Raw genomic sequence first — 57,671 nt, 5'->3', positions numbered from 1 at the left:
ACAAGATTCAACGCGGAAATGGTACTGGGAGTTAAAAACTACATCGACAATCTCCAAAAGAACGTAGAGACGATGTTTGCTCAGTTCAGTAACAAGACAAACGAGATCAAAGAAGAATACGCACAGAATCTGGAGATAGAGGATTACAAGAAGGAGCTGTACAAAGAGAACCGGGACGGTTACTTGATAGCGTTTCAGGGATTGCAGAAAGAGTTGGGATATGCATTCGGTCAAGAAATGTTAGGATCGATGACGTATTACGAAAAGGGATCTCAATACAATTTTGGAGAATCAGGAAGTTCGCATATTCCTAAAATGGCAACAAAAGGAAGTGTTCCCAAAAATGGAAAACCGGAATATGAATCCCTACCTACGATAGACACTACGTTTGTAGGAGAGAGAGAATTGAAAGGTACCGTGAACATCAAAGGGATTCCTGTAGAAGTAAACTACGGAATGCAACATTTGGCGTTTACCGAAGAATTTGATCTGAGTAAGTTGAGCTACAATTTCAACTTGAAAGGATTGGGAACCGGTTTTGCAGAACAACAACTGAGCGTCGTCAATCAGAAGTATTCCCAGTATTTGCAAGGCGTGCAAGCCGATCTGGAAAAACAAGCCAAGAAAAACGACGAAGAAAGAGACAAAAAAGGATTTCTGTTTAACGTATTAAGCGGAATGAGCGGAGGACAAAAACCTCATGAAGCCATTAAATCCGAAGTGCAAAGCAGAGTAACCGGAGCGATTGCGGAAGCAAGCGGATTGCCTGCAAGTTTTGTGGGAGCCCTTGTCGGCGGTTCCAACATGAAACAAGCGATGAAGGCATACGAGAAGAGCGTTACAACGGAAGCGATTTCGCAAGTTACAGGAATTCCTGCTTGGTATTTAAACCAAAAGATTTCGGAGAAAGAAGCAACTCATGAGATGGCAAAGAGCTTTTCCTACAACATGGGAAGAACGGTAGGTGTGTTATCGACGGGCGGCATAACGGCGTTCCCCTCGTTAGCGTTAGGAGTGTTAAAGGCTTCGGGAGGAGGTTTGATTGCTAACGCGATTCAACCTGGAATTGTAAAGCAGTTGGAAAACAGAGTTGAGCACTTTAACAAAACGAATGCGTTAAGCAAACAAGTGAACAAGTTTGCGGATCATATCGGAAAGGAAGCCTACGAGAATCGAGAGACGATCGACACGGTAGTTACGGTAGCAGCAGTGGTCGGAGCAGTGTTTAGTTTTGGAACATCCATGGCGGCACTCGCGGCCTACAAGATAGCGGAAGGCGCCACCGAAGGAGGTGTGTTAGGTGCGTTAGCCGGAGCAGTGAGCGTAGCAGGAACAGCAGCCAGCATATCTACGGGAGGTGTAATCGGATTTGATTGTAGCTACAGCTACGCGGACGGATTCGGAGCAAGTGTTGGCGGAGGTTACAAACTTGCAGAAGGCCTTGGAATTGGAGCCACACTCAGCTACAACGAACAAACAGGATTCGGAGGAAGCGTAGGACTACAAGCAGGAACAAACGCCTTAAGCTTTAACGCAGGCTTAAACTACAGTCAGCAAGGAGGAATTTCCGGTTCAGCGGGCCTCGGACTCGGAATGGGTAAAAACGGAACCACAGGATCGTATGCCAGCACTCTCAACTTGGGAATGAGCTACAACAGACAAGACGGCTTTGGCACTAGCGTGGGAATTTCAAGAAACAACAACGTGGTTCTTCCGGGAGTTGGTGCTACACTTTCTCGTTCGGAGTTTGGAGGATGGGGAGCGGATGTATCTACGGACCAATACGGTTCGTATGAAGGTAAAGGCGGTAAATACGGCGGAGTCAGTGGAGGACTTTCTTGGAACGAACACACGGGTGTTACACTCAGCTTAAACTCGGGGGGAACCAATGCATTCAACTACAATGCTCAGAGCGGTTTAACCAGTAACAGTAACTTTCTTGCCGAGTCTGCAATGAACAACGCTCTCGCTCAAGGTGTGGCCGATACCGATGAAGAGAAAGCATACAAAGCAGCGAAAGCAGAAGCGGATTCCAGAGCTGCTCAGAATAGGAACAATTCTGAACAAGGAAAATCTGCGTTAGACGCGGTTGGATATGCTACGCAGAGAAGAGAAGAAGACTACTCTCAAAACCACGGTGACATTGACAACGATGGAAAAAACAAAGGATCTGGAATTGATCCAACCAAGTTGGAAATCAACCAATACGAGCGTTTTCAAAACAGAGATGGTGCCGCTGAGAACTTGAGCAAGAAAATAGATGAAACGTATAGCGCGAACCAAGGTAAGGACAAAAAGCTGCACAAAGAGTTTACCTCAGAAATCGATTTGAGGAGAAGTAAGATTTCTGAGAACGAGGCGAATATGAGTTTGGGCGACAAGATGAAGTTGGACAAACTCAAAGATCAAAAAGCGGCCTTAGATGCGGAATACAAAGCTATCAATTCTGGGGGAGGGAAAAACGACAAATACAATGAAATACTTTTGCTAAAAATCGAAGCAGTGAATCATCAAATGAATGATATGAAGGCGGGAGACGCATTTAAATACAAAGGGGAGAATGCGGACAATCGGACTGAACTGATGGGAAGAATGATTGAGCTGAAAGAGAAAGAAGCGTATGGAACATTGACTCCTAACGAGAAAAAAGATCTTGCTAAGGTAACGAGTGGTCTGGAAGATTATCGCCGATATGGCCAAGTTAGAGATCTGATTTTGAACAACAAGATTTCGAGTTATGATTTAGGTTCGTCTACGACGGCGGCGATTTGTTTTGTGAATTCGCATTCCAACTATCTCGGAGCGGATACTAAAACAAATTATTTCTCCCAAGCTCAATTGGGAAATATCGGAATGACGAACAGTGACTATCGAGGAATGAAAGCCCCTTCTTTGGGTGTGGGAAGTCACTGGAGTGGAACTCTCAATACGTTGAAAAATCCGGCGAGCGGTGAAGTCCATGTGACGCGATCCCAGGTTGACATTTTGAACCGAAGCAAGGCAAACAATGCGATCGTGTTTACAGACACGACAGGCGACGGAAATGCAAATCACTGGCAAAACATAGCGAGAGGTAAAGATGGTCAATGGCATGATCTTAATAATAACAGAAAAGATAGAACTCCTAAGCCAATGGATTTCAGTAAAGTATATCAAATCAAATACAATGACAATTGGTGAAACATGAAAAAGAAAATAGCGTTAGTAAGTATGTTGTTCTTTGTTTTCTTCTGCAAGGAAGAAAACAAAGAAGTCCCCAAACAAGAAAATTCCGTCCAGGAAGAGAAGGTGCAGGATATGAAGACCGAAAGAGTATTCAATGGCGTGTATGCAATGAGAGAAATACATCTTTTGAAGGAAGTTTTTGGAATTCAATCGAAGTTTAACGATTATTGCCTCCGAATCGATCTCAAAGCAAACGTTGTAGAGCTTGGAATTGTGGAAGGGAAGGTTTACAAAGGGAAGATTGTAGAGAAAGATTCGGAAAGTGTAACGGTCGAGATCAATGGCAAAAGCCAGAAATATTTCATAGCGAAAGATCAATTTGATAGCTATGCACTCCTGACGGAAAACTATTCCAAAAAAGAAGCGGATGGGAAATGGGATATGGATAGCATCGCGGGGGCCGAGTCTACTTCGCAAACGATTGCTGGATGTGTTTCCAATATTGGTCTTAACGAAGAATTACAATATCGTGAAGAGGACCACTCGGTTCCGAAGAAGAAGTGATGTTTTTGTTCTGTTGCAGAACACACATCAAAACAGGGTTCCGGGGATGGAACCAAGGAGATAGCCCGGAGAAGGGGTAGCGGAATACCGAGCTTGGAAACACAATTAGACATTTGTAAATTAGAAAGACAGCAAGCTCGGTATGAAGCGAGGGGAAGGCTTTCCCCTTCCCCATCTGTCCTCAGTCTTCTGTCTTCTGTCCTCTGAATGAAGCAAAGTTCGACGAAGCAGCCCTGTATACGGGATATGCAGTGAGAGAAAAGAGCAATGCAATCGGATATTTAAAGAAGAAATACTATTCGTTAGGCGAAGAGATTACGAGTGAAATAGACAACCGAGGATTGACATATACAAAAAATTCTTTCCTGAGTTACAGAGATAACCTACTCAACAAAAACTTTCAAAATAGCACACAAGTTCAGAAACAAATCCAAGAAGGAAAAAACGCCGTGGCGGGGATTATATCCGAAGGAGAAAGTTACAACCAAATCCAAGGAATGATCCAAACCGCGGCAAACTTAAACAAACAAGGAGAAGAAAACAAAACAAGAGTAGAGAAACTACTACTCGAATCCAAAGAATTAGCAAATCGTAATATCGGAGAAGGACTCTTAGACGGATTGCAAGAAATGATTGCAAGCATCCAAAGTGCATTACCACAAGAAGTATCGAACAACGGAGTCGCTCAATACATCCAAGCACAAGAGAAAGAATTGGAAGAAAAACAAAAAAAGGCAGATGAACTACTTTCTCACATGAATTTACTTGTGACGAATAACAATGATTTGGCGGCGTTGCAAACTCTACTCCAAGGAAGTAGCCAAGCAATCAACTTGGCGGCAAACAGCGCAGTGTCGAAATACTTAGACGACTACGCAAAAAAACTACAAAAAGATAACGAAGAAAGAAGTGCAAATCTCCAAAAGACACTTTTAGAAGCGCTGACAAACGGAGACGAATACAAATATCTTAGAGAAGCAGGATACGGATTTAGAGTGGATGGAGAAGGAATCAGCGCGTATCGACAGATCTACAGCGGAGAAATCGAAATCGACGGCAGTGCGATGAAGAGCACGAGTTATTCTCCCGATTTAGAATATCAATATATACGAATGGAGACGAAGTTTAATCCTGGAAACCTGAGCGTGGATATGATGAATCCAAACGCGACAAGGTTCAACGCAGAAATGGTACTGGGAGTTAAAAACTACATCGACAATCTGCAAAAGAACGTAGAACAGATGTTTGCGCAGTTTAGCAACAAGACAAACGAGATCAAAGAAGAATACGCACAGAATCAAGAGATCGAAAGTTATCAAAAGAAATTGTATGAGGCAAGTAAAGAGAATTACTTAGCAGCCTTCCAAGCTTTACCCGGAGATCTGAAAGGCATGTTCGAAGGAGAAATGGGAGGCTTAAAAGGTTATCACGAACAAGGATCAAAATACAACTTTAGCCAAGGAAGCTTCAAAGGCCAAAGCGGAGATATGAAGAAGATCGGCAAAGCGATGTATGAAGGAGCTTCGATCGACGACACGGTATTCGGAGGAAGCAGAGAACTCAAAGGCTCGGTGAGCGTCAAAGGGATTCCTGTGGAAGTAAGCTACGGAATGCAATACTTGATCGTCACATCCGGATTTGACATTTCAAATTTAGGATACAACTTCAAGTTGAAGGGAGTGGGAACCAATTACGTCGACAATCAACTCTCAAACGTAAACAGAAAATATACCGTCTACTCCGAAGACATTCAAAATAGAATCGAAAAACAAGCAAAGGCGAATGACGCGGAGAAGGAAAGCAAGGGATTTCTGTTTAACGTATTAAGCGGAATGAGCGGAGGACAAAAACCTCATGAAGCCATTAAATCCGAAGTTCAAAGCCGCATAACGGGAGCAGTTGCGGAAGCAACTGGATTACCTGCGAGTTTTGTGGGAGCCCTTGTCGGCGGTTCCAACATGAAACAAGCGATGAAAGCATACGAGAAGAGCGTGACCACGGAAGCGATATCGCAAGCAACCGGAATTCCCGCTTGGTATTTAAACCAAAAGATTTCTGAGAAAGAAGCGACACACGCGATGACGACGAGCTTTTCGTACAACATGGGTCGGGGTCTTGGCACGATGGCGGCTGTTGCAATAGCGACAGTTGCGGTAGGTCCAGTCGGTGTCATCGCTCTTGCGGCAAATCCAGATGTGACGAAAAAAGTGAACAAGTTCTCGGATCATCTGGGTAAACAAGCGTATGAAAACCGCGAAACGATCGATACAGTAATAACGGTTGCTGCTTCTGCGACGGCAATCATAACAGGTGGAGCGAGTTTAGTAGCGCTTGCAGCTTACAAAACGATACAGGGCGCGACGGAAGGCGGCGTGTTGGGTGCGCTCGCTGGAGCAGCGACGATTGGGAATGCTCCTCTTTCGATTGCAACTGGAGGTCTTGTAAGCTATGACCTAAGCTACTCGAGAGAGAAAGGATTTGGAGCAAGTGTTGGGGGCGGCATGAAGCTGATGGAAGGCCTTGGAGTTGGAGCCACACTCAGTTACAACGAACAAACAGGATTCGGCGGATCCGCGGGTTTGCAAGCGGGAACAAGCGCACTTAGCTTTAACGCGGGAATAAGTTATTCCGAACAAGGAGGAATTTCAGCTAACGCTGGCCTCGGACTCGGAATGGGTAAAAACGGAACCACAGGATCGTATGCCAGCACTCTCAACTTGGGAATGAGCTACAACAGACAAGACGGCTTTGGCACTAGCGTGGGAATTTCAAGAAACAACAACGTGGTTCTTCCGGGAGTTGGTGCTACACTTTCTCGTTCGGAGTTTGGAGGATGGGGAGCGGATGTATCTACGGACCAATACGGTTCGTATGAAGGTAAAGGCGGTAAATACGGCGGAGTCAGTGGAGGACTTTCTTGGAACGAACACACGGGTGTTACACTCAGCTTAAACTCGGGGGGAACCAATGCATTCAACTACAATGCTCAGAGCGGTTTAACCAGTAACAGTAACTTTCTTGCCGAGTCTGCAATGAACAACGCTCTCGCTCAAGGTGTAGCCGATACCGATGAAGAGAAAGCATACAAAGCAGCGAAAGCAGAAGCGGATTCAAGAGCTGCTCAGAATAGGAACAATTCTGAACAAGGAAAATCTGCGTTAGACGCGGTTGGATACTCTACGCAGAGAAGAGAGGACGGCTTACCGGGAAGTCAAGGAACGATTGGCTTTGGAGATGCAGACGGTCCGAACCCTGCACACGGAACATCTTCTCATGATCCAGGACAAACGTTAACTTTATCGGGATCGTTTGGACCCGATGGAAAACCGACAGGTGGTCGTCAACTCAGTGCGGCGGATGTTGCGGAATTCAAAGCCGATTGGAGAAAGGAAAGTCCTGCGCAAACGGATGCGAACATCGCCGATTTGAAAGCGGCGGGATACGACACGAGTGGTCTTGAAAAGTTTGTAAACGATTATCGTAACGGAAAAGCGGCGAACAACCAAGGCGCGACGCCGGCAGTGGTTACAAATCATTCTCAGGGACCAACGGTTCTGTATGGCGGAGCTGTCCAGAACGCCTTGAGTTTTGTTGCGGACGGTGCGAAAGGTTTGTGGAACAAGATGACGGGGGGTGGTTCGAGTTCGACACAATCGCATATATCTACAGCAAATATGGATGCGATCCGAAATCCAGAGATCAAGGATACAACTTATTATCCAGGAAGCGACTCTAAAGTAGCTGGTGCCCCTCGCGCCACCGACGATGCAGTGAAAATCCACATTGTATCCGGTGATTTCGGGCGTGATACAACCCAATGGACGGATATGCCAGATTTTAGGGACAAGCGCCATTACAACAGCCACGATACTCCTTCTAAGGTTGATTTAGCAGGTAAATACTCAAATCGTGAAATGGCATGGTTTGGACCGAATGCCAACTTTAGAGTAGACGGAGTCTTTGTCGGAGAGAGAATCAGCGGTTCTCGGATTCAACTTTCTGTTTTGGATTCGAACGGTAATGCGGTTGGGCAGTTGAACTTAAAGCATTTCAAGGAAATCAATCAGGCGATCTATCAAGGAAAAGGTCAGGTTTTTTCTGGCGGAACTTACTTAGGTAGAACGAATGACAAGGTTGGATTGTCCGAAGGACAGCATATGCATGCCGAAGTTACACCTGAATTTGTTAAAAAGGGAGAACGAGAAGGAATTACATACACACGTGACGACATCTACAAGTGGATGCGTGGGGAAAACTAAGGAGAATATTATGAAAACAATATACAAGAGTATTTTGATATTTTTGATTTTGATTAGTTCTTTTTGCAAACAGGAACAAAAGGGAGAAGATGTGAAAGTCGAAAAAACAAGAGGAGTTTTGCTGCAAAATGCACATCCGATTACTCAAAAAATTGTTGAAATCTTGAGAGAGAACAAGCCTGAAGAGTTGATGGCGTTCTTGGATACGACATACAGCTTTGAAATTGATGAATGGTATATTTCCTTACCCGATGGCTCCGATCATGGGGCTCCACCTAAAAGGAAAGATTTTATGAAGGATGGCATTGATGAGAGCGGTAAAGATTTAATTTTTAACAATTCGGTGATGCAGAAAGAATTCCAAGATACTTTCCCTGGAATCGCATCTTTTCGAGAAGCATTTATGAACCCGAAAGTTGAGATTGTTGATAATTTTAAAAGAGGTGATCACGGGTATATTGGTATTGATTATGCGAATTACATATATTCAATAACTTTCTCATGTAACAAAAGCGAGGATTGCAAGATTATCCGGTTTGAAATTGGGAGAAAGTGATTTCCCCGCGTGAGCGATCGCAGCGAAAATACTGCAATGCACCGTTCTTTTAGAACAGAGATTTGTGTAGGAATAGAAAGGAATTTGAATATTTTGAAAATACAAAATGTGCTAGTGTGCTAGTCCAAAAACCGTCGTTTGTATAGTATGTTAGAATTTGACAAAATGCACAAAAGATGACATATTATTAAGCGACCTCTGAATTAAGATAAACATGGTGTAACCCGCCCAAAACTTTTCGTTTGATAACTTTGGAGGTAGGAGTTGGAAATGTAACGACCCTACCACAAGGAGAATCCTTGTTTAAGGCCAGATGAGGCCTCCAATGATTGTAGTAATCAACGTATTGCTGCGCAACGCGGTGCGAACATCGCCGGTTTGAAAGCGGCAGGATACGACACGAGTGGTCTTGAAAAGTTTGTAAACGATTATCGTAACCAATCGAAACCCGGTTATGGAAACTCGAATCAGACCGGAAGCCCGATCGTTGTGAATGGAAGTAGAACACCAACGTTAGGTGAAAGAGCTTCTTCAATTTTCGGTTCCGTTGTTGACGGCGCTAAGGGGTTGTGGAATCGAGCAACGGGGGGAGGTTCTTCACATGTGATTTCTACCGGCCCCGAACATTATGACACGGTCACAGGCAATAAACTAACTTACAAACTGCACGAGGAAGGCCCGGGCTTTAGTAGTAATTCTAGCCAAGATGGAGCCGACGACCATCGTTATGGACAGAAGCCGCTTGTTGACACGATTTCCAATACCATTAATGAATGGACGGGCAAGAATCCGGGTTATCCGATAGTGACAAACGATCTAGGTTACAAGACGGGAGACTATGATCCACGTGCAACTGGTACTAAGGAAGCAAAAGATGCCGGATATTACCAGCATCATAAAAACGGAAACGCTATAGACCTGTCGTATATGTCTACACCTGGAGTTGATCCGACTGGTAAGAATTACGATGTTAACAAGGCCTACGATCGAGACAAAACGATTGAATATATCAAAACGATTTCTAGAAATATTCCGCAAGGGGTTGGAAATTTTGATACTAATTTTGTAAAATTCAATGATCCAGCAGTGCATAAGTATTTTAAGGAAAACCCATTGCCGAATCTGCATCTCAAAAAAGATGACAAAGGATCAATGCACAGCAATCACTTGCATTTGGAGTTAAGCAGTTTACCGAAAGTAAAATAAAGGAGAGATGAGAATAGTATGATATTTAGAATACTACTGGTTAGTTGCATTTTATTGAATGCTTGTGACAAGCCTGTTAACAAAGAGGAAACGAAAATGGAAGTGAAGACATATACAAAACAAGAGAAAATGAAAATGTTAGATGTAATGCTTTCTAAACTTTTAAAGGACATTCAAGAAAAGAAAAACTTTACTCCTTTTTTAGAAGTAAGTGATGAACACAGTGGATATACGATTCATGCAGAAGAATCTATGGAAAAAGATTTGTATATAGGCAAGTTTCAGAAAGAGGGGCTTGGTGATATGGAAAAACATGTCACTGTTGAAGAAGTTGTGCGTCTTTTAAAAAAGGGAGATAAGGGCGGGATGAGCGAAGACGGCGGAAGTCTTTGGGTTATGATTGAAGCAGATCGTTTTGAATATGGAATAGATTTATTTTTTCCTGAAAAAGAAGGTAGATGGATTGTGCGGGGTTTTTCAAGACTAAGACCGGAGAGGGATTAGTAACAAGTGAAAGAACCGGGCTCCGGGGATGGAACCAAGGAGATAGCCCGGAGAAGGGGTAGCGAAATACCGAGCTTGGAAACACAATTAGACATTTGTAAATTAGAAAGATAGCAAGCTCGGTATGAAGCGAGGGGAAGGCTTTCCCCTTCCCCATCTGTCCTCAGTCTTCTGTCCTCTGTCCTCTGAATGGAGCAAGCGTCGGCGGTGGCATGAAGCTGATGGAAGGCCTTGGAGTTGGAGCCACACTCAGTTACAACGAACAAACAGGATTCGGCGGATCCGCGGGTTTGCAAGCGGGAACAAGCGCACTTAGCTTTAACGCGGGAATAAGTTATTCCGAACAAGGAGGAATTTCAGCTAACGCTGGCCTCGGACTCGGAATGGGTAAAAACGGAACCACAGGATCGTATGCCAGCACTCTCAACTTGGGAATGAGCTACAATCGCAACGACGGCTTTGGCACTAGCGTGGGAATTTCAAGAAACAACAACGTGGTTCTTCCGGGAGTTGGTGCTACACTTTCTCGTTCGGAGTTTGGAGGATGGGGAGCGGATGTATCTACGGACCAATACGGTTCGTATGAAGGTAAAGGCGGTAAATACGGCGGAGTCAGTGGAGGACTTTCTTGGAACGAACACACGGGTGTTACACTCAGCTTAAACTCGGGGGGAACCAATGCATTCAACTACAATGCTCAGAGCGGTTTAACCAGTAACAGTAACTTTCTTGCCGAGTCTGCAATGAACAACGCTCTCGCTCAAGGTGTGGCCGATACCGATGAAGAGAAAGCATACAAAGCGGCGAAAGCAGAAGCGGATTCCAGAGCTGCTCAAAATAGGAACAATTCTGAACAAGGAAAATCTGCGTTAGACGCGGTTGGATACTCTACGCAGAGAAGAGAGGACGGCTTACCGGGAAGTCAAGGAACGATTGGCTTTGGAGATGCTGACGGTCCGAACCCTGCACACGGAACATCTTCTCATGATCCAGGACAAACGTTAACTTTATCGGGATCGTTTGGACCCGATGGAAAACCGACAGGTGGTCGTCAACTCAGTGCGGCGGATGTTGCGGAATTCAAAGCTGATTGGAGAAAGGAAAGTCCTGCGCAAACGGATGCGAACATCGCCGGTTTGAAAGCTGCAGGATACGACACGAGTGGTCTTGAAAAGTTTGTAAACGATTATCGTAACCAATCGAAACCCGGTTATGGAAACTCGAATCAGACCGGAAGCCCGATCGTTGTGAATGGAAGTAGAACACAAACGTTAGGTGAAAGAGCTTCTTCAATTTTCGGTTCCGTTGTTGACGGCGCTAAGGGGTTGTGGAATCGGGCGACGGGGGGAAGTTCGAAGCCTGTTACTCATCAGACCGCTCCTGTATTCGAACTCGATAATGGCGCAAAATTGCCTTTTGAAAATCAAGGATCTGGTTATGGTAGAGTTAGAATTTTACATGATTCAAAAACTGGTGAAAGTAAAACTACTGGTCCGCATACTGGTTTAGATCAACCACAGGCATCGGGTGCACCTGTTCCTGTTGTTGACGATGGTAAGGTTATTTTAGTTAATAGAGATTTTAGAACCAGAACAAAAGGCGGGAAAGGCTACGGTGCAGTTGTTGTTGTCCAACATAATAACGGTATTTTAACTCTTTATGGTCACAATTCAAAGATAAATGTTAATGAAGGTGATACTGTTACAAGAGGGCAGGTTATTTCAAATGTTGGAAACTCAGGAAACTCTTGGGGAGCTCATATGCATTATGAAGTTCGAACAGGCAACAACGTAACAAAAGACAATTTTTATGGTAAAACAAAACACCATGATCCTTCGACTTTTGATTGGAATCAATAAAAATAGGAGCGCGCAATGAAAGGTAGATTGTTTATTATTCTTTCATTATATATTAGTTTTACACTAAATTGTAATTCTAAATTTGAAGATAGAACAAAAGAGGATTCTATGACAAAAGAGCAGATCTTTGAACAGCTAAAAGGATTATGGTCAACAGAACAAGCCTGGGGGGGAGGAGTATATATCGGATTTCATAAAACAAAGGGAGGGATTCAGTTAATAATGAACGATGGACCTGATAGCATATCCTTTGATAAAATTAAATTAAACTGCAATGAAAAAAAACATTGCATTGTCTTTGAATCGAAAAACCCAAAAGATTCGGTGTTAGAGTTTGATCTTCAATCAAGAAATGAAATTCAGGTAAAAAATATTAAAGAATTTAAAATTTCAAATCATGAAGGGTCAATGAATTCTCCTTTTGAATCAAAGTTATTCCAAAAGGGAGAAATTTTAAAAAAATATGAATAAGGTCTTAGGGTACAGAACCCACAACCACATCAAAACAGGGTTCCGGGGATGGAACCAAGGAGATAGCCCGGCGAAGGGGTAGCGAAATACCGAGCGTGGAAATACAATTAGACATTTGTAAATTAGAAAGATAGCAAGCTCGGTATGAAGCGAGGGGAAGGCTTTCCCCTTCTGTCCTCAGTCTTCTGTCTTCTGTCCTCTGAATGAAGAAATTACGAGTGAAATAGACAACCGAGGATTGACATATACAAAAAATTCTTTCCTGAGTTACAGAGATAACCTACTCAACAAAAATTTCCAGAATACAACACAAATCAACAAACAAATCCAAGAAGGAAAGAACGCCGTGGCGGGGATTATATCCGAAGGAGAAAGTTACAACCAAATCCAAGGAATGATCCAAACCGCGGCAAACTTAAACAAACAAGGAGAGGAAAACAAAACAAGAGTAGAGAAACTACTACTCGAATCCAAAGAATTAGCAAATCGTAATATCGGAGAAGGACTCTTGGATGGATTGCAGGAAATGATTGCAAGCATACAAAGTTCGTTACCACAAGAAGTATCGAACAATGGAGTCGCTCAATACATACAAGCACAAGAGAAAGAGTTGGAAGAAAAACAAAAAAAGGCAGATGAATTACTTTCTCACATGAATTTACTTGTGACGAATAACAATGATTTGGCGGCGTTACAAACCCTACTCCAAGGAAGCAGCCAAGCGATCAACTTGGCGGCAAACAGCGCAGTGTCGAAATACTTAGACGACTACGCAAAAAAACTCCAAAAAGATAACGAAGAAAGAAGTAACCAACTCCAAAAGACACTTTTAGAAGCGCTGACAAACGGAGACGAATACAAATATCTTAGAGAAGCAGGATACGGATTTAGAGTGGATGGAGAAGGAATCAGCGCGTATCGACAGATCTACAGCGGAGAAATCGAAATCGACGGCAGTGCGATGAAGAGCACGAGTTATTCTCCCGATTTAGAATATCAATATATACGAATGGAGACGAAGTTTAATCCTGGAAACCTGAGCGTGGATATGATGAATCCAAACGCGACAAGGTTCAACGCAGAAATGGTACTGGGAGTTAAAAACTACATCGACAATCTGCAAAAGAACGTAGAACAGATGTTTGCTCAGTTTAGCAACAAGACAAACGAGATCAAAGAAGAATACGCACAGAATCAGGAGATCGAAAGTTATCAAAAGAAATTGTATGAGGCAAGTAAAGAGAATTACTTAGCAGCCTTCCAAGCTTTACCAGGCGAATTGAAAAACATGTTCGAAGGAGAAATGGGAGGCTTAAAAGGTTATCACGAACAAGGATCGAAATACAACTTCGGAACAGAAAGTTTCAAAGGCCAAAGCGGAGATATGAAGAAGATCGGCAAAGCGATGTATGAAGGAGCTTCGATCGACGACACAGTTTTTGGAGGAAGCAGAGAATTAAAAGGCTCGGTGAGCGTCAAAGGGATTCCTGTGGAAGTAAGCTACGGAATGCAATACTTGATCGTCACATCCGGATTTGACATTTCAAATTTAGGATACAACTTCAAGTTGAAGGGAGTGGGAACCAATTACGTCGACAATCAACTCTCAAACGTAAACCGAAAATATACCGTCTACTCCGAAGACATTCAAAATAGAATCGAAAAACAAGCAAAGGCGAATGACGCGGAGAAGGAAAGCAAGGGATTTCTGTTTAACGTATTAAGCGGAATGAGCGGAGGACAAAAACCTCATGAAGCCATTAAATCCGAAGTGCAAAGCCGCATAACGGGAGCAGTTGCAGAAGCAACCGGATTACCTGCGAGTTTTGTGGGAGCCCTTGTCGGCGGTTCCAACATGAAACAAGCGATGAAGGCATACGAGAAGAGCGTGACCACGGAAGCGATATCGCAAGCAACCGGAATTCCCGCTTGGTATTTAAACCAAAAGATTTCTGAGAAAGAAGCCAATCATGAGATGGCAAAAAGTTTTTCCTACAACGCAGGAAGAAGTTTAGTAACGATGGTAACGGGTGTAGTACAAGTTGTAGCGAGAGCAGGAGAAGCATTTTTAGACTACACACCTAGTGGTCTGTTGATGAAAGCAGTTGCACCGAGTCTGACCGATCAAGCACGTAAAACGGCTGATAACGTAGACAAACAAGCCGGCAAGTTTGCAGATCATATCGGTAGACAAGCTTACGAGAATCGAGAGACGATCGACACGGTAGTGACGGTAGCAGCAGTGGTCGGAGCGGCGTTTAGTTTTGGAACATCCATGGCGGCGCTTGCAGCCTACAAGATAGCGGAAGGCGCAACCGAAGGAGGCGTCTACGGAGCGTTAGCTGGTGCAGTGAGCACGGTGGGAACAGCAGCCAGCATATATACGGGAGGTGTGATCGGATTTGATTGTAGCTACAGCTACGCAGATGGTTTTGGCGCAAGCGTTGGCGGTGGCATGAAGCTGATGGAAGGCTTGGCAGTGGGAGCAACGTTAAGCTACAACGAACAAACAGGATTCGGAGGAAGCGTAGGACTACAAGCAGGAACAAACGCACTTAGCTTTAACGCAGGCTTAAACTACAGTCAACAAGGAGGAATTTCCGGTTCAGCAGGACTTGGACGTGGGCTCGGAAAGAACGGAGGCACAGGATCATATTCAGCTTCTTTAAACTTAGGAGTGAGCTACAGCAGACAAGACGGATTCGGGATGAACGCGGGAATCTCGTCTAACAACAATCATGTTCTACCCGGAATGGGAGCAACCATTAGCAGAAGTGAATATAGCGGATGGGGAGCGGATGTATCAACTGACCAATACGGGAAAGTAGAAGGAGGCGGAGGCAGACCAAGCTTCGGTGGAGTGAGCGGAGGACTTAGTTGGAGTGAAAGAGACGGTTTTACCGCGAGCTTTAACGTAGCCGGAACGAACGCTCTCAGTTACAATTCTCAATCTGGTCTTTCGTCTAACGCCGATTTTATATCCCAATATTCTATGAACAATATTCTCGCTCAAGGTGTGGCCGATACCGATGAAGAGAAAGCATACAAAGCAGCGAAAGCAGAAGCGGATTCCAGAGCTGCTCAGAATAGGAACAATTCTGAACAAGGAAAATCTGCGTTAGACGCGGTTGGATACTCTACGCAGAGAAGAGAAGACGGCTTACCGGGAAGTCAAGGAACGATTGGCTTTGGAGATGCTGACGGTCCGAACCCTGCACACGGAACATCTTCTCATGATCCAGGACAAACGTTAACTTCATCGGGATCGTTTGGACCCGATGGAAAACCGACAGGTGGAAGACGTCCGTTATCCGCAGAAGACAAGGCAGCATTCTGGGACAACTGGAAGGGAGAGACTCGCGCTCAAACGGATGCAAGCATTGCAGAGTTAAGAAGAATGGGTTATGATACCGCGGAGATTGAAGGGAAAGTTCAAGCGTATCGTAATAACCAGGATTCAATACCTGCAAACTCAAATTCAACACAAAATACCACACATCAAAGTCAAGGCACTGGGTTGTATGGAGGAGTAGTTCAGAATATTCTAAACTCTGCAGTCAGTGGGGCGAGTAGTTTGTGGGACAAGGTAACGGGGGGAAGCAAACCTATAGCTCATCAGACCGCTCCTGTATTTGAACTTGATAATGGCGCAAAATTGCCTTTTGAAAATCAAGGATCTGGTTATGGTAGAGTTAGAATTTTAACTCGTAATGATGGAACAACCTATACAAGCGCTCCACATTCAGGTTTAGATCAACCACAGGCATCGGGAACACCTGTTCCTGTTGTTGCTGACGGTAGAGTCATTGCTTTAAGTCGTAATTACGAAAATAATCAAAATGGTGGTGGCTACGGTGCTTTTGTACTTGTCCAACATAATAACGGTATATTCACATTATACGGTCACAACTCAAATGTACTTGTAAATGTAGGTGATACTGTTACAAGAGGGCAGGTTATTTCAAATGTTGGAAATTCAGGTAATTCATTTGGAGCACATATGCATTACGAAGTTAGGACGGGATTTAATGTTGATCCGAGAGCTTATATCTCTCAAACTAATCATCAAAATCCTGCAACGTTTAATTGGAATCAGTGGATTCAAGACCATCCGGAGTGATCAAAATGATAAAAAAAATTAATATATTGTTCCTTACATTGATTCTCATTTCCCAATGTAAGGAGAGCAATTACAATCAGGAGGATAATATGAGTTTAAATACGCCAAATGTATTATCAATAGATACTTTGTTAAATGGGATTTGGACAGATGGCAGCGAGTACGCTACTACTTATATGAAATTTGTAAAAATAAATAGTAATTATGAATTTCATATAATAGAAGGTCCAGATGGTGCAATATTTAAAAATGTTAAAGTAATATGTAATAAAAAATATTATTGTAGAATCTTAACTTCAAATGAAAAGTCTTTACTTTTGAGTTTTCATATTCTCAAAAATAATGATATAAAAGTCGAATTTTTTCCTAGGCCAGAACAAACCCTTTTAGTTGAAAAAATCAATTCACAAGAAAGCCTTAAAGTTCCAACTGTGTATGCTAGCGGATCTATTTTGAAAAATCTGTCCCCAGCACAAAACACACATCAAAACCGGGCTCCGGGGATGGAACCAAGGAGATAGCCCGGCGAAGGGGTAGCGGAATACCGAGCTTGAAAATACAATTAGACATTTGTAAATTAGAAAGATAGCAAGCTCGGTATGAAGCGAGGGGAAGGCTTTCCCCATCTGTCCTCAGTCTTCTGTCCTCTGTCCTCTGAATGAAGCAAAGTTCGACGAAGCAGCCCTTTACACAGGATATGCAGTGAGAGAAAAGAGCAATGCGATCGGATTCCTCAAGAAGAAGTATTATTCGTTAGGCGAAGAGATTACGAGTGAAATAGACAACCGAGGATTGACATATACCAAAAATTCTTTCCTGAGTTACAGAGATAACCTACTCAACAAAAACTTTCAGAATAGCACACAAGTCCAGAAACAAATCCAAGAAGGAAAGAACGCCGTGGCGGGGATTATATCCGAAGGAGAAAGTTACAACCAAATCCAAGGAATGATACAAACCGCTTCCAACTTAAACAAACAAGGAGAAGAAAACAAAGAACGAGTGGAACGGTTGCTACTCGAATCCAAAGAATTAGCAAACCGTAATATCGGAGAAGGACTCTTGGATGGATTGCAAGAAATGATCGCAAGTATCCAAAGTTCGTTACCACAAGAAGTAAGCAACAACGGAGTCGCTCAATACATCCAAGCACAAGAGAAAGAGTTGGAAGAAAAACAAAAAAAGGCAGATGAATTACTTTCTCACATGAATTTACTTGTAACGAATAACAATGATTTGGCGGCGTTACAAACATTGTTACAAGGAAGTAGCCAAGCAATCAACTTGGCGGCAAACAGCGCAGTGTCCAAATACTTAGACGACTACGCAAAAAAACTCCAAAAAGATAACGAAGAAAGAAGTAACCAACTCCAAAAGACACTTTTAGAATCGCTGACAAACGGAGACGAATACAAATATCTCAGAGAAGCAGGATATTCTTTCCGAACGGATGGAGAAGGAATATCCGCGTATCGACAGATCTACAGCGGAGAAATTGAAATCGACGGCAGTGCGATGAAGAGCACGAGTTATTCTCCCGATTTAGAATATCAATATATTAGAATAGACACAAAATTCAATCCAGGAAACTTGAGCGTGGATATGATGAATCCAAACGCGACAAGGTTCAACGCGGAAATGGTACTGGGAGTTAAAAACTACATCGACAATCTCCAAAAGAACGTGGAGACGATGTTTGCTCAGTTCAGTAACAAAACAAACGAGATCAAAGAAGAATACGCACAGAATCTGGAGATAGAGGATTATCAAAAGAAATTGTATGAAGCGAGTAAAGAAAACTACTTAACCGCTTTCCAAGCTTTACCAGGCGAATTGAAAAACATGTTCGAAGGAGAAATGGGAGGACTCAAAAATTATCACGAACAAGGATCGAAATACAACTTCGGAACAGAAAGTTTCAAAGGCCAAAGCGGAGATATGAAGAAGATCGGCAAAGCGATGTATGAAGGAGCTTCGATCGACGACACAGTTTTTGGAGGAAGCAGAGAACTCAAAGGCTCGGTGAGCGTCAAAGGCATACCTGTGGAAGTAAGCTACGGAATGCAATACTTGATCGTCACATCCGGATTTGATATATCCAACTTAGGCTACAACTTCAAACTGAAAGGAGTCGGAACTAATTACGTAGACAGCCAACTCTCGAACGTAAATCAAAAATATACCCTCTACTCCGAAGACATTCAAAATAGAATCGAGAAACAAGCAAAGGCGAATGACGCGGAGAAGGAAAGCAAGGGTTTTCTATTTAACGTATTAAGCGGAATGAGCGGAGGACAAAAACCTCATGAAGCCATTAAATCCGAAGTTCAAAGCCGCATAACGGGAGCAGTTGCAGAAGCAACCGGATTGCCTGCGAGTTTTGTGGGAGCCCTTGTCGGCGGTTCCAACATGAAACAAGCGATGAAAGCATACGAGAAGAGCGTGACCACGGAAGCGATATCGCAAGCAACCGGAATTCCCGCTTGGTATTTAAACCAAAAGATTTCTGAGAAAGAAGCGACACACGCGATGACGACGAGCTTTTCGTACAACATGGGTCGGGGTCTTGGCACGATGGCGGCTGTTGCAATAGCGACAGTTGCGGTAGGTCCAATCGGTGTCATCGCTCTTGCGGCAAATCCAGATGTGACGAAAAAAGTGAACAAGTTCTCGGATCATCTGGGTAAACAAGCGTATGAAAACCGCGAAACGATCGATACAGTAATAACGGTTGCTGCTTCTGCGACGGCAATCATAACAGGTGGAGCGAGTTTAGTAGCGCTTGCAGCTTACAAAACGATACAGGGCGCGACGGAAGGCGGCGTGTTGGGTGCGCTCGCTGGAGCAGCGACGATTGGGAATGCTCCTCTTTCGATTGCAACTGGAGGTCTTGTAAGCTATGACCTAAGCTACTCGAGAGAGAAAGGATTTGGAGCAAGTGTTGGGGGCGGCATGAAGCTGATGGAAGGCCTTGGAGTTGGAGCCACACTCAGTTACAACGAACAAACAGGATTCGGCGGATCCGCGGGTTTGCAAGCGGGAACAAGCGCACTTAGCTTTAACGCGGGAATAAGTTATTCCGAACAAGGAGGAATTTCAGCTAACGCTGGCCTCGGACTCGGAATGGGTAAAAACGGAACCACAGGATCGTATGCCAGCACTCTCAACTTGGGAATGAGCTACAATCGCAACGACGGCTTTGGCACTAGCGTGGGAATTTCAAGAAACAACAACGTGGTTCTTCCGGGAGTTGGTGCTACACTTTCTCGTTCGGAGTTTGGAGGATGGGGAGCGGATGTATCTACGGACCAATACGGTTCGTATGAAGGTAAAGGCGGTAAATACGGCGGAGTCAGTGGAGGACTTTCTTGGAACGAACACACGGGTGTTACACTCAGCTTAAACTCGGGGGGAACCAATGCATTCAACTACAATGCTCAGAGCGGTTTAACCAGTAACAGTAACTTTCTTGCCGAGTCTGCAATGAACAACGCTCTCGCTCAAGGTGTGGCCGATACCGATGAAGAGAAAGCATACAAAGCAGCGAAAGCAGAAGCGGATTCAAGAGCTGCTCAGAATAGGAACAATTCTGAACAAGGAAAATCTGCGTTAGACGCGGTTGGATATGCTACGCAGAGAAGAGAGGACGGCTTACCGGGAAGTCAAGGAACGATTGGCTTTGGAGATGCTGACGGTCCGAACCCTGCACACGGAACATCTTCTCATGATCCAGGACAAACGTTAACTTCATCGGGATCGTTTGGACCCGATGGAAAACCGACAGGTGGTCGTCAGCTAAGCGCAAGTGACGTGGCTGAGTTCAAAGCAGATTGGAGAAAGGAAAGTCCTGCGCAAACGGATGCGAACATCGCCGGTTTGAAAGCTGCAGGATACGACACGAGTGGTCTTGAAAAGTTTGTAAACGATTATCGTAACCAATCGAAACCCGGTTATGGAAACTCGAATCAGACCGGAAGCCCGATCGTCGTTACTGGAAGTAGAACCCCGAGTTTGGGAGAAAGAATCGGTTCCATCTTTGGTTCGATCGGAAATGGCATTCAAGGTTTGTGGAACAGCATGACGGGTGGTGGGGGATCGGGTCCTGTGCATTCGTCTTCATCTAATCTGGATGCGATTCTAAATCCGCAAGTAGTGGAAAGAATCTACTATCCAGGAAGTAATGGTCAAGCCAATGGCGCGCCTCGTGCAACGGATGATCCTGTAGAGATCAAAATTGTATCGGGGGAATTTGGACGGAATACAACTCAATGGACAGACATGGCTGATTTTAGAAACAAACCTCATTACAACGGGAGGGACAACCCGAGTAAAGTGGATTTGGCTGGTCAATACGCGAATGATGACTTAACTTGGTTTGGTCCTAACGCAAGCTTTCGTGTAGACGGAGTCTTTGTCGGAGAGAGAATCAGCGGTTCTCGGATTCAGCTTTCAGTTTTGAATTCTGAAGGTAATGTGGTAGGTCAACTGAACTTAAAACATTTTAAGGAAATCAATCAGGCAATTTACCAAGGAACAGGCCAGATATTTCCAGCCGGAACCTATTTAGGCAGAACGAACGACAAGGTTGGGTTATCGGAGGGGCCGCATTTGCATGCGGAGATTACGAATGAATGGTTAAAGAAAGATAAAAATGCTTCGCGTAACGATATCTACAATTGGATGCGGGGAGGATATTAAGGAGAATATGATGAAAGTGATGTACAAGAGTATTTTGATATTTTTGATTTTAATTTCCAGCTTTTGCAAGCAAGAGCAAAAGGAGAAAGAAGTGAAACCTGTTTCATTACAAAATGCACACCCGATTACTCAACAGATCGTGAAGATTTTAAGAGATAACAAACCGGAAGAGTTGATGTCGTTCTTGGATACAACATACGGTTTTGAAATCGACGACTGGTATATTTCCTTACCCGATGGATCCGATCATGGGGCTCCGCCTAAAAAGAAAGATTTTATGAAGGATGGCATTGATGAGAGCGGTAAAGATTTAATTTTTAACAATTCAGTGATGCAGAAAGAATTTGTGGAAATATTTCCCGGAATCGTTTCCTTTCGGGAAGCCTTTATGAATCCAAATGTTGAGATTTACGATTCTTTTACCATGGATAAAGGAGGAACGGGAAGAATCAGTATCGATTATACAAATTATATATATTCAATTGCCTTCTCCTGTAACAAAAGTGGGAATTGCAAGATTATCCGATTTGAAATTGCTAGGAAATAGGGTTTTAAAAACAAATTGTTTGTATGAAAAATTCTTTCTCTCACAACTCCTTTGCTAGTCCAAAAACCGTCGTTTGTATAGTATGTTAGAATTTGACAAAATGCACAAAAGATGACATATTATTAAGCGACCTCTGAATTAAGATAAACATGGTGTAACCCGCCCAAAACTTTTCGTTTGATAACTTTGGAGGTAGGAGTTGGAAATGTAACGACCCTACCACAAGGAGAATCCTTGTTTAAGGCCAGATGAGGCCTCCAATGATTGTAGTAATCAACGTATTCCTGCGCAAACGGATGCGAACATCGCCGGTTTGAAAGCTGCAGGATACGACACGAGTGGTCTTGAAAAGTTTGTAAACGATTATCGTAACCAATCGAAACCCGGTTATGGAAACTCGAATCAGACCGGAAGCCCGATCGTTGTGAATGGAAGTAGAACACAAACATTAGGTGAAAGAGCTTCTTCAATTTTCGGTTCCGTTGTTGACGGCGCTAAGGGGTTGTGGAATCGAGCAACGGGGGGAGGTTCTTCACATGTCATTTCTACCGGCCCCGAACATTATGACACGGTCACAGGCAATAAACTAACTTACAAACTGCACGAGGAAGGCCCGGGCTTTAGTAGTAATTCTAGCCAAGATGGAGCCGACGATCATCGTTATGGACAGAAGCCGCTTGTTGACACGATTTCCAATACCATTAATGAATGGACGGGCAAGAATCCGGGTTATCCGATAGTGACAAACGATCTAGGTTACAAGACGGGAGACTATGATCCACGTGCAACTGGTACTAAGGAAGCAAAAGATGCCGGATATTACCAGCATCATAAAAACGGAAATGCGATAGACCTGTCGTATATGTCTACACCTGGAGTTGATCCGACCGGCCGTAACTATGATGAAAACAAGGCCTACGATCGAGACAAAACGATTGAATATATTAAGACAATTTCTAGAAATATTCCGGAAGGGGTAAACGGTTTTGTCAAATTCAATGATCTGGCAGTGCACAAGTATTTTGAGAAAAATAAATTGCCGAATCTGCATCTCAAAAAAGATGACAAAGGATCAATGCACAGCAATCACTTGCATTTGGAGTTAAGCAGTTTACCGAAAGTAAATTAAAGGAGAAATGAGAACATTATGATATTTAGAATACTACTGGTTAGTTGCATATTATTGAATGCTTGCGACAAGCCTGGAAACAAAGAGGAAACGAAAATGGAAGTGAAGACATATACAAAACAAGAGAAAATGAAAATGTTAGATGTAATGCTTTCTAAACTTTTAAAGGACATTCAAGAAAAGAAAAACTTTACTCCTTTTTTAGAAGTAAGTGATGAACACAGTGGATATACGATTCATGCAGAAGAATCTATGGAAAAAGATTTGTATATAGGCAATTTTCAGAAAGAAGGCCTTGGTGATATGGAGAAGAACGTTACCGTTGAAGAGGTGGTACGTCTTTTAAAAAAAGGAAGCAAAGTAGGAATTAGCGATGACGGCGAAAGTCTTTCAATAATGTTGACTGTGAATCGTTTTGAATATGGGATAGATTGTTATTTTCCGGAAGAGCAAGGGCGATGGATCGTTCGAGACTTTTCAAGACTAAGACCGGAGAGGGATTAGTAACAAGTGAAAGAACAGGGCTCCGGGGATGGAACCAAGGAGATAGCCCGGAGAAGGGGTAGCGGAATACCGAGCTTGGAAACACAATTAGACATTTGTAAATTAGAAAGACAGCAAGCTCGGTATGAAGCGAGGGGAAGGCTTTCCCCTTCCCCATCTGTCCTCAGTCTTCTGTCTTCTGTCCTCTGAATGGCGCAAGCGTCGGCGGTGGCATGAAGCTGATGGAAGGCCTTGGAGTTGGAGCCACACTCAGTTACAACGAACAAACAGGATTCGGCGGATCCGCGGGTTTGCAAGCGGGAACAAGCGCACTTAGCTTTAACGCGGGAATAAGTTATTCCGAACAAGGAGGAATTTCAGCTAACGCTGGACTCGGACTCGGGATGGGTAAAAACGCAACAACAGGATCCTATGCCAGCACTCTCAACTTGGGAATGAGCTACAACAGACAAGACGGATTCGGAACTAGTGTCGGAATTTCAAGAAACAACAACGTGGTTCTTCCGGGAGTTGGTGCTACACTTTCTCGTTCGGAGTTTGGAGGATGGGGAGCCGATGTGAGTTCGGACCAATACGGTTCGTATGAAGGTAAAGGCGGTAAATACGGCGGAGTCAGTGGAGGTCTTTCTTGGAACGAACACACGGGTGTTACACTCAGCTTAAACTCCGGTGGGACCAATGCATTCAACTACAATTCCCAAAGCGGTTTAACCAGTAACACCAACTTTCTGGCCGAGTCTGCAATGAACAACGCTCTTGCTCAAGGTGTCGCTGAGACGGATGAAGAGAAGGCGTATGCGGCGGCGAAAGCAGAAGCAGATTCAAGAGCTGCTCAAAATAGAAACAATCAAGAAAATGGAGCGGCGGCGGCGAGTGCGATTGGATATGCGACTCAGAGAAGAGATGAAGATGATTCTACTCCTGCACATGGAGCCCCAGCGTCGCATGACACAGGACAAACGTTAACTTCATCGGGATCGTTTGGGCCCGATGGAGAATCAACAACAGGAGGAAGACGTCCATTATCCACAGAAGATAAGGCAGCATTTTGGGACAACTGGAAAGGAGAAACTCGCGCTCAAACCGATGCAAGCATTGCAGAGTTAAGAAGAATGGGTTATGATACCGCGGAGATCGAAGGTAAAGTCCAAGCTTATCGCAATAACCAGGATTCAAAAACTGCAAACTCGAATTCAACAACACCTACTACACATCAAAGCCAAGGCACTGGGTTGTATGGTGGAGTAGTTCAGAATATTCTAAACTCTGCAGTCAGTGGGGCGAGTAGTTTGTGGGACAAGATTGCGGGGGGTGGTTCAGGTTCCAGCTTGTCTTCACATTCAAATTCTGGAAATGCAGATGCGATCCACAATCCGAACATAGTACATACGGTAGATTATGGTGGAAGTAATAGCACAGTTACAGGCGCTCCGAATGCAACGGATGATCCTGTAAAAATCCATATAGTATCTGGAGACTTTGGACGAGATACAAGTCAATGGACGAATATGATGGATTTCAGAGACAAAGCCCATTACAACAGTCATGATACACCGAGTAAGGTGGATTTAAATGGAAAACATTCGGGTAACAATCTGAGTTGGCATGGCCCGAATGCGAACTTTAGAGTAGACGGTGTGTTTGTCGGCGAAAAAGTAAGCGGTTCTCGAATTCAAATATCCGTGTTGGATTCCAATAACAATGCGGTGGGACAATTGAATTTGAAACATTTTAATCAAATCAACCAAGCGATCTATGACGGTAAGGGAAAGATATTTTCAGCAGGAACGTATTTAGGCAGGACAAATGAAAAAGTAGGATTGTCGGATGGAGCTCACTTACATGTGGAAGTGACGAAAGAATTCCTCGACCAAGGTAAGACCCAAGGAGTTAAATACACTCGTAGTGATATTTACAAATGGATGCGAGGAGAAAATTAAGGAGAACATTATGAAAACAATGTACAAGAGTATTTTAATATTTTTGATTTTGATTTCCTGTTTTTGCAAACAGGAGTCAAAGGAGGACGAAGTGAAAACGAAAAAAGTGAAGTCAGTTTCATTACAAAATGCACATCCAATTACCCAGCAGATTGTAAAAATTTTAAGAGAGAACAAACCGGAAGAGTTAATGTCGTTCTTGGATACAACGTACGGTTTTGAAATAGATGAGTGGTATATTTCTCTTCCGGACGGTTCGGACCATGGCGCTCCTCCTAAAAGAAAGGACTTTTTAAAAGATGGGATTAGAGAAAGCGCTAAAGATTTAATTTTTAATAACCAAGTAATGCAGAAAGAATTCCAGGAAACCTTTCCTGGAATTGTCTCCTTTCGAGAAGCCTTTATGAATCCAGATGTTGAGATTCATAATTTTTTTAGAATGGGTGATTACGGCTATATTAGCGTTCATCAGGCAAATTACATATATTCAATGGATTTATCATGTAACAAAGGCGGGAATTGTAAGATTATCAGATTTGAAATTGGCAGGAAATGAATTGTGTTTTGCAGTACAAAATCCACAGCAAAAACAGGGTTCCGGGGATGGAGCAGAGGCGAATAGCCCGGAGAAGGGGTAGCGAAATACCGAGCTTGATTGAACAATTGAATATTTGTAAATTAGAAAAATTGCAAGCTCGGTATGAAGCGAGGGGAAGGCTTTCCCCTTCCGTCCTCTGTCTTCAGTCGTCTGTCCTCTGAATGGGGACAAAAAGAAAGTCGGCAAAGCGATGTATGAAGGAGCTTCGATCGACGACACAGTTTTTGGAGGAAGCAGAGAATTAAAAGGCTCGGTGAGCGTCAAAGGCATACCCGTAGAAATTAGCTACGGAATGCAGTATTTGATCGTAACATCCGGATTTGATATATCGAATTTAGGCTACAACTTCAACTTGAAGTTAGTGGGAACTCAAAACGCAGAGAGTCAACTCTCGAACGTAAATCAAAAATATGCCGTCTACTCCGAAGACATTCAAAATAGAATCGAGAAACAAGCAAAGGCGAATGACGCGGAGAAGGAAAGCAAGGGATTTCTGTTTACAATTTTGAATGGAATGAACGGCGGATCCGGAAACATGGGACAAAGATTTACCCAAGCGGTGAAGTCGGAAGCACAAAGCCGCATAACGGGAGCCGTGGCCGAAGCAACTGGATTACCTGCAAGTCTCGTAGGGGCACTTGTCGGTGGAAGTAGCATGAAAGACGCAGTGAAAGCGTATGTCAAAGACGAGACCGTAAACGCAATTTCGAAAGCAACCGGATTACCTACATGGCTTATCTCCAATCAGATGGAGAAGATGAACAAACCGAAAGAACAATGGTATCAAAGCCAAGAGTTCCAAATGGTGACAACAGTGGTAGCAGTAGCGGCAGCGCCCTTCACCGGTGGAGCTTCTCTGATGGTCGCTATGGCAGTGGGTGCAGGCCTGGGTGCCGCCACAGGAGCTGCAAGCGGAGGATTAAAAGGTGCGCTCGTCGGTGCTGTGGGTGGAGCCGCAGGAGCTGCTGTCAAAAGTTTTACAGGAGGAGCGGTTAACGTAGGCCTTAGCTACTCCGCAGAGAACGGATTCGGTGCAAGCGTAGGAGTCGGCTATGGACCTGCCACAGTGAGCGTCGGCATCTCCGAACGAGGCGGAACATCGGTGGATGTCGGTTTAACAAAAGGCGGATTCAATGCGGGACTCAGCTACAACAGTAAAACAGGAAGCGTAAGTGGAAACGCGGGATTTACTTCTCAAAGTGGAACGGGCTTAGCACTCAGTTACAACGAAGGAGACGGATTTGGTGCAAGCCTTAGTAAAAGTTTTAGTAATGGAGTCAATGGCGGAATCAGTTGGAGCGAGAAAGGCGGTGTCGGTGGAAACATCGGATACGAAGCTCCTGGAGACAAAGACAAAGCGAAGAATTCACTTGCAAATCAAATGAAAGGAGCGGGAGGAACTTTAAGTTTTTCTCAAAGAGACGGAGTGTCAGCAGCGCTTAACGCATCCGGAGGAGTCAATGCAGGAAACTGGAGTGAGTCCGGAGGATTCCAGGCAAACACAAACTTTTTAGCCGACAAGTGGAAGGCCGACTTTATTTCCGGAAAAGCGAAAGAAGACGCGGATGCGCAAGAAGCATCCAGAGGCGCTCAAAATAGGAACAATCAAGAATCTGGAGCTGCGGCGATCGCGGGTGCAGGGATTGAAACTCAAAGAAGAGAAGAAGACGGAATCCTGGATCACATTCTGGGTAAGGCGGCTGAGACGTTAGGCGGCGGTCTGGATTGGGTAGGAAACAAGATCGATGGAGCAATCGACAGCGTTGTCGGAGTTGCCTCAAGTGCTTGGGATGGTGCTAAGAACGCGTTCGGTGGCAATGAAACGCTGAGTATGCAGTCACTGCATCACGAGAATATCGGAGATGGTGCTGCGTATGGTGCGTCGGACTCAACCGAAAGCGCCTCCGATCGTCACTTGCGAGTTGGTGAAGAAGCGATATCAAATCACTTAGACAAACAAAGAAGCGAGAATCCATATTTGCAGAAAGGTGAAGTGGATGTAAGTATGCATCCTGATTATCACAAAAAGCTAATCAACATGGAACTTGAATCGGGAACTAGCGGAGGCAATTTGATCCGAAATGAAAAAACCGGAAAGCTGTATTACAGAACGGAAGGTCTCGGAGCGGATCATACGTTGATCCCCTGCAGAAAGCACACCAAAGGTAGCAAACGGGCTCCGGAAAACCGGAATGCTGCCTGAAAAGATGAAATGATAAGATGACACCTGCCCTGAGATCGAATAAAAAAAGAATCACCGACTAACTAAAATTAACCGGTGTTTGAATGTGAAAAACTACTTTCTCTTTATTGGAATAGTAGAAGGATTTGCACAAGGATCACAGAGACCTTGTTTGTTGATCTTAGGCCGTATTACGGCGGCCTCTTTGATTTGCTCGATAAAACGATGTTTGTCTGGAACTTCACCGTATAAGACTTGATCCGGAGAGAAACCGAACAAGACACCGCTTGGACGGGAGTTGTATTCTGGAACCGCGTCTTTGAGAGTATCGATCACTTCCTCAAATGAAATTGGATTTTTAGGAAATAGAAATTCATATTTCATTTTCTTGTTCACGGCTTCGATCATACTGTTTGAGTAGGAAATGTCGACCTGAGCGATTAGTTTTTTGATGAATAGATTGGGTTGGTCTAAGAAACCGTTGACCGCACCTTGATTTTCGGAACCGTCATCGCAAAGCAGACGGATAGGTTTGTGAAAGAGATTGAATTTTTCGCAAACCTCTTTCAGATTTGAAACCGTATTCTTTGCGTTCCATTCGACTGAAGCTTTCCAACCGAGAATAGTACGGGAAAAATTGTCCATGATGAAGTGGATGTAAGCCTTAGAACCGTCTTGCACGCGTAAGATGGTAGTATCCATATGAAGAAGAGTTAAAGGAGAAGAAGCACGAATCCCAATTCTTTGTTTAGGTTTTCGGAAACGTTTGAAATCCGGTCTTAAAGCCCGAGCATACTTGTAAAAGGTGCTTAAATTCATAAAAGCCTGAGAGTCGTTTAACATTTGATAGAAGACGGATCTAAGCGGCCAATGTTGAAGCTCCGGCTTTTTCAAATACTTGGCGATGATCGTTTGTTCTTTGTAAGTAAGTTGTTGGGATGTAATTTTCTACAAAGATTAAAAGTAGAAGTGAAACAGTGAATCTCGTTTTTCCAACGATAAAAACGTTGTGAAGAGATCTTCAAAAGCTTGCAAGCGGCTTTGATACCGATGAGAGGAGAAATTCTTGTAACAATGGAAACGATGTTTTTCTTTTGTTCGCTCCAAATTCTTCTTTTTCCTCGCATGTTTTCCGTTAAGGAGAAGTAGAATTGAAAAACTAAAAGAAGAGCGGAAAGAGTTTTTTTGAAGGTTTTACTTTCCGAAATCTTTCTGTAGACTTCGTCTTTAAAATGAGCGAGATCATCTTCGGTAAACCCGACGACTAAAGAGAGATTACGTTTTTTCCAATCGGAGAAAGTCGAGTCCGGAATACGGGATCTTTCCTTTTTAGATAACATTCCTAATTGCGCTTTGAGAACAAGGGCGGTGTGATACGAGTTTTTGGTTTTGATACATTTCGTTTTCATGATTTTGCAGGAAACAATTAAGAAGGAAGTTTTGTAAAACAAAAAATAAAAATAACATAAAAATAATGTGATATTCTAATTTTAAAAAATGAAATACTCATTTCAACCGGACTTAGTTTTCCTAAAATAAAAACAGTGCACCGCCGATTCCAAAAATACATAAGTAATACTTAAAATACGAAAGAAGGCAAAAGATGATACGAACGAATGAATATGAGAAAATACGGGAACAGACGCTGAAGGAACTGGACGCGATGCTTGAGTCCGGTGGGAAAGGACTTGCCGTGTGGCATCTGATGTATATCCAAGACAAACCGGAACAAAAGTATTACCCCTTGATAGAAGCGAGTTTGCGAGGAAAAAAAATCGACCAAGTAATAGCCGGAGCTTACTTAGCGGTTTCTTGGAAACTAAAAGAATTTGCGCCGTTTGTGCTATTGTGGGACGGAAAGGGGGAAGCGGAAAGAAGTGTGATGCAGGCGGTCCATACGTATCTGTCGGATCGCAAGAAGACGCTGCAAGAAATCAAAGCAGGATCACCTCAGATGTTCGGGATGGTGAAAATAATGCACAACATCCGAAACCCCGACGCATTGGATTGGGAAATATTACTATCATCTTTCGATTTGCTATTGGAAGTGGAAGGGAGCCATAACTTCCTTTCGGATTTAGTGTATTCATCGGTTCGAATGCTTGAGTCTCAGACTCCGAGTGCGGAAATAAAAAAAGAATTACGGAAACGATTTAACCGATTGGACCCTGATATGCCCGTCGATGATTCGTATTTACATGAGGAACTTTTAAAACGTTTTAGAGCGTATTTACTTTGACCGACTTTTGTTCTTAGAATGTCCCTAAAACATACCGCCTCATAATAGAAAAGAGGCATATTATTTAAAAATGAGCCGAAAATATAAAAGCGGTTAATTGATAAATGTAATCTTCTCGATTCATTAATTAATTTTCGCATAATATTTAAAATAGGAAAGACTAAAGACTTGAAACGCGAGAATACAGAAACGTTAGCAAAAGAAATCGCTTCTATTTTTGAATCCATTAGGGAAAATACATACAAAGGAGGAAATCGCTTTCTATTAACGGGACATTTGGAAATCGGAGGTTTATTGAATCAAGAGTTTAATTCCTACATAATGAATGAGAAAAGTAGACAGAGAATGAGAACTCTTACTGAGAAGATAGGCAAGGTAGTAAAATCGAACTTTTCGAAGCGAACCCTTTATTATGCGCTTAAATTTTACCAAGCATATCATGGAAAGAAGTTGGATTTTCGTTTGAGCTGGAGTCATTACAGGATTTTATCGGCCGTTTCAAATCTAACGACAAGAAAGAAGTTAGAAAAAGAAGCGGGCGAAAAAGGTTGGAGCAGAGAGCTGTTAGAGCGATATGCTCGTGAAAGCGGTTATTACGGCGGTTTGAAGTCTTTAAAGTGGAATCGCCCGAGTGGAGAGATTTATCATTATAAAATTGTAAAGAATGCGTTTAACCGACAAGAAAGACTTCGTATCGATTTGGGTTTTCGTTGTTACCGCGAATTGGATCTTAAAGGTTTTAAGGAAAGCGAAATCGTACGACTATCTTCTACAAAGAAAACCTGGAGTATTGACAAAGGGAATTCGGATTGTTTACTTTATCATTATCTTGGAATATTGGAAAGGGTCGTAGACGGAGATACTTTTGTCGCTCAAATGGACTTGGGCTTCGGTCTGACAGCCAGACAAAAGATTCGTTTACTTGGTATCAATGCTCCGGAATTGAACGGACCAGGTGGTGTTGAGGCTTTTGATTCTTTAAAGAAGAAACTAAAACCCGGAACCAGTCTTTTGATTAGAACGCACATACAAGATAAATATGGTCGTTATTTGGGAGATGTTTTGTATTTACCTGGCAAAGAATCGGACTATGAAACGTTACGCGCAAAAGGAATCCATTTGAATGAAGAACTTTCTGAAACGGCTAATAAAGAGTATCCTTGAGATTTGAAAACGTTTTGTTTTGTTTTCTTGATCACAAAAAAATCTTAAGTCTTCCCTTTTTTTTGACAAGTGTGTGGTTTAAATCGACTCTTCGAGTATCGAAGAGTCGATAACGACTTTAAGAAACCGCCCTCCTCTTTTTCCTTTTAAACTGCAAAAACAAATCCGACTGCACAGGCTGTGCGAGCAGTGTGGAACCCACATCAAATATAGAAAGCACAACGCGTGAGCGATCGAAGTGGAAATCCTGCAACGCAACATGAATTGAATGATGAAGCTGGAATATACGAAAAGTTTTAAATGGTGCGTTGCAGATTGAAACGAAGAGCGCGACTCTGCGCTGGAAGTTTGGAAAGTTTTCGCAGAGGCACGCCCTAAGTACTATCCACTAACATCTAAAAGCGCAAGAACGATCAATCAAAGCCAATTCGGAAAAGTTGTTCTTGAATTACCGATCATCTTCCGAAGAAAAAAACTCTTGAACCGTAATTCCCAATGCACGATCGAAATTCTCGAACGATTCCAGAATCTCTTGAATTAAAAGATCTCCGTCCGAAAAATCTTCCAAACAATCAGGATTATTTTCTTTACTGTCTCCGTAAAACTCCAAGTTTTTCATTCCGATATCAGATTTTTTATGCAAATACCGAAAATTAGAGGAAAAAAAAATCGAGAATATAACGAACCGAAAACATTTTTCAAAAATCGGCACGAATTTATTCTTAAATCGATTTTCAAAATTTTTCCGGAAAAAAAGCATGGGAAGAGATGATTCAATTTCAATCCGTTCTGGGATCCCTCAAAACCTACGAAGCGGGGAAACCAATAGAGCTCATAATCAGAGAATTCGGGATCGATCCGGATCAAATTATCAAACTCGGTTCGAACGAAAATCCTTTCGGTTGCGCACAATCTGTCATAGAAGCCGTTCAGAAAGCGGCTTCGAAAATGTCCTACTATCCTGACGATTCTTACTTGGAATTTAAAACAGCACTTGCTTCCAAGTTCGATTTGACTCCCGATCGAATTATTCCGGGTAACGGAAGTGATCAAGTTTTGGATTTTGCCTGTAGATGCGTATTGGGACCTGGTGATTCGATTCTCATCAACCGAATCACCTTTGCAATGTATAAGATCTACGCGCTCCAATGTGGAGCAAAGGTTCATTCCACAGAAACCGTTCTGCATGATCTAAACGCGCTTTTGGATCTCGCAAAATCAATCCGTCCTAAGATCATCTTCCTATGTACTCCATCTAATCCGATAGGAGACGCTCTTTCCAAGTTAGACGTCTATGATTTTTTAAGACAAATTCCTTCTAACACGTTAGTCGTCATAGACGCGGCCTATATGGAATTCGGGAAAAAAAAGGATTCGAGCACTTTCATTTCCGCCAAGGAAGTTACTGATCTTTTCCCGAACGTTTTTTATACGGGAACCTTTTCGAAAGCCTACGGACTCGGAGGAATGAGGATCGGATATGGAATCGGAAACAAGGAACTAATTTCCAATTTATATAAGATGCGTCCACCTTTCAACGTCGCCAATCTTTCCGCACTCGCCGCGACCGAGGCTCTTAAATACGAATCTCACGTGGAATCGTATTTGGAGAGTAATTTGAAAGAAATGAAACGATACGAAAAATTCGCCACCGAACAAAGCGTCGAATTCATCGATTCCTACGCGAACTTCATTACATTTTTTGCAAGAAGACGGGGAAAATCCTCCACGGAAATTTCCCAGTCTCTTTTAAAGCAGGGAATTATTCTCAGGGATTTGAGGAGTTACGACTTAAATGCGATTCGAATCACGATCGGAACACCCGAACAAAACGTCCGGGTTCTAACCGCTTTGGAACGAGAATTCAGCTGAATCGATTTGGCCGCGACCTTGATTTACCCGTTTCACAAAACATCGTAGAAATTCTTGGTGTCGTAAAAAAATCGAATTTTTCGTTACCGAATCACTCTCCGACGCGATCGCCGTGCTTTTTTATATCCAATAAATACGATTTGGAGTTTTCATATTTTCTGAATTTACGTGACTGAAGGTCGAATTTTTCTTTAGCCCTTTTTAATTTTGTTTTCCATCCATTGACTTTTTTTCAGCTCAAAAAAAGTCAATGTCTGATCACATTAATAGTTAGCCATTACTTGAAAATCCTATAACAAGGTATCTAGAATCCCGTGTCGAAATGGGGTTTGTTTCAAAATCTATGTTATCTTATCTTGAAACACCGGCTCCTCACTTTAAAAAAAAGATTCAGATTTTTCCAAAAAAGCACGAAACGTTTATTAAACCTTGCCGGTCTTACGGCCCATACATGTTTCATTCCGAATACAAATACGAAAAAACCAAAAAAGAGATTCAACATACGAATCAAAATCAGAACTCTGATCCGAAACGTTTAGAATCCAAGACTAAACAAGTAAAAGTCCGTCCGGAACTCTACGACAAATAATCAACCTGTCCCAAAGAAACTTAAGGCGTCACGCCTCCTCTAGGGATCGCCACGACGAGAAGATTTTTCCCAAACCTTATCCAGATATTCCTTGAGTTTCAGCTCCGCTCCGTTTTCAGTCGGGAAGTAAAAACGAGGCGGATGATCGGAGAATCCATCCGGGAAATAATTTTGTTCCTTAAATCCTCCGAAATCGTGAGGATAGATATAACCTTGAGAAGCTCCTTCCTTTTTATGAAGAAAGGTCGGAGCGTTTCGAAGGCGGTTTGGAATCTTGATTCCGGTCCCCTTTTCCCTTACAAAAGAAAGAGCAGCCTTAAGTCCCTTATAACTCGCATTCGATTTCGGACAAGAGGCGAGAAACGTAGTCACATGTGCGAGGATCAATCTTCCCTCCGGCATTCCGATCGCCTCAAGAGCGTGTAAACCGGAAACAGCAAGAGGTAAACCGTTGACCGATGCGTTTCCCACGTCTTCACTCGCGAGAATGATCAGCCTTCTCATAATAAAAAGAGGGTCTTCTCCCCCTTCGAGCAAAACCGCGAGATAATAAAGCGCAGCATCCGGATCGCTTCCCCTTACTGATTTGATGAACGCCGAGATCACATCGTAATGAGATTCTCCACTTTTATCGTATTCGATCACACGGCTTTCCAAATATTCTTCCACATCGGATTTGGAAATCGTATGATTCTCCGGAAAACTGAAACTGAGTCCCTCCAGGTTCGAAAGGAGCTTTCTTCCGTCCCCTCCAGAGAATCGAATCAGAGTTCCCTTTGCATCTTCTTTAAGATTTATAGAATATGATAAATTTTGAATTCCTCTTTCGAGAAGAAAAGACTGCTCTTCCGAACTCAAAGGTTCTATTTTTAAAATCTGACATCTGGATAACAAAGGTCTTGTGATTCGAAACGCGGGATTTTCCGTCGTGGCTCCGATCAAAACAAGATGCCCGGTTTCCACTCCCTTCAAAAGACTGTCCTGTTGCGAAGCACTGAAACGATGGATCTCGTCCAAAAAAAGAAGAATCGTTCCCTCCCGGTCCGCCCTTTCCAGCAATTTTTTGATTTCGGCAACTCCTGTGGAAACGGCGTTGTATTCCACAAAAGGAAGATTCCACCTTCTGCAAAGAATTCCGGCTAACGTGGATTTTCCGGTTCCGGGCGGACCGTAGAGAATGATCGAAACGGGAGAACGATAATTGACGAGCTGTTTTGTCGCTCTTGTCTGTCCGATTACTTCTTCGAAACTGGACGGACGGATTTTATGAGCAAGAGGTGGAATCGGCTTTTTTGTAAAAAGGTCGCTCAAGTTTCCTCGTCTACTCCCAATTCGTTTTTAATTTTTCTGAGACAGGTTCGTATGGTCGCATTACAAACGTCGCAGGCGCTATGACAACAAACCAAGGATTGTTCTCTTATATTTCCTTGTAGAATATTTTCCATCAAAGCTTGGATACGAACCGGAAGATCGAATAGATCCAAATTTTCTCGAATGATTTCTTCTTTCGTTTTCGGAAATAGATTGGGTTGATTGTTTTCCAAAAATGTATCCTTTGGTTACAGAGTATTCTTTTCTTTTGTTTCCGAAAACTCAATTTTTTTTTAAATCCCTGAGCCAAGCTCGCGTTCTCAAACTTTCTATTTTTGCAAGGGAGCGTCGTATTCGCGAACGCCGCAAAAAAGATACTATAACAAAAAGGAGTTTATTAAGACGATATGTAAGGAATGACAAAAAAGAAAAGATTTTTAAAATGACTCTGAAATTATGAAAACCATGAACTTACAAAAATTAGGAACTTTATTCCTTCTTTGTTTTTTGAGCCAACTCAAAGCCGAAGAAACAAAAACCCATCGCAATCTAACCGAGGCTCTTCAAAATCCGACGGATGTCCGATACTTAGATTTAAACAACAATCAGCTAACAACACTTCCAAAAGATATCGGAAAATTACAAAACCTACAAAAATTAAATTTATACAACAATCAACTCACAACTATTCCAAAAGAAATCGGATATTTGAAAGAGCTACAAGAATTAAATTTAAGCCGCAATCAGCTCACAACACTAACACTTCCAAATAAAATTGGACAATTGCAAAAACTATATTTAGATAACAATCAACTCAAAACTCTCCCAAAAGAGATCGGAAAATTACAAAACCTACAAGAACTATATTTAACCAACAATCAACTCAAAACTCTTCCAAAAGAAATCGGATATTTGAAAGAGCTACAAGACTTAGATTTACGTGACAATCAACTCACAACACTTCCAAATGAAATCGGAAAATTACAAAACCTACAAAAATTAGATTTAAGCGGCAATCAACTCAAAACTCTCCCAAAAGAGATCGGAAAATTACAAAACCTACGAGAATTAGATTTAAACGATAATCAACTCAAAACTCTTCCAAAAGAAATCGGATATTTGAAAGAGCTACAAGACTTAGATTTACGTGACAATCAACTCACAACACTTCCAAATGAAATCGGAAAATTACAAAACCTACAAAAATTAGATTTAAGCGGCAATCAACTCAAAACTCTCCCAAAAGAGATCGGAAAACTGCAAAACCTACAAGAACTATACTTATACGGCAATCAACTCAAAACTCTCCCAAAAGAGATCGGATATTTAAAAGAGCTACAAGTATTACATTTAAGCGACAATAAACTCACAACTCTTCCAAAAGAGATCGGACAGCTGCAAAAGCTACAAGCATTACTACATTTAGGCGACAATCAACTCAAAACCCTTCCAAAAGATATCGGATATTTGAAAGAGCTACAATTATTAGATTTAAGCGGCAATCAACTCAAAACTCTCCCAAAAGATATCGGACAACTGCAAAAGCTACAAGACTTAGAGTTAGATAGCAATCAACTCAAAACTCTCCCAAAAGATATCGGAAAATTACAAAACCTACAAGTATTAAATTTAAGCAACAATCAACTCAAAACTCTCCCAAAAGATATCGGACAACTGCAAAAGCTGCGAGTATTAGAGTTATATAACAATCAACTCAAAACCCTTCCAAAAGAGATCGGACAGCTGCAAAAGCTACAAGAATTAAATTTAAGCCACAACAAACTCACAACTCTTCCAAAAGATATCGAAAAATTACAAAACCTACAAGTATTAAATTTAACCAACAATCAACTCAAAACACTTCCGAAGGAAATCGGACAACTGCAAAACCTACAAGTATTAAATTTAAGCCACAACAAACTCACAACGCTTCCAAAAGATATCGGAAAATTACAAAACCTACAAGAACTATATTTAACCAACAATCAACTCACAACGCTTCCAAAAGATATCGAAAAATTACAAAACCTACAAGAACTATATTTAACCAACAATCAACTCACAACGCTTCCTAAAGAAATTAGATATTTGAAAGGGCTAGAAGTATTACATTTAGATGATATACCTGCTTTGAGGTCCCAAGAAAAAAAGATTCGAAAATTACTTCCCAAAATACATCATGTTAACTTTATCAAAATAACAAAGTAACGACATAACGAAATCGCATTGAGCTTCCTCCGAAAACGCGGACATCTCATATGCAAGGAAACTCCAAAAAAGAAAAGGTGTTTAAGATGACTCTGAAATTATGAAAATCACGAACTTACAAAAAATAGGAACTTTATTCCTTCTTTGTTTTTTGAGCCAACTCAAAGCCGAAGAAACAAAAACCCATCGCAATCTAACCGAGGCTCTTCAAAATCCAACGGATGTTCTAATTTTAGATTTAACCAACAATCAACTCAAAACTTTTCCGAAGGAAATCGAAAAATTACAAAAACTACAAGTATTAGTTTTAACCAACAATCAACTCAAAACTTTTCCTAAAGAAATCGAACAATTACAAAACCTACAAGAACTATATTTAAGCCACAATCAACTCACAACTCTTCCTAAAGAAATCGAACAATTACAAAACCTACGATACTTATATTTAAGTTACAATCAACTCACGACCTTTCCAAAAGATATCGGAAAATTACAAAACCTACAAGTATTAGCTTTAACCAACAATCAACTCACAACTCTTCCGAAGGAAATCGGACAACTGCAAAACCTACAAGTATTAAATTTAAGCGACAATCAACTCAAAACTCTTCCAAAAGATATCGAACATTTGAAAGAGCTACAAGTATTAGATTTAAGTCACAACAAACTCAAAACTCTTCCAAAAAATATCGAACAATTACAAAACCTACAAGAACTATATTTAAGCCACAATCAACTCACAACGCTTCCAAAAAATATCGAACAATTACAAAACCTACGATACTTATATTTAAGTTACAATCAACTCACAACGCTTCCGAAAGATATCGGATATTTGAAAGAACTACAAGTATTATATTTAAGCAACAATAAACTCACGACTCTTCCAAAAGATATCGGATATTTGAAAGAACTACAAGTATTATATTTAACCAACAACAAACTCACGACTCTTCCAAAAGATATCGGAAAATTACAAAAGATAGGATACTTAGATTTAAGCCACAACAAACTTACAAGCCTTCCGAAAGATATCGGATATTTAAGAAATCTATGGCACTTAAGTTTAAACGGGAATCGACTCACAACGCTTCCTAAAGAAATTAGATATTTGAAAGGGCTAGAAGAATTACATTTAGATGATATACCTGCTTTGAGGTCCCAAGAAAAAAAGATTCGAAAATTACTTCCCAAAATACATCATGTTAACTTTATCAAAATAACAAAGTAACGACCTAACGAAATCGCATTGAGCTTCCTCCGAAAAACGTGGACAAAACAATATGCAAGGAAACTCCAAAAAAGAAAAGATGTTTAAGATGACTCTGAAATTATGAAAATCACGAACTTACAAAAAATAGGAACTTTAATCTTTCTTTGCTTAGGAGCTTTAATCCTTCTTTGCTTTTTAGACCTATGCGAAGCCGAAGAAAAAGGAACCTATCACAATCTAACCGAGGCTCTTCAAAATCCAACGGATGTTCTAATTTTAGATTTAATAGGCAATCAGCTCACAACTCTTCCAAAAGATATCGGAAAATTACAAAAACTACAAAAATTGGATTTAAGAGGCAATCGAATCGCAACTCTTCCCAAAGAAATCGGGCAACTACAAAACCTACCAGTATTATATTTAAGCTACAATCAACTCACAAGCCTTCCAAAAGATATCGGAAAATTACAAAACCTACAAAAATTAGATTTAAGCAACAATCAACTCACAACTCTCCCAAATGAAATTGGAAAATTGCAAAACCTACAAGAATTATATTTAAGCAACAACAAACTAAAAACTCTTCCGGATGAAATTGGAAAATTGCAAAAGCTGCGAACATTAGATTTAGATGTGACCTAGCCCCCGAATTTAGAACCATTTAGAATGTTTGAAATCCTCTCAAGAACATAAAATTTTGGAGGAAAACATGAAAAAACGTTTCAGTGAAGATCAAATTCATAAGATTCTAAAGGAATCTGAATCAGGGATATCGACTCCTGAACTTTGTCGTAAATACGGAATCAGTGGTAACACTTTTTACCGTTGGCGTTCGAAATACGGCGGGTTAGAACTAAACGATCTAAAACGGATGAAGACTTTAGAGGAAGAAAACAGTAGGCTAAAGAAACTGTATGCAGAGTTAGCTTTAGAAAATGAAGCGATCAAGATGTTACTCGAAAAAAAGTGGTGAGCCGTGAGCAGAAACGAGAGGCGCTCCTGTTAATCAAAACGCGGCTTGGAGAACGGAAATCCTGCCGTCTTTTGCAAATCTCCAGAACCGGCTTTCGACATCGTTCCAGGCTTCAGGACAAAAACATGGAATTGAAGGATCGAATTCTCACTTTAGCGTATAAGCATAAAAGGGCGGGATACAGACAGATTCATGATTTTATTCGGCAAGAAGAACGAGTAAACCATAAACGAATCTATCGCTTGTATTCAGCATTGGGCTTAAAATACCGAATCAAACCGAAACGAAAGAGAGTATCGTTACCTGCGATTCCAAAGATTGTTCCTAAGAAACCGGAGGAAAGGTGGTCGATGGATTTCATGTCGGATTCACTCTACTCGGGAAGAAAATTCAGAATATTGAATATCATCGATGACTTTGGACGATTCGCCGTGGCAACGCAGGTGGAATTCTCAATCACTTCGGAACGATTAGTAAGAATTTTGAATGAAGTATCTGAAGTCCGTAGCCTGCCAAAACAAATCGTTGTGGATAACGGTCCCGAATTCACATCAAAAGCTTTTTTACGATGGGCTTTTGAAAAAGGAGTCGATATTCATTTTATTACGCCGGGTAAGCCTACTGAGAATGCCTTCATCGAGAGCTTTAACGGAAAAATGCGAAACGAATGTTTAAATGAAAATTGGTTTAAGAATATTGAAGAAGCACAGCGCCTTGTCGAGGATTGGAGAAATTTCTATAATTCTGAAAGGCCACATAGTTCTCTTGGGGGACTTACTCCGGAGGAATATTTAAGACGCTCTGCTTAAGTGGATTTTGACACTTTACACTGGTACTAAAAACGGGGGCATCTCAGATGATATACCTGCTTTGAGGTCTCAAAAAGAAAAGATTCTAAAATTACTTCCCAAAATACATCATGTTAACTTTATCAAAATAACAAAGTAACAGCCTAACGAAATCGCATTGAGCTTCCTTCGAAAACGCGGACAAAACAATATGCAAGGAATGACAAAAAAGAAAAGGTGTTTAAAATGACTCTGAAATTATGAAAATCACGAACTTACAAAAAATAGGAACTTTATTCCTTCTTTGTTTTTTGAGCCAACTCAAAGCCGAAGAAACAAAAACCTATTACAATCTAACCGAGGCTCTTCAAAATCCAACGGATGTTCGAATTTTAGATTTAAAGAGCAATCAACTCACAACACTTCCAAAAGATATCGGACAACTGCAAAACCTACAAGTATTAGATTTAACCAACAATCAACTCACAGCTCTGCCAAAAGAAATCGAACATTTGAAAGAGCTACAAGTATTACATTTAAGCCACAACAAACTCACAAGCCTTCCTAAAGATATCGAACATTTGAAAGAGCTACAAGAATTACATTTAGACTACAATCAACTCACAACTCTTCCTAAAGATATCGAACATTTGAAAGAGCTACAAGAATTACATTTAGACTACAATCAACTCACAACTCTTCCAAAAGAAATCGGATATTTGAAAGAGCTACAAGTATTACATTTATACGACAATCAACTCACAACTCTTCCAAAAGAAATTGGATATTTGAAAGAGCTACAAGTATTACATTTATACGACAATCAACTCACAACTCTTCCAAAAGAAATCGGATATTTGAAAGAGCTACAAGTATTACATTTATACGACAATCAACTCACAACTCTTCCAAAAGAAATTGGAAAATTACAAAACCTACAAGTATTAGAGTTAACCAACAATCAACTCAAAACACTTCCGAAGGAAATCGGACAACTGCAAAACCTACAAGTATTAAATTTAAGCCACAACAAACTCACAACGCTTCCAAATGATATCGGAAAATTACAAAACCTACAAGAACTATATTTAACCAACAATCAACTCACAACGCTTCCAAAAGATATCGGATATTTGAAAGAGCTACAAATATTAGAGTTAACCAACAATCAACTCAAAACACTTCCGAAGGAAATCGGACAACTGCAAAACCTACAAGTATTAAATTTAAGCCACAACAAACTCACAACACTTCCAAAAGATATCGGAAAATTACAAAACCTACAAGAACTATATTTAACCAACAATCAACTCACAACGCTTCCAAAAGATATCGGATATTTGAAAGAGCTACAAATATTACATTTAGATGATATACCCGCTTTGAGGTCCCAAGAAAAAAAAATTCGGAAATTACTTCCCGAAGCACATATTGCCTTTACCAAAATAACAAAGTAACAGCCTAACGAAATCGCATTGAACTTCCTTCGAAAACGCGGACAAAACAATATGCAAGGAATGACAAAAAAGAAAAGATATTTAAAATGACTCTGAAATTATGAAAATCACGAACTTACAAAAATTAGGAATTTTAACTTTAATCCTTCTTTGTTTTTTGAGTCAACTCAAAGCCGAAAAAACAAAAACCTACCAAAATTTAATCGAGGCTCTTCAAAATCCGACAGATGTTCTAATTTTAGATTTAACTAACAATCAACTTACAACTCTTCCAAAAGATATCGGAAAATTACAAAACCTACAAAAACTATATTTAGATGGCAATCAACTCACAACTCTTCCCGAAGATATCGGATATTTGAAAGAGCTACAAGTATTACATTTATACGACAATCAACTCAAAACTCTTCCAAAAGAAATCGGACAACTGCAAAACCTGCGAGTATTAGGTTTAAGCCACAACAAACTCACAAGCCTTCCGAAAGATATCGGACAACTGCAAAAGCTACAAAGACTACATTTAGACGACAATCAACTCAGAACACTTCCAAAAGATATTGGAAAATTGCAAAAGCTGCGAGAACTATTGTTATATAACAATCAGCTCACAATGCTTCCGAAAGATATCGGACAACTGCAAAAGCTACAAAGACTGCATTTAGGCGACAATCAACTCAGAACACTCCCAAAAGATATCGGAAAACTGCAAAACCTGCGAGTATTAAAGTTAGATAGCAATCAACTCGCAACACTTCCAAAAGATATCGGAAAATTACAAAACCTACAAGTATTAGATTTAGGTGGCAATCAACTCGCAACACTTCCAAAAGATATCGGAAAATTACAAAACCTACAAAAATTACATTTAAACGGCTATGAGTTCACGACTATTCCAAAAGAGATCGGACAGCTGCAAAAGCTACAAGAATTATATTTAGATGATACGTTTGCTTTGAGGTCCCAAGAAAAAAAGATTCGAAAATTACTTCCCAAGATACATATTATTTTTACCCAATACGGAGACTCAGAATAGTAACGAAATCGCATCTACTATTTTATGGATGAGTTTTATACGACTTTCTAGAATATACGAAATGTATTTCTGTGATTCCATTTTCATGGGCCTCGAAATTTTTCAAAACTTCTTTTTGATTTCTTTGGCTCCTCTTTGAGTTAAGATTTATCGCAAAACCTCAAATGCAAGGACCATAGAATACAACTTCTAATGGTGAAAAGACAATTTAAAAATCTATGGAAGTCTTGTTATAACGACCTGATTATTGCAATCGATAGGTTTTGGAATAAACTCTATGTATTTTTTAATATTTAGAATATAATGAAAATCTTTCACATTCCCCCTCCAACCCATCCGAACTGAATCAGATAATAGAATACGATAAAACGCGGAATTCGAAAAAGACATCCTTGAAAAAAAAGAGCATAACGCATTTTCATAGCACCTGCCGCCAATGAAACCCAGGAATACGGAAGAGGCGTCAAGGCCGCAAGCACTACGGCCCAAAAACCGTAACGATGCAAATAGTGTTCCAACTTTTGTTCGTGTTTTTTAACGAAACTAGCAACACCTTCGATCTTAGGAAGGAGCACCCTTCCCGTAAGATAAGAAACAGTTCCACCGATCAGACTTCCAATCGAAGCCGAAACGATGACAAGAATCGAATTGAGCTTTCCGGCGACGGCGATCATCAAAAATACGTCGGGCGGTATAAACACGTGCAAAGAATCGGCGAACATGATTCCAATTCCAACTCCGAATACTCCCGTAATCTCTATGAATTTTTGGGAAATCGCCAAAACGGGTTCGGGGAAAACACGCGCGAGGAACACAACTCCTAAAACAAGAATCACAATTCCGACTAACGTTTGACGGAATAGTTTTCTTACGACTCGGTCCGGCTCTTTACCAGAAACTTCCTTATTTTCTGTGGAACATTCTTTCAAGGTCATCTCTGCTCAACTTTACTAAGGTCGGTCTTCCATGCGGACAACGGGAAGGATTTTCGCAATAACTCAGTCTGTTTAAAATTTCTGCCAGAATCGGATCGGAAAGCTGATCCCCTTTTTTGATTGCGGAACGGCAGGCCACGCACTTTGCCATCAGATCGTATAACTCCGGTTCGCTGGTCTCTTTTCCCTCGGCTCTATTCAAAAAATCAAGCACGATTTCTTTTTCTTCCCCAGGTTCCATATACGCGGGAATTTCTCTTAAAACCACGCTGTCTTCCCCCAAAGGATCCAAAAATATTCCAACTTCCTCATATTCTTTTTTTCGATTCAAAATGTCTTCTTGTTCCTGTTTAGATACGTCGATTCGGATCGGCGTCAAAAGAGGTTGAATTCCGTAATTTTTCCTTTCAAGCTTACGCAAAACCTCTTCGTAGCGGATTCTTTCGTGGGCCGTATGCTGATCGATGATATAAAAACCGTCTTCGGCTTCCGCGAGAATAAATGTTTCGAACAAAACTCCAAAATGTTTTTTCGGAACAAAGGAAGAATGTTTCACCCGTTCGTCCGTCAGAGAGGACAAAGACGTCCCCGGCCCCATCCGATCCAAATCGAATCCTTCCTGTCTGGAAACTTCGGTAAAAAGTTCACGGCTGAGCAACGGACCTTTTTCAAACTTGGAAAAAGGACGAGTCTGATAAAGAGAACTTGTTTGAAACATTTCGGAAGTCGGTTTTAAAAGTCGTTTTTTCAATTCTAAAAAACTGACCGGCGTGCTGGATCTCAGTTCTTTTTGAATGAGAGTCAAAAAGAATCCATTGAACCCCTCTTCGTCCAAAAAGCGGATTTCCTTTTTTGCCGGATGGACATTAACGTCCACTCTTGAAGGATCGATTTCGAAAAATAAGAAACAATACGGGTGAGCGTTCGGTGGAAGTAGTTCATCATAAGCTTTTTTTAATAAAACGGAACCGTATTTGATTTCAATCGGCCTTCCATTGATAAAGACGAATTGCCCGGTTCGATTCGATTTGTAAAAGTCCGGATCGCTGATATAACCGCTTGCTCTGATTCCTCCGCGTTCCAGACCGACTTCTAAGAGATGATCACGGAAATTTTCCCCGAATAAATCAATGATTCGGTCCTTTTTATTTTCTCTAGAAGGAAGTACAAATACCTCCTTTCCATCCTGAAAAAGACGAAAACGTACATCATGTCTTGCAAGAGCTTGCGTAGTAACTCTATCCTTGATTTTTTTATCTTCGGAACGGATCGACTTTAAGAATTTTCTTCGGACAGGAGTATTAAAAAATAATTCCTCCACAAGTATTTTTGTTCCGACAAACCCCGGAGTTTCTTCTTTTTCGGATATTTTTCCTCCGATCGAACAAATTTTCCAAGCGGTCTTTTGATCCTTTATTCCACTTTCCAACGTTAAGCGAGATACCGAAGCGATGGAAGCCAAAGCTTCTCCTCGAAATCCATAGCTGAGCACGCTTTCCAAATCTCCATAATCTCGAATCTTACTCGTAGCATGTCTTTTCAAAGCGGGCTCTATGTCTTCCGGATCGATTCCCGAACCGTTGTCAGTGATGCGTAAAAGGGAAAGCCCTCCGTCCTTGGACTCCACATCCACTTGAGTCGCTCCCGCATCCATGGAATTCTCCATCAGTTCCTTGACGACGGAATGCGCGGATTCAATGACTTCCCCGGCGGCAATCTGATTGATGAGTTCCGGACTAAGTTCCTGAATTTTTCCCATGAATGATTCCAATGTCGGAACTCTTACTAAGTCTGTCAAGAACGGGATCTATGAATTTTTTAAAATATCAAGGTTAAACTTATCTTATCAGGAAACGGTCAAAGTAGAATTTAGAACAAAATCTCCTATCGCTTCACCGGAAATGAATCGTTAAACGAATCCACTCCTAAACATTTAAAGAAACGTAAAATTTCAGCATAAGCTTGCATCCTATAACATGATATTTTTTTAATGCGTTTAGAACCTTGGACAATTCATTTGCATGCAAAATCATTGAATCTCTTTTTTTACAATCGATCACAAATTTATTTCCAAACTATGAAAATGATTCAGAGCAGTCTGTTCTTTAGATTTAAGTTCGTTCGCTTTTTTTTTGTATTCAAATCGAATCAATCTCCAAAGTAAACGAACTCAAATTAAGGAGACAACATGTTTCAAAAAGTATTTCTCTCTCTGCTTACCGGATCCTTTGTTTTAACTCTTTGTTCGTGCGAGGATAAAAAAGAAGACAACACTGGAATTCTTTTCTTTCTTCTATCCGCAAGCGGAGCATTAGGTTCTTCCAACACTTCCACTCCTACTTCCACTTCCTGTAAAAACGAGACGTTCTGTAGAACCTTCATCGCTACCAATAACGGAGCCGGTTACAATGGAAATTTAGGCGGTATATCGGGAGCGGACGCGAAATGCACCGCCGCAAAACCTTCCACCCTCACAAGAACTTACAAAGCATTGATAACCGATCAGCAGACAAGACATGTCGTTTCGGCCGGAGATGGTTCGTCATCTTTGAGGGACTGGGTCCTCTACCCAAATAAACAATACCGCAGAAGTGATGGAACCACGGTTACGTTTACCACAAATGCGAATTCAATGGTAACGGGAGATTTAGAGAATGGAATCGACTCCGGGGCCAAAAAATATTTTTGGACGGGTCTTGCTCATCCAGACGATCCAGGATTCTTTTTATGGGAAGGAGGAAGAATTTGCAATCAATGGGGGGATGCAAATGGAGCTGTAGGAGGAGCTACAGGAAATACAATGTCCACAAACGCTCATAAAACTCCCGAAGGAGCCTTTACCGTAGACACTCAGGCTTGTAACTCGAACCTTAACCTTCTCTGCGTAGAGCAGTAACTTTTTTTAAAAGATCGCTCTCAATCCGCAGAGCGATCTTTTTCTTCCGGAAATAAATAAATTCTCTTGCAGTTTGAAATCTTTCTTAAAATTTTCTTTGTACAAAAAATTCAGCATACGGGCCCCGACCTTGAAAAATATACGGTACACAAAGAAATCTAACGTACGACTTTGTCGGAATCGATTGCCAAAAACCCTTATGCAAGTTTGAAAAGAAAGACGGCGAGCCTTTACTTTTACAAGATTTTATTCCGTTGACTTCCCCTTATCGATTCAAAAAATTGTAGGAAGCTCTGGCTTATTCCTTAAGAAACAAACTTCGGATCTTTACAATCTACAGGTAACTTTGTGAAAAAAATAATTCCCATTCTTTTCGTCTTATCTCTGGTATCACCTTCCTTCCTAATCGCACAAAGTCAGACGGAAGCGTCCAATCCTTCTTCGGCCGAAGCCGGAAACAATCCCACGACAACCGAAGTGGTCCCTTCCGACGAAGAACAAATCGTTTCCACGGTAAAAAAACTCATCGGTTTTATTCGTTATAAAAAGAACGATAAGGCGATTGCACTCATACACGTAAAACAGTTCAGCAATCAGCTCTTAAAATCCTCCGGTAAAATCGGCGACTCCGATCGCAAAGAATTCGAGGAAGCGATCGGTGAATTTATCGCTCACCGTAGTTTCCCGATCGCATACAAATATTTCGACAAAATCGACATCAACTACGAAAAACCCACCATCAAGGGAGATAACGCGACCCTCGCCTCTTCGATCATTTGGAGCGGTTCGGAAAGGATCACCTTTTCTTGGATCCTAACAAAGATAGAAGGAGCTTGGTATGTCACCGACTTTTTAAACGAAGGAAAATACGCCTCCGAAACCAACCGGGTGAAATCGGTGGATCCTTCCATCAAAAAGAACGGAATCAAACAAACCATCGCCTTGATCAGAAAAGAAGCTAAAAATTAAACATCAATGAGACAACTTCTTTCCAGACTCACTGACTCCATTCTCTTAAACCCAATCCGTTCCTGCAGTGTACTTGCCGTTTTTCTTTTCCTCTCTTTCTGGCAAGCATCTAAACTTACGGTGAACAGCAATAACTTGGAGTTGCTTCCAAAAGACAATCCTTCCGTCGTCAAAACTCAAAAAGTAATCGAGATGATCGGAGGAAACGGATTCTATATCCTCAGCATCAAGTTCAAAGACGAAAAGGAAATGACGGATCATCTGGTCAAAGCCTTTGCCGCAAGAAAAAAAGGGCAACCCGAAGTCGTAGAAAAGGAATTGAAAGAAGCCGAAAAGGTTAAACAACAAAACGTAGCCTATTATAAAGAAAGAGAGAATGCGATCAAAAAAGCTTCGAACGTACTAAACGAAAGACTTCTGAAGGAAAAAAAATTCGTTCAATATATCTCCTACCGCTACAACGTATCCTTCTTACAAGATAGACTTCCCCTATTTTTAAAAACCGAAGACTTGCTAGAAGTGCGCAAGCGGGTCAAAAGAAAAATCGACGAGGAAGTCGAAAGAGCCAATCCGTTCTTTATCAAACTTTCCGACGAAGAATACAACCCGGACTTCAGCGATATCCTTTCCAAATATCAGAAACTTGCAAAAAGAGATATATTCGACGAATATAATATATCTCCAGACAAAGGGATGTTGATCTTTTTGATCAAACCAGCAGGCTCTTTCACTGACATAGAATTCAATATCGCTCTCGATAAAAAAATCAAAGAAATTGTGGCCGAACTCGCTCTCGACAAAAATGGAATCCAAATCGGCTACACCGGCACCTACAGATTACATCTGGACGACTATGAAACACTGATGGCAGCTCTAAAGCCGATCGCAATCACTTCGTTTATCGGGATCGCGGTGCTTTTGCTTTTCTTTTTTAGAAATCCTCTTTTTATCTTGATTCTTCTCGTTTCTCTTCTCTCCGGAATTTTATTCTCTTTCGGTTTGACTACGATCGTAATCGGTCAGCTCAACTCGGTAACCAGCATCATCGCATCCATTCTAATGGGACTCGGAATTGACTATGGAATTCAGTTCTTATATCGTTTTCGGGAAGAATTCACCCGCGGTCAGGATACCCTTCGTTCCATTAAGGACACGATCTATCATACAGGAATCGCATCCTTTATCTCAGCTCTGACCACCACTTCCGCTTTTGTTGTACTCGCGTTCTCCGAGTTTCGAGGTTTCAGCGAATTCGGAATCATCGCGACATACGGAATTTTGATCATTGCGGTTTCTATGTATGGTGTGACCGCTCTTCAGATCACTCTCCTTTTTCGTTTGTTTCCTTCCCTCAAAAACAAATTTCTACTTTCGGCAAAAGAACAAGCGACTTCTCCCCTTCTTTACCGCTTTTATAAAAAACCGGGCCTTTTGACGTTAGTTGTTCTTGCTATCGTTCTGGTGATTTCCTTTTTCAACTTCAACCCCGGAATTCGATTCAACTACAACGGACGGGATCTGATGGTGGACAATCTGGACTCGGTCAATCTCTACGACGAAATCGGAGATAGATTCGATATCAGTTCCGATCCTCAGGTAATCGTCGTGGACACTCTCGAAGAATCGGAAGCCGTTTTCGATTACATGACACCCGTACCGGACGAGATCGCAGGTTCCGTGGATCAGGTGGTTTCTCTCTGGAACTTCGTTCCTCCAAAAGGGCAACAAAGGGCAAACTTAAAGATTTTGAAACAACTTCAATCGGATATGAAACCGGTCAAAGCAGGTTTCTTAAAACCGGAACAGAGAAAATATATTCCCGTGGTAAAAAAATATCTGAACGTGAAAGAATATTCTCTCTCCGAGGTTCCTATCTATTTCAGTTCTCAGTTTACGGAAGTAAAAGGTTCCAAAGAAAAAGGTCATCTTGTATTCATCTATCCTAAGGTCGCTCTCTGGCACGGGCAAAAACTTCTCAAGTTCTTCGATGCCGTTGGAAAATTACATTATCCTAAATTATCCAGAAGAGTGTTGAACACTCTGCTCTACGACTCGAACGGACATATAGCCGTTGATCCAATCCGTGATCGATGGACTCCAGCAGAGGAACGTCTGATCGTAAAAACTCTGAATACGTATTCCGCCCCCCAATTCAAAAATTTGGGACTTTTAGACGGAACGATCTCTTTTATCTTAAAAACGAGACCGTTTTCCAACTTGGAGCAAGCAAGATCTCACAAATACGTTTCCAACACCGCGGGAAGTTTGATTCTTTTTGCAAACCTCATCAAGATCGTTCAAAAAGAAGGAGTAACTGCATTTCTCGTCACTCTAATTCTCGTAGTCATCGTATTGATTCTATTTTTCAGGGGAATCGTTCCCGCTTTGATCTCCTTGATTCCCCTCGTTCTCGGGATTTTCGTCACTCTCGGAATCATGGCGGTGTTTAGAATTCAATTGAATTTTATGAACGTTCTGGTGTTTCCGGTCATTATAGGTTATGGAATTCAGAACGGGATCTATATCTATTATAGATTCAGAGAGGATCACGACGTAATCCGCGCCATGTCCATGGTCGGTCCTGCGATCATTGCATCCACGTTAACCACCCTTGTGGGATGGAGTTCTCTTTTAATCGCAGATCAAAAAGGACTCAAATCCATCGGTATTGTAGCGAGCATCGGGATCGCCTCTTCCTTGATCATTGCGCTCACTCTCGTGCCAGCCATTCTTGAAATCGTCTATCGTTCCAGAAAAGAAGAAGAGCAAGAATCCAAACCGGTCGGCTTCGAAGAGGAAGATCCGAATTCTTCCGATGCAGCCAAAACCCCGCCTTCTACGCTTCAAATGACCGAAGTTTCTCGAACAACTTCTCCCAAAAAGAAAAGTACCAAGAAAAAAGCGACTGCTTCCAATAAAACAGCCGCTAAAAAGAAATAAGGAGTATTTCAGAATGTTACGATATTCTTTACTATTTTTCTATTTGATTTTCACGATTACGAACTGCACAGTTAGATATGTAAAAGCGGGTCCAATTTGGGAAAAAGAACTGGCTACATTCAAGAGACTGGCGGTACATGTTTCAGCGGAAAGTGAAACAGGCAATTCCGAAAAACAGTTAGCGGCAAAAATCGCAGAAAATTATCTTTCTCATCATAAGGAATTTATCATATATCCTTTCAGTCCCGGAAACGGAACCTGCGGAAGCTCCGGTAAAAAAGTTCAGGGAATTTTTCAGTTGAAGATCCGCGAAAAAGAAACTTCCGATAAGGTGGAACTGAGCGCGCTTGGAAAAGTGATTCACTGCACGAAAGGTGAAATTCTCTGGGAAGGTTTGGCTGAAGATTCTTATTCTAAAAATACAGGAGAAAATCAATCTCTTATCAACACATATACGCAACTTTACGGAAAGGAAATCGCCGGAAAAGTGAATCCGTATTTCTTCCTACTTCAAAGTCTTTTGGATAAATTGGACAGTCCGATTTTGACAGAAGAGGAAAAAGACGAGAAGATCGAAGTGGAAGCGAGATGATATTTTTCCGTCGTTGATCGAAGATATAAATCCGAACAAAATCTTAAAAATTCAGGCAGAACCTTAAAATCTCCCCGGGATTTTATAACTTTCTAAGTTTTTAAAACGTAGAAACACTCTCACGTTTTACTGTAAATTCCCACAACCTGAGAACTCACCCTAAAATATAAGTCTTAAATAGAATGTGGGAACTTTTCACAATTACATTTTTGGCCGCATCCAAGAGAACGGCAAATTGTAAATTAAGACCAAAATACTCCGACTATAAAGGTCTTATGTGTCGTTTGCCAACTTTAGAATTAGATAAAAACGAAAGAGGATAAAAGTTCAATGCTACCGAAATAAAAAAATTCTCTGGAATCCAAACTGAGAAATATTCTTTACCCGATCTCTTCTTTGCCGATCGTCACCTACTTTAAAATCTCGTCCTGACGTCCCATCAGTTTTATGCCTAGTCTTGGCCCAATCTCTTGGACAATCCTCGAAGCAACGTAATTTCCCCAACGAGTCGATTTTTCCAAACTAAAACCGTGGGTCAGTCCGTAGAGAACACCCGCTGCAAAACAATCACCTGCACCGGTCGTATCGATGGGTTTCGTTGGAAATCCACCAACGTGAGCAACTACTCCGTTCTCCGCAAAATAGGCCCCATTTGCGGAATCAGTCATAAAAACGAGAGGAGAAAGACCCGCAATAAATTTCAAAGCTTCGAGTTTATCTTCCTTTTGAGAAAGGGCTTTGGCTTCTTCCGCATTGCAGAAAACAATATCGAAGTAATCTTTTGTTAAGCGAACAAAGTCTTCTCTGGAACGATTCACACAAAATGGGTCACTATATGTGTAAGCCACTTTAACTCCGTTCTTTTTAGATTCTTCCATTGTCAAAAGAGAAGCTTCTTTGGTTCCCTGACCATCCCAGAGATATCCTTCAATATAAGAAACGCTGGAGGACTTGAGTTTGTCCAAATCTACATCCGATTTTTGTAATGTGATGGAAATCCCCAAGTGGGTAAGCATCGTTCTTTCGGCGTCGGGAGTGGTCAAAACGACGCAGGTTCCGGTATGTCCCTGATCTTCAGGGACAACTTCGAAAAGAATCCCGGCATTCTCCATGTCCTTTTTATAAAATTCTCCATAAGTATCTTTGGAAACTTTTCCGGTGTAGGCTCCAGTTCCTCCTGAATTGGCGAGTGCGATCATCGTGTTTGCCGCGCTTCCCCCCGAACGAAGTTCTTTTTTGCTTCCTTCAAGAGCGGTCAAAACCTCTCCTTGTTTTCCGGAATCGACCAAGGTCATAATTCCTTTCTCAAATCCTAAACGTTTGATAAAAACGTCTTCCGTAGGAACTAAAATATCCACGAGTGCGTTGCCGACTCCGAATACGTCGTAGTGTTTCATCAATTTATCCTTTTCTTTTCCATTCGATCAATTCCCAGCCGGCATCTTCCCGAAAGAAAACACCTCCTCCTCCCACCGTGTCTTTCAGAAGTTCCAAAAATTCTTCCAACCGTTCGGTGATAACTCCGCTGAATAGAAAATGATCTGTTTTAATAGATGCAATTTTTTGAATATTCGCTTTTAATACAGCAAACGTAATATTGGCGATCAAAAGATCCCATGTTTGTCCTTGGATCTTTTCATGATCGAAACCGCCCTCTTCCACGGCTAAAACTTCCGAGGAAATATCGTTTTCGTCCCGATTGAAAGCAGCGGATCTCACACTGTTCGGATCCACGTCCACTGCTAAAATCAGGGAAGCTCCCGACTTTGCCGCGGCAACGCTCAAAATCCCGGAACCGGTTCCCACGTCCGCAATCTTTTTACCGGAAAGATTCAAGTTCCCCATTCTCCCCAAAACAAGACGAGTAGTCTCGTGATGCCCGGTTCCAAATGCAAGTCCAGGATTAATGAGCAAAGGGAAAAACTCTTCGGGAGTTGTGCCTAACGCGGTATCCTTTTCCCAAGTAGGAATCACTCGATAGGAGCCCACAATAAAAGGTTTATAAAATTCTTTATAAGCTTCCTCATATTCTTTAGTCTCGATCCATCTGGATTCCAAAAAGAAAGCTTCACCCGCATTTGCCTTTAGATAGATGAGAATTTTAGTTTCGTTCTCATTGTCTTCTTCCGCGAGATAGACACGGAACTTCGTATCGTCCGAAATGATTTCTTCATGTGGAGCACGCGGAACTTCTCGATCAAACAGGATCTCGTAATATCCCACAATTCCTATCTCATCTAAAAAAGTAGTAAAGTCCTCTGCGATCTCTTTAGGAATGCTTAAAATGATTTCTCTGTACTTCAAATCGTTTCTCAGGTCTCATCCAGAATTTCCGCATCAACCACAGTGTCACTTAGGTTTTCATCCTTTAGGACGAAAGCCCGAAAGTCTTTTACGATCCAAACCCAGATTCCCACAAAAAGAGCTGTGGAAAGCCAAGCGCCAAACCTAGACTGAGGAAGAACAAAAAAATTGAAAAGTCCGTGTTGAGATACCGCGAGTAAAAAAGCTAAAAACAATGCGAGTGGCCGATCCTTCGGTTCTTTTCGATTGGATTTTACGAACGCTAAAGCAAAACATAAATTGATGAGAAAATGAGCGTTCGAAGACCGAATTGTTCTTCCCACAAACATCGCGATTCTATCTTCTTCCTTTGCGGAAAAAATGTAATTTGCGTTTTCAATTCCCGCAAATCCAAGCGCGACAAATCCTCCGATGAGAACTATTTCTTTCCGAAACTGATACTTCTTCCAATCAAACGCCAAAAGTAATCCGGATAAAAGAATCAAAATTCCTTTGCAGAACTCTTCCATCATCCCCGCTTGGATAAACGCAATATGTGCAGTCTGAGTAAGAATATGCCCACTACGTTTGGGCGTTGCGATTTTCACCTCCGGCCAAAAAATCGGATGCAGTTTTAAAACGATTTCCGTAGATAAATAACCTAGAAAAAAAGCGAGAAAAATAAGCACAACCTTCCGTCTCGTAATCTTTCCCGGAAACAATAAGATCAAAAAAAATCCCCAAGGAAAAATGGAAAGAAATCCAAGAAGCGCTACTTCAAGGCTCATAACTCCTCCATATAACGCCCGTCATACATCGTAACGAGTTCTTTCTGAAGGGGGGTAGGCATCGCTTCTGGATCGATGCTTCCGTTCCAAAAAAGTTCCGTGACTCGAACATAACCCTTGGTTCCGGGAGGAGGCATAAGAGGAGAAAGACTTTCTATCAGCTCCAAAGTCATCTGATCCTGTTCAGGATACCCGGACGCTTCCACAAGATCCACGTCCACAACCTCTCCATCGGGAGTTACCGTATAAGCGACCACTGAAGAATAATTTCTCGGAGCCCTTCTCCAATATTCCATAAAAGATTCCGGACCTCTCATCTTTGCTGAGATATAATTCGAATATGTGGAAGGTAATTTCTTTCCTCGAACCTGCCTGACTTCTCCTTTGACCCTTCCTTCTTCCGCGGGTTTATCTTCGGGGATTTTCTCCCCTTCTTTTTGAGTCGGAGTTTCCGTTCCCGATACGGCCCCGCCGTTTAGACCTTCTACCTCATTCGGAAGATTAGGATCGATAAAAAAGAACTCCAAATTCTCCGGAGTAAAATGAGTTCTTTGTCTTTCCAATTCCTTTTGTTTATTCTTTCTCTGAAGAGTCACCGGTATTATCAAAACCAAAGACATTAGAATCAAATGGAGCAGAACACTATATGATAAATTACTAATAAATGTACTTCTCGGAGTTATATCATCCGGCTCTGAACGAAAGACCTTACCCAGTAGAAACTTGGAAATGAGTTGGATTCCTATCATTCCCCCGAGAAAAATCAAAATTGGAATTACACTCGAAGTAATCTTAAAGAAAGTTTGATCCCGAATCCCCGGTTTTAAACCCATCGACATGAGAAAACGAATTCCATCTGCGGGTTCGAGCCAGGAAAAGAACGAAGTCGAGAAAAATAGCAAAAGAAGAAGATATAAGAATAAAATCGAAAAACCTTTCCAGAGATTTCCGATATAAATATGACCCCATCCCGGAAAAATCCAGTCTCTGAGTTTCGAGTATTTCCGCTTCAGAAGTCCCCATTGTCCCCGAAAACCGGAATGACGTGCAACCCGGTTTTGTTTTTCAAAAAGTTTCCAAGGTCTTCTGAATAGAAAGAATTGTTTTCCTCTGCTTAAGAGAGTATCACCAGCAATCAAAACCGAAAAGAAATAGAGAAAACTATCCTCTAAGATTCCGAGTTGTCCGTATTCCAACCGATACGGATCTTGAAATACGAGTCTTGAAGTCAAATATCCCGCGACAAGAAGGACGAGAATTTTATAGTGAATTCTTTCTATCTTCTCTTCCGGAACAAAAACTTTGGAGTGAAATTTCGACTTACGTTTTCTTTGTATTTTGAGATAAACAGAATGAGCGATTAAAACCAGAAGTCCGATCAAAACATAGAATCCGATCAACCACTCTCCCAAATCTGAAACGAGAGTTCGGACGAAAGTTTCCACAATCGGAAAAAGAATCGCCGAAACTTCCAAAGGATAAAGAACGATCCAGCAGGCAATCTGAAAGAGTAAAGAACCAAAGGCAGAAGAACGAACTTCTCTACCTTTGGGAAAAGCGAAGAGTACACCGAGAGGGAAAAAAATTCCCAGTCCCAAAAAAGGGGAACTCCAGGATAAGAAATTGACTCCGAAGATGACTAGTTTCTTTTTCAGGCAAGGTCTCCTTGGACGTTGCAAAACAGATTTCTATCAACCATTGGACCCGAGCAAGGAGCACAGGCAAACAGAAATCCTTCGGAGAGAAGAATTAAAATACTTTATTCCGAAGTCCCGAACGAAATTCTGGACGCATGGAAAAAAAAGAAAGTCTCGATTCTTCATTGAAAGAAATCGTATCCGTCTGCAAACGCAGGGGGTTTGTCTATCCCGGTTCTGAAATTTACGGAGGACTTTCCAATACTTTCGACTATGGTCCTTACGGCGTAGAACTTCTCCAAAATCTGAAACAGCTCTGGTGGAAATTTTTTGTACATCTCCGAGAAGACGTGGTAGGTCTCGATTCCTCCATTCTTCTCAACCCGAAAGTTTGGGAGGCATCCGGCCACGTTTCCAACTTCACCGATCCTTTGATTGATTGTAAAAATTGTAAGACCCGAATCCGCGCGGATAAGTTTCTAGAGGATCAAAAAGGAGAAGGATTCGCGACTGGCCTCACTCTTGAAAAGATGAATCAAATCATCAAAGAAAATGACTTCTCCTGCCCGAACTGCGGACAAAAAGGAACATTTACCGAAGCCCGGGACTTCAATCTCATGTTCAAAACTTCTCACGGTGCGAGCGCGGAAGATTCCTTGGATATTTATCTCAGACCGGAAACCGCTCAAGGAATCTTTTTAAATTTTAAGAACGTAGTCTCCACCACCAGAAGAAAGATTCCGTTCGGAATCGCTCAGATCGGCAAATCTTTTCGGAACGAAATCATGGCCCGACAATTTGTTTTTAGAACGAGAGAATTCGAACAGATGGAAATGGAATTTTTTTGCGAACCGGGAACTCAGAAAGAATGGTTTTCTCACTGGGTGAATTATTGCATGAATTGGTTGACCGAACAGGTTGGGATCAAAAAAGAAAACCTAAGAATCAGAGAACACGAAAAGGAAGAATTATCTTTTTATAGTGAAGGCACTTCCGATATCGAATTCAAATATAATTTCGGCTGGGGAGAACTCTGGGGTATCGCTTCCAGAACCGACTACGATTTAAACCAACATCAAAAATTTTCCGGCGAAGATCTGAAATACCAAGATCAGGTTCAGAATAAAAAATATATTCCTTTTGTCGTTGAACCCGCGTTAGGTGTAAATAGACTTTTTCTCGCCGTCGTTACCGACGCTTACGAAGAAGAAAAACTTCCGGATGGGGAAATAAGAACCGTCCTTCGCTTTTCTCCCAAGATCGCCCCAGTTAAAGTGGCCGTTTTTCCTTTGATGAAAAAAGACGGATTGCCTGAAAAATCCAGAGAAATTTTCGCGGATCTTTCAAAACTCGGAAATATTGAATACGACGACAGCGGCGCAATCGGAAAACGCTATCGTAGACAAGACGAAATCGGAACTCCTTTTTGTATTACAGTAGATTATGATACTCTAAAGGATGATACAGTTACCGTTAGAGAAA

General features: G+C 41.6%; 39 protein-coding genes and 6 pseudogenes (2 of these 45 cut by a window edge). 32 read left to right on the top strand and 13 right to left on the bottom strand.

Translation table 11 applies throughout. From position 1 onward, the window contains the following. From LEP1GSC190_RS05005 to LEP1GSC190_RS04985, 4 genes are all read left to right on the top strand, one after another. A protein-coding gene (locus tag LEP1GSC190_RS05005; protein ID WP_237578338.1) for a TIGR04388 family protein crosses the window boundary here: on the top strand, window positions 1–3,180 show its end. It extends 3,996 nt beyond the left edge of the window; only the last 3,180 of its 7,176 coding nucleotides appear in the window; its start codon lies beyond the left edge, outside the window; the stop codon is at window positions 3,178–3,180. Between the two features lie 3 nt (window positions 3,181–3,183). After that, window positions 3,184–3,729, top strand: coding sequence for a hypothetical protein (locus LEP1GSC190_RS05000; protein WP_117344686.1), 546 nt, complete (start codon window positions 3,184–3,186; stop codon window positions 3,727–3,729). Between the two features lie 755 nt (window positions 3,730–4,484). Next, entirely contained in the window at window positions 4,485–7,988 is a 3,504-nt protein-coding gene (locus LEP1GSC190_RS04990) for a peptidase M23 (RefSeq protein WP_237578363.1), read from the top strand. A 10-nt stretch (window positions 7,989–7,998) separates the two neighbouring features. Further along, window positions 7,999–8,544: a hypothetical protein gene (locus LEP1GSC190_RS04985; protein WP_002747209.1), complete on the top strand. Its 546-nt coding sequence runs from the start codon at window positions 7,999–8,001 to the stop codon at window positions 8,542–8,544. Between the two features lie 187 nt (window positions 8,545–8,731). Here the strand turns inward: LEP1GSC190_RS04985 and LEP1GSC190_RS04980 are convergent. Continuing rightward, window positions 8,732–8,911, bottom strand: a pseudogene (locus LEP1GSC190_RS04980) (integrase core domain-containing protein); the annotation flags it as partial. On the opposite strand from LEP1GSC190_RS04980, the pseudogene LEP1GSC190_RS04975 reads away from it, so the two are divergent. The 8 genes and pseudogenes from LEP1GSC190_RS04975 to LEP1GSC190_RS04925 all read left to right on the top strand — a co-directional run. Then, window positions 8,896–9,750, top strand: a pseudogene (locus LEP1GSC190_RS04975) (hypothetical protein); the annotation flags it as partial. The pseudogenes LEP1GSC190_RS04980 and LEP1GSC190_RS04975 overlap by 16 nt on opposite strands. Before the next feature lie 18 nt (window positions 9,751–9,768). Next, on the top strand, window positions 9,769–10,254 hold the full coding sequence (locus LEP1GSC190_RS04970) for a hypothetical protein (RefSeq protein WP_117344688.1): 486 nt from the start codon (window positions 9,769–9,771) through the stop codon (window positions 10,252–10,254). A gap of 191 nt (window positions 10,255–10,445) precedes the next feature. Next, a pseudogene (locus tag LEP1GSC190_RS04965) lies at window positions 10,446–12,113 on the top strand (M23 family metallopeptidase); the annotation flags it as partial. Window positions 12,114–12,128: 15 nt separating this feature from the next. Next, a complete protein-coding gene (locus LEP1GSC190_RS19705; RefSeq protein ID WP_117344689.1) occupies window positions 12,129–12,584 on the top strand; it encodes a hypothetical protein in 456 nt (151 codons plus the stop codon). 238 nt (window positions 12,585–12,822) lie between these two features. Further along, entirely contained in the window at window positions 12,823–16,704 is a 3,882-nt protein-coding gene (locus tag LEP1GSC190_RS20145) for a M23 family metallopeptidase (RefSeq protein WP_420844286.1), read from the top strand. Between the two features lie 89 nt (window positions 16,705–16,793). Continuing rightward, entirely contained in the window at window positions 16,794–17,225 is a 432-nt protein-coding gene (locus LEP1GSC190_RS20140; protein ID WP_237578337.1) for a hypothetical protein, read from the top strand. A 685-nt stretch (window positions 17,226–17,910) separates the two neighbouring features. Continuing rightward, the gene (locus LEP1GSC190_RS04930) at window positions 17,911–21,402 is read left to right on the top strand and encodes a peptidase M23 (RefSeq protein WP_237578361.1); all 3,492 of its coding nucleotides are present in this window, start codon (window positions 17,911–17,913) and stop codon (window positions 21,400–21,402) included. A gap of 10 nt (window positions 21,403–21,412) precedes the next feature. Beyond that, window positions 21,413–21,949 (top strand): hypothetical protein, encoded by a 537-nt coding sequence (locus tag LEP1GSC190_RS04925; RefSeq protein WP_002747201.1) that lies wholly within the window; start codon window positions 21,413–21,415, stop codon window positions 21,947–21,949. A gap of 122 nt (window positions 21,950–22,071) precedes the next feature. Here the strand turns inward: LEP1GSC190_RS04925 and LEP1GSC190_RS04920 are convergent. Then, window positions 22,072–22,251 (bottom strand): annotated as a pseudogene (locus tag LEP1GSC190_RS04920) (integrase core domain-containing protein); the annotation flags it as partial. Between the two features lie 11 nt (window positions 22,252–22,262). Between LEP1GSC190_RS04920 and LEP1GSC190_RS04915 the strand changes: the two are divergent. The 5 genes and pseudogenes from LEP1GSC190_RS04915 to LEP1GSC190_RS04885 form a co-directional block, all read left to right on the top strand. Continuing rightward, window positions 22,263–23,078, top strand: coding sequence for a hypothetical protein (locus LEP1GSC190_RS04915; protein WP_117344690.1), 816 nt, complete (start codon window positions 22,263–22,265; stop codon window positions 23,076–23,078). A gap of 18 nt (window positions 23,079–23,096) precedes the next feature. Continuing rightward, entirely contained in the window at window positions 23,097–23,582 is a 486-nt protein-coding gene (locus tag LEP1GSC190_RS04910) for a hypothetical protein (RefSeq protein WP_117344691.1), read from the top strand. A 75-nt stretch (window positions 23,583–23,657) separates the two neighbouring features. Then, a pseudogene (locus tag LEP1GSC190_RS04900) lies at window positions 23,658–25,522 on the top strand (hypothetical protein). 10 nt (window positions 25,523–25,532) lie between these two features. Continuing rightward, the gene (locus LEP1GSC190_RS04895; protein WP_002747211.1) at window positions 25,533–26,078 is read left to right on the top strand and encodes a hypothetical protein; all 546 of its coding nucleotides are present in this window, start codon (window positions 25,533–25,535) and stop codon (window positions 26,076–26,078) included. A 697-nt stretch (window positions 26,079–26,775) separates the two neighbouring features. Beyond that, a pseudogene (locus LEP1GSC190_RS04885) lies at window positions 26,776–28,266 on the top strand (hypothetical protein); the annotation flags it as partial. Window positions 28,267–28,416: 150 nt separating this feature from the next. On the opposite strand, the gene LEP1GSC190_RS04880 reads toward LEP1GSC190_RS04885, so the two are convergent. Both LEP1GSC190_RS04880 and LEP1GSC190_RS04875 read right to left on the bottom strand, forming a co-directional pair. Then, the gene (locus LEP1GSC190_RS04880; protein ID WP_237578336.1) at window positions 28,417–29,121 is read right to left on the bottom strand and encodes a DDE-type integrase/transposase/recombinase; all 705 of its coding nucleotides are present in this window, start codon (window positions 29,119–29,121) and stop codon (window positions 28,417–28,419) included. Between the two features lie 71 nt (window positions 29,122–29,192). Next, complete coding sequence (locus LEP1GSC190_RS04875; protein ID WP_237578335.1) at window positions 29,193–29,711, bottom strand: hypothetical protein; 519 nt, start codon at window positions 29,709–29,711, stop codon at window positions 29,193–29,195. Window positions 29,712–29,905: 194 nt separating this feature from the next. On the opposite strand from LEP1GSC190_RS04875, the gene LEP1GSC190_RS04870 reads away from it, so the two are divergent. Next, the gene (locus tag LEP1GSC190_RS04870) at window positions 29,906–30,541 is read left to right on the top strand and encodes a hypothetical protein (RefSeq protein WP_002747630.1); all 636 of its coding nucleotides are present in this window, start codon (window positions 29,906–29,908) and stop codon (window positions 30,539–30,541) included. Between the two features lie 168 nt (window positions 30,542–30,709). Then, window positions 30,710–31,705, top strand: coding sequence for a DUF1016 N-terminal domain-containing protein (locus LEP1GSC190_RS04865; protein WP_117344694.1), 996 nt, complete (start codon window positions 30,710–30,712; stop codon window positions 31,703–31,705). A 448-nt stretch (window positions 31,706–32,153) separates the two neighbouring features. Here LEP1GSC190_RS04865 and LEP1GSC190_RS19695 read toward each other — a convergent pair whose 3' ends face one another. Next, complete coding sequence (locus LEP1GSC190_RS19695) at window positions 32,154–32,324, bottom strand: hypothetical protein (RefSeq protein ID WP_086004816.1); 171 nt, start codon at window positions 32,322–32,324, stop codon at window positions 32,154–32,156. Between the two features lie 149 nt (window positions 32,325–32,473). Here LEP1GSC190_RS19695 and hisC point away from each other — a divergent pair, with 149 nt between their 5' ends. Together hisC and LEP1GSC190_RS19690 are read left to right on the top strand one after the other, a co-directional pair. Next, window positions 32,474–33,577 (top strand): histidinol-phosphate transaminase, encoded by a 1,104-nt coding sequence (gene hisC, locus LEP1GSC190_RS04860; RefSeq protein WP_002745565.1) that lies wholly within the window; start codon window positions 32,474–32,476, stop codon window positions 33,575–33,577. Between the two features lie 451 nt (window positions 33,578–34,028). Further along, window positions 34,029–34,166 (top strand): hypothetical protein, encoded by a 138-nt coding sequence (locus LEP1GSC190_RS19690; protein ID WP_202618074.1) that lies wholly within the window; start codon window positions 34,029–34,031, stop codon window positions 34,164–34,166. Between the two features lie 39 nt (window positions 34,167–34,205). On the opposite strand, the gene LEP1GSC190_RS04855 is transcribed toward LEP1GSC190_RS19690, so the two are convergent. Continuing rightward, window positions 34,206–35,477 carry a replication-associated recombination protein A gene (locus LEP1GSC190_RS04855; RefSeq protein ID WP_002745501.1) on the bottom strand — a complete coding sequence of 424 codons (1,272 nt, stop codon included), beginning with the start codon at window positions 35,475–35,477 and terminating at the stop codon, window positions 34,206–34,208. Next, complete coding sequence (locus LEP1GSC190_RS04850; RefSeq protein ID WP_002745631.1) at window positions 35,474–35,710, bottom strand: hypothetical protein; 237 nt, start codon at window positions 35,708–35,710, stop codon at window positions 35,474–35,476. The genes LEP1GSC190_RS04855 and LEP1GSC190_RS04850 overlap by 4 nt, the downstream gene beginning before the upstream one ends. Before the next feature lie 232 nt (window positions 35,711–35,942). On the opposite strand from LEP1GSC190_RS04850, the gene LEP1GSC190_RS04840 reads away from it, so the two are divergent. The 6 genes from LEP1GSC190_RS04840 (at window position 35,943) to LEP1GSC190_RS04815 (ending at window position 43,149) form a co-directional block, all read left to right on the top strand. Further along, window positions 35,943–37,685, top strand: a complete 1,743-nt coding sequence (locus LEP1GSC190_RS04840; protein WP_002764108.1) for a leucine-rich repeat domain-containing protein — start codon at window positions 35,943–35,945, stop codon at window positions 37,683–37,685. Window positions 37,686–37,785: 100 nt separating this feature from the next. Continuing rightward, a complete protein-coding gene (locus tag LEP1GSC190_RS19685) occupies window positions 37,786–38,916 on the top strand; it encodes a leucine-rich repeat domain-containing protein (protein ID WP_002745647.1) in 1,131 nt (376 codons plus the stop codon). Between the two features lie 102 nt (window positions 38,917–39,018). Beyond that, window positions 39,019–39,540 (top strand): leucine-rich repeat domain-containing protein, encoded by a 522-nt coding sequence (locus LEP1GSC190_RS19680; protein WP_002745446.1) that lies wholly within the window; start codon window positions 39,019–39,021, stop codon window positions 39,538–39,540. Window positions 39,541–39,607: 67 nt separating this feature from the next. Continuing rightward, window positions 39,608–40,680 (top strand): IS3 family transposase gene (locus LEP1GSC190_RS04825; RefSeq protein ID WP_420844300.1). Its coding sequence is split into 2 segments (ribosomal slippage): window positions 39,608–39,845 and window positions 39,845–40,680, totalling 1,074 coding nucleotides; the frame shifts between segments, so codons are not numbered across the junction. Window positions 40,681–40,919: 239 nt separating this feature from the next. Next, entirely contained in the window at window positions 40,920–42,116 is a 1,197-nt protein-coding gene (locus tag LEP1GSC190_RS04820) for a leucine-rich repeat domain-containing protein (RefSeq protein WP_002764105.1), read from the top strand. Window positions 42,117–42,216: 100 nt separating this feature from the next. Next, window positions 42,217–43,149: a leucine-rich repeat domain-containing protein gene (locus LEP1GSC190_RS04815; RefSeq protein WP_002745625.1), complete on the top strand. Its 933-nt coding sequence runs from the start codon at window positions 42,217–42,219 to the stop codon at window positions 43,147–43,149. A 314-nt stretch (window positions 43,150–43,463) separates the two neighbouring features. On the opposite strand, the gene LEP1GSC190_RS04810 is transcribed toward LEP1GSC190_RS04815, so the two are convergent. Both LEP1GSC190_RS04810 and mutL read right to left on the bottom strand, forming a co-directional pair. Further along, window positions 43,464–44,084, bottom strand: a complete 621-nt coding sequence (locus LEP1GSC190_RS04810; RefSeq protein WP_036036746.1) for a YqaA family protein — start codon at window positions 44,082–44,084, stop codon at window positions 43,464–43,466. Beyond that, window positions 44,053–45,843 carry a DNA mismatch repair endonuclease MutL gene (mutL, locus tag LEP1GSC190_RS04805; protein ID WP_002745485.1) on the bottom strand — a complete coding sequence of 597 codons (1,791 nt, stop codon included), beginning with the start codon at window positions 45,841–45,843 and terminating at the stop codon, window positions 44,053–44,055. Before mutL ends, LEP1GSC190_RS04810 begins: the two co-directional genes overlap by 32 nt. Before the next feature lie 429 nt (window positions 45,844–46,272). Here mutL and len point away from each other — a divergent pair, with 429 nt between their 5' ends. The 4 genes from len to LEP1GSC190_RS04785 all read left to right on the top strand — a co-directional run bounded on the left by len (window position 46,273) and on the right by LEP1GSC190_RS04785 (window position 51,481). Further along, a complete protein-coding gene (len, locus tag LEP1GSC190_RS04800; protein ID WP_002745422.1) occupies window positions 46,273–46,980 on the top strand; it encodes an endostatin-like outer membrane protein, LenA/LenB family in 708 nt (235 codons plus the stop codon). A gap of 348 nt (window positions 46,981–47,328) precedes the next feature. Then, window positions 47,329–47,949, top strand: a complete 621-nt coding sequence (locus tag LEP1GSC190_RS04795; protein WP_002745461.1) for a hypothetical protein — start codon at window positions 47,329–47,331, stop codon at window positions 47,947–47,949. Between the two features lie 6 nt (window positions 47,950–47,955). Then, window positions 47,956–50,889 carry an efflux RND transporter permease subunit gene (locus LEP1GSC190_RS04790; protein WP_002745391.1) on the top strand — a complete coding sequence of 978 codons (2,934 nt, stop codon included), beginning with the start codon at window positions 47,956–47,958 and terminating at the stop codon, window positions 50,887–50,889. Between the two features lie 13 nt (window positions 50,890–50,902). Further along, window positions 50,903–51,481: an MXAN_6521/LA_1396 family lipoprotein gene (locus LEP1GSC190_RS04785; RefSeq protein WP_002745477.1), complete on the top strand. Its 579-nt coding sequence runs from the start codon at window positions 50,903–50,905 to the stop codon at window positions 51,479–51,481. Window positions 51,482–51,891: 410 nt separating this feature from the next. On the opposite strand, the gene LEP1GSC190_RS04780 is transcribed toward LEP1GSC190_RS04785, so the two are convergent. Genes LEP1GSC190_RS04780 through LEP1GSC190_RS04765 form a run of 4 tightly spaced genes read right to left on the bottom strand, consistent with a single transcriptional unit; the run spans window position 51,892 to window position 56,231 of the window. Next, window positions 51,892–52,878 carry an adenosine kinase gene (locus LEP1GSC190_RS04780; RefSeq protein ID WP_002745525.1) on the bottom strand — a complete coding sequence of 329 codons (987 nt, stop codon included), beginning with the start codon at window positions 52,876–52,878 and terminating at the stop codon, window positions 51,892–51,894. A 4-nt stretch (window positions 52,879–52,882) separates the two neighbouring features. After that, window positions 52,883–53,785 carry a 50S ribosomal protein L11 methyltransferase gene (locus LEP1GSC190_RS04775; protein ID WP_002745427.1) on the bottom strand — a complete coding sequence of 301 codons (903 nt, stop codon included), beginning with the start codon at window positions 53,783–53,785 and terminating at the stop codon, window positions 52,883–52,885. 8 nt (window positions 53,786–53,793) lie between these two features. Beyond that, entirely contained in the window at window positions 53,794–54,552 is a 759-nt protein-coding gene (locus tag LEP1GSC190_RS04770) for a PrsW family glutamic-type intramembrane protease (RefSeq protein WP_002745588.1), read from the bottom strand. Next, a complete protein-coding gene (locus tag LEP1GSC190_RS04765) occupies window positions 54,549–56,231 on the bottom strand; it encodes an energy transducer TonB family protein (protein WP_002745636.1) in 1,683 nt (560 codons plus the stop codon). Before LEP1GSC190_RS04765 ends, LEP1GSC190_RS04770 begins: the two co-directional genes overlap by 4 nt. Before the next feature lie 113 nt (window positions 56,232–56,344). Between LEP1GSC190_RS04765 and LEP1GSC190_RS04760 the strand changes: the two genes are divergently transcribed. Further along, window positions 56,345–57,671: the 5' portion of a glycine--tRNA ligase gene (locus LEP1GSC190_RS04760; protein ID WP_002745581.1), read on the top strand. Its footprint extends 68 nt past the window's final position; the window shows 1,327 of its 1,395 coding nt (coding positions 1–1,327); the start codon lies at window positions 56,345–56,347; its stop codon lies beyond the right edge, outside the window.

Origin of the sequence: Leptospira mayottensis 200901116 (genome assembly GCF_000306675.2) — a bacterium.
Classification (GTDB): Bacteria; Spirochaetota; Leptospiria; order Leptospirales; family Leptospiraceae; genus Leptospira; species Leptospira mayottensis.
This window is presented reverse-complemented; position numbering and strand designations above follow the sequence as displayed.

What these genes read in the sequence shown, in the direction of transcription:
- LEP1GSC190_RS05000 (WP_117344686.1), top strand. Translation starts at nt 3,184, where the DNA reads ATGAAAAAGAAAATAGCGTTAGTAAGTATGTTGTTCTTTGTTTTCTTC.
- LEP1GSC190_RS04990 (WP_237578363.1), top strand. Translation starts at nt 4,485, where the DNA reads ATGAATTTACTTGTGACGAATAACAATGATTTGGCGGCGTTGCAAACT.
- LEP1GSC190_RS04985 (WP_002747209.1), top strand. Translation starts at nt 7,999, where the DNA reads ATGAAAACAATATACAAGAGTATTTTGATATTTTTGATTTTGATTAGT.
- LEP1GSC190_RS04970 (WP_117344688.1), top strand. Translation starts at nt 9,769, where the DNA reads ATGATATTTAGAATACTACTGGTTAGTTGCATTTTATTGAATGCTTGT.
- LEP1GSC190_RS19705 (WP_117344689.1), top strand. Translation starts at nt 12,129, where the DNA reads ATGAAAGGTAGATTGTTTATTATTCTTTCATTATATATTAGTTTTACA.
- LEP1GSC190_RS20140 (WP_237578337.1), top strand. Translation starts at nt 16,794, where the DNA reads ATGAGTTTAAATACGCCAAATGTATTATCAATAGATACTTTGTTAAAT.
- LEP1GSC190_RS04930 (WP_237578361.1), top strand. Translation starts at nt 17,911, where the DNA reads ATGAATTTACTTGTAACGAATAACAATGATTTGGCGGCGTTACAAACA.
- LEP1GSC190_RS04925 (WP_002747201.1), top strand. Translation starts at nt 21,413, where the DNA reads ATGAAAGTGATGTACAAGAGTATTTTGATATTTTTGATTTTAATTTCC.
- LEP1GSC190_RS04910 (WP_117344691.1), top strand. Translation starts at nt 23,097, where the DNA reads ATGATATTTAGAATACTACTGGTTAGTTGCATATTATTGAATGCTTGC.
- LEP1GSC190_RS04895 (WP_002747211.1), top strand. Translation starts at nt 25,533, where the DNA reads ATGAAAACAATGTACAAGAGTATTTTAATATTTTTGATTTTGATTTCC.
- LEP1GSC190_RS04880 (WP_237578336.1), bottom strand. Translation starts at nt 29,121, where the DNA reads ATGAATTTAAGCACCTTTTACAAGTATGCTCGGGCTTTAAGACCGGAT.
- LEP1GSC190_RS04875 (WP_237578335.1), bottom strand. Translation starts at nt 29,711, where the DNA reads ATGAAAACGAAATGTATCAAAACCAAAAACTCGTATCACACCGCCCTT.
- LEP1GSC190_RS04870 (WP_002747630.1), top strand. Translation starts at nt 29,906, where the DNA reads ATGATACGAACGAATGAATATGAGAAAATACGGGAACAGACGCTGAAG.
- LEP1GSC190_RS19695 (WP_086004816.1), bottom strand. Translation starts at nt 32,324, where the DNA reads ATGAAAAACTTGGAGTTTTACGGAGACAGTAAAGAAAATAATCCTGAT.
- hisC (WP_002745565.1), top strand. Translation starts at nt 32,474, where the DNA reads ATGATTCAATTTCAATCCGTTCTGGGATCCCTCAAAACCTACGAAGCG.
- LEP1GSC190_RS19690 (WP_202618074.1), top strand. Translation starts at nt 34,029, where the DNA reads ATGTTTCATTCCGAATACAAATACGAAAAAACCAAAAAAGAGATTCAA.
- LEP1GSC190_RS04840 (WP_002764108.1), top strand. Translation starts at nt 35,943, where the DNA reads ATGAACTTACAAAAATTAGGAACTTTATTCCTTCTTTGTTTTTTGAGC.
- LEP1GSC190_RS19685 (WP_002745647.1), top strand. Translation starts at nt 37,786, where the DNA reads ATGAAAATCACGAACTTACAAAAAATAGGAACTTTATTCCTTCTTTGT.
- LEP1GSC190_RS19680 (WP_002745446.1), top strand. Translation starts at nt 39,019, where the DNA reads ATGAAAATCACGAACTTACAAAAAATAGGAACTTTAATCTTTCTTTGC.
- LEP1GSC190_RS04820 (WP_002764105.1), top strand. Translation starts at nt 40,920, where the DNA reads ATGAAAATCACGAACTTACAAAAAATAGGAACTTTATTCCTTCTTTGT.
- LEP1GSC190_RS04815 (WP_002745625.1), top strand. Translation starts at nt 42,217, where the DNA reads ATGAAAATCACGAACTTACAAAAATTAGGAATTTTAACTTTAATCCTT.
- LEP1GSC190_RS04810 (WP_036036746.1), bottom strand. Translation starts at nt 44,084, where the DNA reads ATGACCTTGAAAGAATGTTCCACAGAAAATAAGGAAGTTTCTGGTAAA.
- mutL (WP_002745485.1), bottom strand. Translation starts at nt 45,843, where the DNA reads ATGGGAAAAATTCAGGAACTTAGTCCGGAACTCATCAATCAGATTGCC.
- len (WP_002745422.1), top strand. Translation starts at nt 46,273, where the DNA reads ATGTTTCAAAAAGTATTTCTCTCTCTGCTTACCGGATCCTTTGTTTTA.
- LEP1GSC190_RS04790 (WP_002745391.1), top strand. Translation starts at nt 47,956, where the DNA reads ATGAGACAACTTCTTTCCAGACTCACTGACTCCATTCTCTTAAACCCA.
- LEP1GSC190_RS04785 (WP_002745477.1), top strand. Translation starts at nt 50,903, where the DNA reads ATGTTACGATATTCTTTACTATTTTTCTATTTGATTTTCACGATTACG.
- LEP1GSC190_RS04780 (WP_002745525.1), bottom strand. Translation starts at nt 52,878, where the DNA reads ATGAAACACTACGACGTATTCGGAGTCGGCAACGCACTCGTGGATATT.
- LEP1GSC190_RS04770 (WP_002745588.1), bottom strand. Translation starts at nt 54,552, where the DNA reads ATGAGCCTTGAAGTAGCGCTTCTTGGATTTCTTTCCATTTTTCCTTGG.